57 protein-coding genes and 1 pseudogene (1 of these 58 cut by a window edge) are annotated in these 53,962 nt (G+C 59.9%); 29 read left to right on the top strand and 29 right to left on the bottom strand.

Features of this window, described 5'->3' with window-relative positions; genetic code table 11:
* From gatA to tal, 3 genes are all read right to left on the bottom strand, one after another.
* Positions 1-838, bottom strand: the 5' portion of a protein-coding gene (gene gatA / locus OP500_RS06940; RefSeq protein ID WP_274070554.1) for an Asp-tRNA(Asn)/Glu-tRNA(Gln) amidotransferase subunit GatA. 614 nt of this gene lie to the left of the window's left edge; the window shows 838 of its 1,452 coding nt (coding positions 1-838); the start codon lies at positions 836-838; its stop codon lies beyond the left edge, outside the window.
* Positions 835-1,467, bottom strand: coding sequence for a hypothetical protein (locus OP500_RS06935; RefSeq protein WP_274070553.1), 633 nt, complete (start codon positions 1,465-1,467; stop codon positions 835-837). Before OP500_RS06935 ends, gatA begins: the two co-directional genes overlap by 4 nt.
* Before the next feature lie 164 nt (positions 1,468-1,631).
* Positions 1,632-2,687 (bottom strand): transaldolase, encoded by a 1,056-nt coding sequence (gene tal / locus OP500_RS06930; protein ID WP_274070552.1) that lies wholly within the window; start codon positions 2,685-2,687, stop codon positions 1,632-1,634.
* A gap of 127 nt (positions 2,688-2,814) precedes the next feature.
* Between tal and OP500_RS06925 the strand changes: the two genes are divergently transcribed.
* Complete coding sequence (locus tag OP500_RS06925) at positions 2,815-3,786, top strand: KpsF/GutQ family sugar-phosphate isomerase (RefSeq protein ID WP_238745726.1); 972 nt, start codon at positions 2,815-2,817, stop codon at positions 3,784-3,786.
* A 162-nt stretch (positions 3,787-3,948) separates the two neighbouring features.
* Complete coding sequence (locus tag OP500_RS06920) at positions 3,949-4,575, top strand: NAD(P)H-hydrate epimerase (RefSeq protein ID WP_238745728.1); 627 nt, start codon at positions 3,949-3,951, stop codon at positions 4,573-4,575.
* A 715-nt stretch (positions 4,576-5,290) separates the two neighbouring features.
* On the opposite strand, the gene recG is transcribed toward OP500_RS06920, so the two are convergent.
* The gene (recG, locus tag OP500_RS06915) at positions 5,291-7,336 is read right to left on the bottom strand and encodes an ATP-dependent DNA helicase RecG (RefSeq protein ID WP_238745738.1); all 2,046 of its coding nucleotides are present in this window, start codon (positions 7,334-7,336) and stop codon (positions 5,291-5,293) included.
* A gap of 112 nt (positions 7,337-7,448) precedes the next feature.
* A complete protein-coding gene (locus OP500_RS06910; protein ID WP_274070551.1) occupies positions 7,449-8,534 on the bottom strand; it encodes a cytochrome-c peroxidase in 1,086 nt (361 codons plus the stop codon).
* 107 nt (positions 8,535-8,641) lie between these two features.
* On the opposite strand from OP500_RS06910, the gene OP500_RS06905 reads away from it, so the two are divergent.
* Positions 8,642-11,293 carry a TonB-dependent receptor gene (locus tag OP500_RS06905; RefSeq protein ID WP_274070550.1) on the top strand — a complete coding sequence of 884 codons (2,652 nt, stop codon included), beginning with the start codon at positions 8,642-8,644 and terminating at the stop codon, positions 11,291-11,293.
* Between the two features lie 167 nt (positions 11,294-11,460).
* Here the strand turns inward: OP500_RS06905 and efeB are convergent, their stop codons facing one another.
* The 6 genes from efeB to OP500_RS06875 all read right to left on the bottom strand — a co-directional run bounded on the left by efeB (position 11,461) and on the right by OP500_RS06875 (position 16,582).
* Positions 11,461-12,756, bottom strand: coding sequence for an iron uptake transporter deferrochelatase/peroxidase subunit (gene efeB, locus OP500_RS06900; protein ID WP_274070549.1), 1,296 nt, complete (start codon positions 12,754-12,756; stop codon positions 11,461-11,463).
* Positions 12,757-12,804: 48 nt separating this feature from the next.
* The gene (locus OP500_RS06895; protein WP_274070548.1) at positions 12,805-13,344 is read right to left on the bottom strand and encodes a DUF924 family protein; all 540 of its coding nucleotides are present in this window, start codon (positions 13,342-13,344) and stop codon (positions 12,805-12,807) included.
* 71 nt (positions 13,345-13,415) lie between these two features.
* A complete protein-coding gene (efeO, locus tag OP500_RS06890) occupies positions 13,416-14,615 on the bottom strand; it encodes an iron uptake system protein EfeO (protein ID WP_274070547.1) in 1,200 nt (399 codons plus the stop codon).
* Between the two features lie 21 nt (positions 14,616-14,636).
* Positions 14,637-15,491: an iron uptake transporter permease EfeU gene (gene efeU / locus OP500_RS06885; RefSeq protein WP_443135144.1), complete on the bottom strand. Its 855-nt coding sequence runs from the start codon at positions 15,489-15,491 to the stop codon at positions 14,637-14,639.
* 184 nt (positions 15,492-15,675) lie between these two features.
* Positions 15,676-15,978, bottom strand: coding sequence for a hypothetical protein (locus OP500_RS06880; RefSeq protein WP_238745751.1), 303 nt, complete (start codon positions 15,976-15,978; stop codon positions 15,676-15,678).
* A gap of 76 nt (positions 15,979-16,054) precedes the next feature.
* On the bottom strand, positions 16,055-16,582 hold the full coding sequence (locus OP500_RS06875; RefSeq protein WP_238745753.1) for a hypothetical protein: 528 nt from the start codon (positions 16,580-16,582) through the stop codon (positions 16,055-16,057).
* 496 nt (positions 16,583-17,078) lie between these two features.
* Here OP500_RS06875 and ndk point away from each other — a divergent pair, with 496 nt between their 5' ends.
* The 9 genes from ndk to der all read left to right on the top strand — a co-directional run bounded on the left by ndk (position 17,079) and on the right by der (position 25,933).
* Positions 17,079-17,504 (top strand): nucleoside-diphosphate kinase, encoded by a 426-nt coding sequence (ndk, locus tag OP500_RS06870; RefSeq protein WP_238745755.1) that lies wholly within the window; start codon positions 17,079-17,081, stop codon positions 17,502-17,504.
* 125 nt (positions 17,505-17,629) lie between these two features.
* Positions 17,630-18,721, top strand: coding sequence for a 23S rRNA (adenine(2503)-C(2))-methyltransferase RlmN (gene rlmN, locus OP500_RS06865; RefSeq protein ID WP_274070580.1), 1,092 nt, complete (start codon positions 17,630-17,632; stop codon positions 18,719-18,721).
* A complete protein-coding gene (gene pilW, locus OP500_RS06860) occupies positions 18,721-19,515 on the top strand; it encodes a type IV pilus biogenesis/stability protein PilW (protein WP_274070545.1) in 795 nt (264 codons plus the stop codon). The genes rlmN and pilW overlap by 1 nt, the downstream gene beginning before the upstream one ends.
* Positions 19,515-20,369: a helix-turn-helix domain-containing protein gene (locus tag OP500_RS06855; RefSeq protein ID WP_274070544.1), complete on the top strand. Its 855-nt coding sequence runs from the start codon at positions 19,515-19,517 to the stop codon at positions 20,367-20,369. The genes pilW and OP500_RS06855 overlap by 1 nt, the downstream gene beginning before the upstream one ends.
* Before the next feature lie 14 nt (positions 20,370-20,383).
* A complete protein-coding gene (gene ispG / locus OP500_RS06850) occupies positions 20,384-21,646 on the top strand; it encodes a flavodoxin-dependent (E)-4-hydroxy-3-methylbut-2-enyl-diphosphate synthase (RefSeq protein WP_238745761.1) in 1,263 nt (420 codons plus the stop codon).
* Between the two features lie 83 nt (positions 21,647-21,729).
* Positions 21,730-22,167 carry a hypothetical protein gene (locus OP500_RS06845; RefSeq protein ID WP_238745763.1) on the top strand — a complete coding sequence of 146 codons (438 nt, stop codon included), beginning with the start codon at positions 21,730-21,732 and terminating at the stop codon, positions 22,165-22,167.
* Positions 22,168-22,251: 84 nt separating this feature from the next.
* Positions 22,252-23,544: a histidine--tRNA ligase gene (gene hisS, locus OP500_RS06840; protein WP_238745765.1), complete on the top strand. Its 1,293-nt coding sequence runs from the start codon at positions 22,252-22,254 to the stop codon at positions 23,542-23,544.
* The gene (locus OP500_RS06835) at positions 23,544-24,137 is read left to right on the top strand and encodes a YfgM family protein (RefSeq protein ID WP_274070543.1); all 594 of its coding nucleotides are present in this window, start codon (positions 23,544-23,546) and stop codon (positions 24,135-24,137) included. The genes hisS and OP500_RS06835 overlap by 1 nt, the downstream gene beginning before the upstream one ends.
* Positions 24,138-24,460: 323 nt before the next feature.
* On the top strand, positions 24,461-25,933 hold the full coding sequence (gene der / locus OP500_RS06830) for a ribosome biogenesis GTPase Der (RefSeq protein ID WP_274070542.1): 1,473 nt from the start codon (positions 24,461-24,463) through the stop codon (positions 25,931-25,933).
* Between the two features lie 65 nt (positions 25,934-25,998).
* On the opposite strand, the gene OP500_RS06825 is transcribed toward der, so the two are convergent.
* The gene (locus tag OP500_RS06825) at positions 25,999-26,517 is read right to left on the bottom strand and encodes a hypothetical protein (protein ID WP_274070541.1); all 519 of its coding nucleotides are present in this window, start codon (positions 26,515-26,517) and stop codon (positions 25,999-26,001) included.
* Between the two features lie 98 nt (positions 26,518-26,615).
* Positions 26,616-26,984, bottom strand: coding sequence for a cytochrome C (locus OP500_RS06820; protein WP_274070540.1), 369 nt, complete (start codon positions 26,982-26,984; stop codon positions 26,616-26,618).
* Positions 26,985-27,226: 242 nt separating this feature from the next.
* Here OP500_RS06820 and OP500_RS06815 point away from each other — a divergent pair, with 242 nt between their 5' ends.
* Positions 27,227-28,129 carry a bestrophin family protein gene (locus OP500_RS06815; RefSeq protein ID WP_274070539.1) on the top strand — a complete coding sequence of 301 codons (903 nt, stop codon included), beginning with the start codon at positions 27,227-27,229 and terminating at the stop codon, positions 28,127-28,129.
* Between the two features lie 183 nt (positions 28,130-28,312).
* Here the strand turns inward: OP500_RS06815 and OP500_RS06810 are convergent, their stop codons facing one another.
* The gene (locus OP500_RS06810; protein ID WP_274070538.1) at positions 28,313-29,065 is read right to left on the bottom strand and encodes a class I SAM-dependent methyltransferase; all 753 of its coding nucleotides are present in this window, start codon (positions 29,063-29,065) and stop codon (positions 28,313-28,315) included.
* Here OP500_RS06810 and OP500_RS06805 point away from each other — a divergent pair.
* Entirely contained in the window at positions 29,064-29,291 is a 228-nt protein-coding gene (locus tag OP500_RS06805) for a hypothetical protein (protein ID WP_274070537.1), read from the top strand. The genes OP500_RS06810 and OP500_RS06805 overlap by 2 nt on opposite strands.
* A gap of 55 nt (positions 29,292-29,346) precedes the next feature.
* On the opposite strand, the gene OP500_RS06800 is transcribed toward OP500_RS06805, so the two are convergent.
* Both OP500_RS06800 and pseC read right to left on the bottom strand, forming a co-directional pair.
* Positions 29,347-29,634 carry a chorismate mutase gene (locus OP500_RS06800; protein WP_274070536.1) on the bottom strand — a complete coding sequence of 96 codons (288 nt, stop codon included), beginning with the start codon at positions 29,632-29,634 and terminating at the stop codon, positions 29,347-29,349.
* A gap of 94 nt (positions 29,635-29,728) precedes the next feature.
* Positions 29,729-30,892 carry a UDP-4-amino-4,6-dideoxy-N-acetyl-beta-L-altrosamine transaminase gene (pseC, locus tag OP500_RS06795; protein WP_274070535.1) on the bottom strand — a complete coding sequence of 388 codons (1,164 nt, stop codon included), beginning with the start codon at positions 30,890-30,892 and terminating at the stop codon, positions 29,729-29,731.
* Between the two features lie 223 nt (positions 30,893-31,115).
* Here pseC and pyrE point away from each other — a divergent pair, with 223 nt between their 5' ends.
* Complete coding sequence (gene pyrE, locus OP500_RS06790; RefSeq protein ID WP_274070534.1) at positions 31,116-31,763, top strand: orotate phosphoribosyltransferase; 648 nt, start codon at positions 31,116-31,118, stop codon at positions 31,761-31,763.
* 248 nt (positions 31,764-32,011) lie between these two features.
* A complete protein-coding gene (locus tag OP500_RS06785) occupies positions 32,012-34,873 on the top strand; it encodes a DNA translocase FtsK (RefSeq protein ID WP_274070533.1) in 2,862 nt (953 codons plus the stop codon).
* Between the two features lie 425 nt (positions 34,874-35,298).
* Here the strand turns inward: OP500_RS06785 and lipA are convergent, their stop codons facing one another.
* From lipA to OP500_RS06770, 3 genes are all read right to left on the bottom strand, one after another.
* Entirely contained in the window at positions 35,299-36,297 is a 999-nt protein-coding gene (lipA, locus tag OP500_RS06780) for a lipoyl synthase (RefSeq protein ID WP_238745780.1), read from the bottom strand.
* Between the two features lie 94 nt (positions 36,298-36,391).
* Positions 36,392-37,006 carry a lipoyl(octanoyl) transferase LipB gene (gene lipB, locus OP500_RS06775; protein WP_274070532.1) on the bottom strand — a complete coding sequence of 205 codons (615 nt, stop codon included), beginning with the start codon at positions 37,004-37,006 and terminating at the stop codon, positions 36,392-36,394.
* A complete protein-coding gene (locus OP500_RS06770) occupies positions 37,006-37,278 on the bottom strand; it encodes an HP0495 family protein (RefSeq protein ID WP_238745782.1) in 273 nt (90 codons plus the stop codon). Before OP500_RS06770 ends, lipB begins: the two co-directional genes overlap by 1 nt.
* 139 nt (positions 37,279-37,417) lie before the next feature.
* Here OP500_RS06770 and ylqF point away from each other — a divergent pair, with 139 nt between their 5' ends.
* From ylqF to pyrC, 5 genes are all read left to right on the top strand, one after another.
* Positions 37,418-38,386 carry a ribosome biogenesis GTPase YlqF gene (gene ylqF / locus OP500_RS06765; protein WP_238745784.1) on the top strand — a complete coding sequence of 323 codons (969 nt, stop codon included), beginning with the start codon at positions 37,418-37,420 and terminating at the stop codon, positions 38,384-38,386.
* 48 nt (positions 38,387-38,434) lie between these two features.
* Positions 38,435-38,692, top strand: a complete 258-nt coding sequence (locus OP500_RS06760) for a recombinase RecA (RefSeq protein WP_238745786.1) — start codon at positions 38,435-38,437, stop codon at positions 38,690-38,692.
* Between the two features lie 38 nt (positions 38,693-38,730).
* Entirely contained in the window at positions 38,731-39,024 is a 294-nt protein-coding gene (locus tag OP500_RS06755; RefSeq protein ID WP_238745788.1) for a hypothetical protein, read from the top strand.
* Between the two features lie 32 nt (positions 39,025-39,056).
* Positions 39,057-39,290, top strand: a complete 234-nt coding sequence (locus OP500_RS06750; RefSeq protein WP_238745790.1) for a sulfurtransferase TusA family protein — start codon at positions 39,057-39,059, stop codon at positions 39,288-39,290.
* A gap of 192 nt (positions 39,291-39,482) precedes the next feature.
* Complete coding sequence (gene pyrC, locus OP500_RS06745; protein WP_238745792.1) at positions 39,483-40,517, top strand: dihydroorotase; 1,035 nt, start codon at positions 39,483-39,485, stop codon at positions 40,515-40,517.
* A 127-nt stretch (positions 40,518-40,644) separates the two neighbouring features.
* Here pyrC and OP500_RS06740 read toward each other — a convergent pair whose 3' ends face one another.
* From OP500_RS06740 to OP500_RS06705, 8 genes are all read right to left on the bottom strand, one after another.
* Positions 40,645-40,920: a hypothetical protein gene (locus OP500_RS06740; RefSeq protein ID WP_238745794.1), complete on the bottom strand. Its 276-nt coding sequence runs from the start codon at positions 40,918-40,920 to the stop codon at positions 40,645-40,647.
* A gap of 169 nt (positions 40,921-41,089) precedes the next feature.
* Positions 41,090-41,482, bottom strand: a complete 393-nt coding sequence (locus OP500_RS06735; protein ID WP_238745796.1) for a bleomycin resistance protein — start codon at positions 41,480-41,482, stop codon at positions 41,090-41,092.
* An 81-nt stretch (positions 41,483-41,563) separates the two neighbouring features.
* Positions 41,564-41,944 (bottom strand): adenosylmethionine decarboxylase, encoded by a 381-nt coding sequence (gene speD / locus OP500_RS06730; protein ID WP_238745798.1) that lies wholly within the window; start codon positions 41,942-41,944, stop codon positions 41,564-41,566.
* Positions 41,941-42,102 carry a hypothetical protein gene (locus OP500_RS06725; RefSeq protein ID WP_238745800.1) on the bottom strand — a complete coding sequence of 54 codons (162 nt, stop codon included), beginning with the start codon at positions 42,100-42,102 and terminating at the stop codon, positions 41,941-41,943. The genes speD and OP500_RS06725 overlap by 4 nt, the downstream gene beginning before the upstream one ends.
* 136 nt (positions 42,103-42,238) lie before the next feature.
* On the bottom strand, positions 42,239-43,486 hold the full coding sequence (locus OP500_RS06720) for a multifunctional CCA addition/repair protein (RefSeq protein WP_274070531.1): 1,248 nt from the start codon (positions 43,484-43,486) through the stop codon (positions 42,239-42,241).
* A 264-nt stretch (positions 43,487-43,750) separates the two neighbouring features.
* On the bottom strand, positions 43,751-44,440 hold the full coding sequence (locus OP500_RS06715; RefSeq protein WP_238745804.1) for an S-methyl-5'-thioinosine phosphorylase: 690 nt from the start codon (positions 44,438-44,440) through the stop codon (positions 43,751-43,753).
* A 132-nt stretch (positions 44,441-44,572) separates the two neighbouring features.
* Positions 44,573-45,142, bottom strand: a complete 570-nt coding sequence (locus OP500_RS06710) for an aminodeoxychorismate/anthranilate synthase component II (RefSeq protein WP_238745806.1) — start codon at positions 45,140-45,142, stop codon at positions 44,573-44,575.
* Positions 45,143-45,280: 138 nt separating this feature from the next.
* On the bottom strand, positions 45,281-46,096 hold the full coding sequence (locus OP500_RS06705) for an outer membrane protein assembly factor BamD (protein WP_238745807.1): 816 nt from the start codon (positions 46,094-46,096) through the stop codon (positions 45,281-45,283).
* Here OP500_RS06705 and rluD point away from each other — a divergent pair.
* The 5 genes and pseudogenes from rluD (at position 46,095) to putP (ending at position 50,821) form a co-directional block, all read left to right on the top strand.
* On the top strand, positions 46,095-47,213 hold the full coding sequence (gene rluD / locus OP500_RS06700; protein ID WP_238745808.1) for a 23S rRNA pseudouridine(1911/1915/1917) synthase RluD: 1,119 nt from the start codon (positions 46,095-46,097) through the stop codon (positions 47,211-47,213). The genes OP500_RS06705 and rluD overlap by 2 nt on opposite strands.
* A 108-nt stretch (positions 47,214-47,321) precedes the next feature.
* Entirely contained in the window at positions 47,322-47,639 is a 318-nt protein-coding gene (locus OP500_RS06695) for a DUF2834 domain-containing protein (protein WP_238745809.1), read from the top strand.
* Positions 47,640-47,731: 92 nt separating this feature from the next.
* On the top strand, positions 47,732-48,016 hold the full coding sequence (locus OP500_RS06690) for a hypothetical protein (RefSeq protein WP_238745810.1): 285 nt from the start codon (positions 47,732-47,734) through the stop codon (positions 48,014-48,016).
* Between the two features lie 3 nt (positions 48,017-48,019).
* Positions 48,020-49,060 (top strand): pseudaminic acid synthase, encoded by a 1,041-nt coding sequence (gene pseI / locus OP500_RS06685; protein WP_238745812.1) that lies wholly within the window; start codon positions 48,020-48,022, stop codon positions 49,058-49,060.
* Positions 49,061-49,297: 237 nt separating this feature from the next.
* Positions 49,298-50,821, top strand: a pseudogene (gene putP / locus OP500_RS06680) (sodium/proline symporter PutP).
* A 169-nt stretch (positions 50,822-50,990) separates the two neighbouring features.
* On the opposite strand, the gene OP500_RS06675 reads toward putP, so the two are convergent.
* The gene (locus OP500_RS06675) at positions 50,991-51,611 is read right to left on the bottom strand and encodes a glucose-6-phosphate 1-dehydrogenase family protein (RefSeq protein WP_238745944.1); all 621 of its coding nucleotides are present in this window, start codon (positions 51,609-51,611) and stop codon (positions 50,991-50,993) included.
* 157 nt (positions 51,612-51,768) lie between these two features.
* On the opposite strand from OP500_RS06675, the gene OP500_RS06670 reads away from it, so the two are divergent.
* The 3 genes from OP500_RS06670 (at position 51,769) to OP500_RS06660 (ending at position 53,325) form a co-directional block, all read left to right on the top strand.
* Positions 51,769-52,263 (top strand): TonB-dependent receptor plug domain-containing protein, encoded by a 495-nt coding sequence (locus OP500_RS06670; RefSeq protein ID WP_238745814.1) that lies wholly within the window; start codon positions 51,769-51,771, stop codon positions 52,261-52,263.
* On the top strand, positions 52,196-53,014 hold the full coding sequence (locus OP500_RS06665) for a hypothetical protein (protein WP_238745816.1): 819 nt from the start codon (positions 52,196-52,198) through the stop codon (positions 53,012-53,014). Before OP500_RS06670 ends, OP500_RS06665 begins: the two co-directional genes overlap by 68 nt.
* A gap of 110 nt (positions 53,015-53,124) precedes the next feature.
* Positions 53,125-53,325, top strand: a complete 201-nt coding sequence (locus OP500_RS06660; protein WP_238745818.1) for a TonB-dependent receptor — start codon at positions 53,125-53,127, stop codon at positions 53,323-53,325.
* A gap of 206 nt (positions 53,326-53,531) precedes the next feature.
* Here OP500_RS06660 and OP500_RS06655 read toward each other — a convergent pair.
* Positions 53,532-53,962, bottom strand: a 431-nt coding sequence (locus OP500_RS06655; protein WP_443135143.1) for an IS256 family transposase, variant Zn-binding type, incomplete at its 5' end; no start/stop codon positions are given.

Below are 53,962 nucleotides of genomic sequence, written 5' to 3'. Positions count from 1 at the left end.
TGTTGTGCAGGGCGGTTTTGACGTCTGCTTCGCAGCCGTCGCCGAAGTATTCTTTGGGCAGGCCGATTTTGAGGCCTTTGAGCGGGCGGTTTAGGTCGCGGGTGTAGTCTTCGTTTTCGCGTTCGAGGCTGGTGGAATCGCGTTCGTCAAAGCCTGCCATGGCGTTGAGCAGGATGGCGCAGTCTTCGGCGGTTTGCGCCATTGGGCCGGCCTGGTCGAGGCTGGAGGCGTAGGCAATCATGCCGAAGCGGGAAACGGTGCCGTAGGTGGGTTTTAAGCCGGTAATGCCGCAATGGGAGGCGGGCTGGCGGATGGAGCCACCGGTGTCGGAGCCTAAGCTGGCGGGGGCAAGGCGGGCGGCAATCACGGCTGCCGAGCCGCCGGACGAGCCGCCGGGCACATGGGCGGTGTTCCACGGGTTTTTGGTCGCGCCGTAGTAGGAATTTTCGTTGGCCGAACCCATGGCAAATTCGTCCATATTGGTGCGGCCGAGCGTTACCATGCCTTGGTCGAGCAGGTTTTGCACCACGGTGGCGGTGTAGGGCGAGACGAAGTTGTCGAGCATTTTGCTGGCACAGGCGCTGCGCCAGCCGGTTTGGCAGAAGATGTCTTTGTAGGCGATTGGCACGCCGGTAAGCGCGGTGGCTTCTCCGGCGGCAATGCGCGCGTCGGCGGCGCGGGCTTCGGCGAGGGTTTTTTCTTCGTCAAGCGTGATGTAGCCGTTGATGGCGGCGTTGTGCGCGGCGATGGCTTTGAGGTATTCGCCCGCCAGTTCGACGGCGGAGATTTGTTTGGACTGCAATAATTCGGAGGCTTGTTTGAGGGTGTATGGGGTCATTTTTTAGCGTCTTTGCGGGAGTTGGGGGTTTCAGGCTGCTGCGGTTTTTTCAGGCTGCCTTTTGGGGTATCGGTTTCGGCGGTGCCGCTTTCAGGCTGCTTGGTGCAAAACAGCAGCGATTCGTCATCGGTAACGGCCATTTTGTTGCCGCGTATGCCGAGCACACGCATATCGGTGGATTTGAAACTTTTTTTCCGTGCGCTTTCTGCCATAAAGTCCATGTATTCTTTTTCTTCTTGGTGCAGGGCGTCGTCTTTGATGTCTTCAGGTTTATACAGGCGCTCGACTCTGTCGAGCGACAGGGTCAGCAGCACGCGGTTGCCGTCTTTGATGTTCCAAAAGCCATAGTAGTATTCGCGGTAGCGCAGCGGCTTGGCGTTTTTGCCGCCGTCCTTGCCATCGTCCAAGGTGCGCTCAAAGTAAGCGACATACAGATGCGCGGGCAGGTTTTTTTCTTCGACAAAAACGATGTAGTCCGGCGCGAAAGTGTGGATGGGATCGCGCTGCTCTGCGATTTTGCATGCCCATTCGCCGAAAAGCTGGCTGTCTTTCACCTGCGGCTGCGGCTCGGCGCCGGCAAAGCCGCAGAGAAACAGGGCGGCAAGGGCAGAAATTTTGGATGGTTTCATGGCGGTTCGTTGCTTTTTGATGTATCGGACAAACGGTGCAGGCACAGGCAGCCTGAAAAAAGCGGCATTTTACCCGAAATCCGCCTGAAAACGCAGGCGCGGATCATGCGGAACCGGCTGCAATCACAACAGCCGGTTGGCATAGAAGGCAGCCTGAAAACGGTTTAGCCCAATGCGGCGAGCAGCTGGTCAAACGCCTGTTTGAACTGCTGCAGACCGACGGCCTGCAGTTGGCGCGCCAGCGTTTCCAATTCGGCGCCGGCCGCTTCGGCGGCGGCCAGATCGGCGAGCGCCTGCTCTTGGTTTTCGGTAAGGGTAGGGCGGGCGCTGCCGTGGTCGATAAAGGCCGCCAGCGTGGCGTCGGGTACGGTATTGACAGTGTTCTCGCCGATCAGGCTGTCCACATACAGGGTGTCGGGATAGGCGGGGTTTTTCACGCCGGTGGATGCCCACAGTAGGCTGACCGGTGCGGCGCCGGCAGCTGCGGCAGCCTGAAACTCGGCGCCGGCCACATGGTTTTGCCAGTCGAGATAGGCGGCTTTGGCCAGCGCGATGGCAGTTTTGCCGCGCAGGTTTTCAGGCAGCTTGCCATCCAGCGCGGCATCGACGCGGGAAATAAAGAAGCTGGCAACGGCGCGTACTTTGCCTACGTCTTGGCCGGCGGTGGCGCGTTTGGCGATGCCGCGGCTGTAGGCGGCGTAGGCTTTGAGCGTTTGCGCGCGGGAAAACAGCAGGGTCAGATTAACGCTGATGCCTTCGGCGGTAAGCGTTTCAAAGGCTTGGATGCCGGCATCGGTGGCGGGGATTTTGATCATCGCGTTGGGGCGCGCGAGCAGCGTGTGCAGGCGTCGGGCTTCGCCGATGGTGCCGGCAGCGTTGTGCGCCAGCTCGGGGGCGACTTCCAGGCTCACCCAGCCGCTGTTGCCGCCGCTGCGCTGAAATTCGCCCAGGCAGATGTCGCAGGCAGCCTGAACGTCGGCCACGGCAAGCGTTTCGTAAATCTGCGCCGGCGTCTGCCCCTGCTCTTTCAGGCGGGCGATGTCGGCGCGGTAGAGTTCGTCGCCGGCGAAGGCTTTTTGGAAAATCGCCGGATTGGAAGTAACGCCGCACACTCCGTCGGCCAAGAGCCGTGCCAGCGTGCCGTTTTCCAGCAGTGAGCGCGACAGGTTGTCGAGCCAGATTTGTTGTCCAAGTGCTTTGACTTCGGCTAGAATCGTCATGTTTTTCCTTCTGCGTAGGCGTGAAAAAGGTTTTCATGCTAACGCTTTTTTACTGTTTTGAACAGTTTGCAGGCAGCCTGAAACCCGTTCGCCGAACGTTCAGGCTGCCTGATTTTCGGGAGTGGCGATGCAGGCAGAACACGATTTTCTGGAATGGGCGCGCGAAGCGATGCAAACCGAAGCCGACGCGGTGCGCGAAGTGGCGCGTTCGCTGGATGGCAGCTTTGCCCGCGCCGCGCAGGCGCTGCTTGCCTGCCGCGGCCGCGTGGTGGTGATGGGCATGGGCAAGTCCGGTCACATCGGCGGCAAAATCGCCGCCACGCTCGCCAGCACCGGCACCCCCGCCTTTTTCGTCCACCCCGCCGAAGCCGCCCACGGCGATTTGGGCATGGTGTGCGACGGCGACGCGGTGCTGGCGCTGTCCAATTCCGGCGAAAGCGACGAAATCATCGCGCTCCTGCCGGCGCTCAAACGCAAAAACATCGTGCTGCTGGCGGTAACGTCCAATCCCCAATCCACGCTCGCCCGCCACGCCGACATCCACATCACCGCCGCCGTTTCCCGCGAAGCCTGCCCGCTCGGCCTGGCGCCCACATCCAGCACCACCGCCGTGCTGGCGCTGGGCGACGCGCTGGCCGTTGCCCTGCTCAACGCCCGCTCCTTCACGCGCGGCGATTTCGCGCTCAGCCACCCCGCCGGTAGTCTCGGCCGCCGCCTGCTGCTCACCGTGGCCGACGTCATGCACAGCGGCGACGCCCTGCCCGCAGTCGCCGAAGGCACGCCCTTGAAAACCGCCGTGGTTGCCATGAGCGAAAAAAGTCTCGGCATGCTCGCCGTAATCGACAAACAAGGCAGCCTGAAAGGCATTTTCACCGACGGCGACCTGCGCCGCCTGCTGGAAACCCGCGACACCCTTGCCGGCCTAACGGTGGACGAAATTATGAAACCCGACCCCGTAACCATCGCCCCCGACAAGCTGGCCGCCGAAGCGGCGAAACTGATGCAGCAAAAACGCATCGGCGGCCTGCTGGTCAGCGAGCAGGGACGTTTGGTCGGTGCGCTCAATATGCACGATTTGTTGCGCGAGCGGGTGGTTTAGGGAGGTTTGATATTTGGTTTTTGACAGGCAAAAGGCAGCCTGAAAATATTCGGGAAACCCTGATTGCCAATACACCCCAACACTCAAAGGCAGCCTGAAAACTTTTCAGGCTGCCTTTGACGTACAATCGGCAGCGCCAAACCAAGCACAAGGAGACGCGATATGAAAATCTACCCCGCCGCCGAAATGCGCCGGCGCGAGCAGGCCGCCGTTGGGCGCGGCACGAGTTTCGAGCAACTGATGGAAAACGCCGGCCAAGCAGCGGCGGCCGATTTGCTGCGGCGCCTGCCCGCCGCCGGCCGGGCGCTGGTGGTTTGCGGCAAGGGCAACAACGGCGGTGACGGCCTGGTAATCGCGCGGGTGCTGCAGGCGCAGGGCTGGCGCGTCGATATCGCTTTTGTACTTGGCAGTGATTTGTCGGAACTGGCCGAGCTGAACCGCCGCCGGCTGCAGGGTGCGGTGGGCATTACCTTTATCGCCGCCAACGAACTGGCCGGTGCTTTGGACACCGGCTACCGCGTACTGATCGACGGCATTTTCGGCACCGGTTTCAGCGGCGCACTGCCCGATACCGTCGCCGCAGTCTGCCGCCGGCTCAACGCCGCATCCGGCCTGAAAGTGGCGCTCGACATCCCCACCGGCCTGGACTGCGACAGCGGCACCGCCGATGCCGACACTTTCCGTGCCGACCTCACCTACGCCTTCGCCGCCTACAAACCTGCCCATTTCAGCGACGCGGGCAAAGCGCTGTGCGGCGAAACGGTGTGTCTGGACATCGGCATCGATTAAGCCGATTACCCGCGCAAAAAAGCAGCCTGAAAAGTTTTCAGGCTGCTTTTTTTTGCTGGTGGTGTAGCTTGGATATCCGTGTCCGATATTCCAGGTTCTCTGACTGGATGCCGTCCTTGCGGCCGGCCGTCGGATTCGAGAATCCGACCTACGGGACTATTCAGGCTGCTTTTCAGTAGAGTTTGCCACAGGTAGCCTATCCCCCTGGCGCAGCCGAACAGAGTACGGTTTTTCCGGATTTAAGCGTGCGCCCTGTTTGAGCCCGCCCAAGCGGGCGAGTTCGCACGCGCCGGAAAAGCCGTACGGCGTGAGGGAAGCCGCGCCCCAAGCGCGGCCTGCAACCGGGGGCGCCTTTCTTTGCTTACTTTCTTTGGCGACGCAAAGAAAGTAAGTCGCCGCGCGGCGACAGAGCGCAAAGGTAAAGCGGCAAGAACCGCCGGCTATAGGGCAATGGTGTTGCGGCAGGCGATTCAAATTCCTGCCGGATGCCGTCCTTGCGGCCGGCCGTCGGATTCGAGAATCCGACCTACGGGAACTCTGCAGAAGGCGGAGTAGGGTGCCGCACCACGCACCGTTTTGCGGCTTCAGGCTGCCTGTTCCAAGCAGCCTGAAAAGCTAAAACAGGCAGCCTGAAAGGTTTTCAGGCTGCCTTTTGTGTTTGATGAAAAAGCAGCCTAAAAGCGGTAAAACCCTTTCAGGCTGCCCAAAAGCGGTATTAGGCATCAAGAAAGCCGTCGCGACTGCCAAACCAGCGCTGCAGGTGCTGTTCGACAATTTCCGGCTGCTGGTCGAGCAGTTGTCCGGCGGCGGCAGCGGCGGCATCGAGCAGGGCGTTGTCTTGCGGCAGCTCGGCAAAGCGCAGGATTTCGGCACCGCTTTGGCGGGCGCCGAGAAACTCGCCGGGGCCGCGGATTTCCAGGTCGCGGTTGGCGATTTCAAAGCCGTCGGTGCTCTCGTAAATTACTTTCAGGCGCTGGCGGGCGGTGTCGCCCAGCGGCTCGGCAAACAGCAGCACGCAGGTGCTGGCGGCGGCGCCGCGGCCGACGCGCCCGCGCAGCTGGTGCAGTTGCGACAGCCCCATGCGCTCGGCGTGTTCGATCACCATCAGGCTGGCATTGGGCACATCGACGCCGACTTCGATCACGGTGGTCGCCACCAAAACGTTCAGGCTGCCTGAAACAAACTGTTCCATCACCGCCGCTTTTTCCGCGGGCTTCATGCGCCCGTGCACTAGGCCGATATTGAGTTCGGGCAGCGCGGCCTGCAGCGCGGCCTGGGTGTCGGTGGCGGTTTGCAGCTGCAGCGCTTCGCTCTCTTCGATCAGCGGGCACACCCAGTAGGCCTGGCGGCCTTTTTGGCAGTGGCCGAGCACCAGCCCTTCGACTTCGGCGCGGCGGGCGCTGTTGACCAGCCGCGTTTTTATTGGTGTGCGGCCGGGGGGCAGTTCGTCGATTTGCGAAACTTCCAAATCGGCGAAAAAACTCATGGCCAGCGTGCGCGGAATCGGCGTGGCGGACATCATCAGTTGGTGGACGTCGCGCCCTTTGTTTTTCAGCGCCAGCCGCTGGGCGACGCCGAAGCGGTGCTGTTCGTCCACAATTACCAGGCCGAGATTGGCGAACTGCACGTCGTCTTGAAACAGGGCGTGGGTGCCGACGGCCAGTTGCGCGCGGCCGTCGGCAATCGCGGCTTTGGCGGCGTCTTTCTCTTTCTTTTTCAGGCTGCCTGAAAGCCAGACGACGGCAATGCCCAAAGGCTCGAACCATTGTTTGAACTTGAGATAGTGCTGCTCGGCCAGGATTTCGGTGGGCGCCATCACGGCAGCCTGAAAACCGCCCGTATCTTCGATGGCGGCCAGCGCGGCGAGCGCGGCGACGATGGTTTTGCCACTGCCGACATCGCCCTGCAGCAGGCGGTGCATCGGGTGCGGCTGCGCCATATCGGCGCGGATTTCGGCGAGCACGCGCTGTTGGGCGGCGGTAAGTTCAAACGGCAGGGCGGCGGTGAGTCGGCTGCTGAGACTGCCGTCGCCGCGCAGCATGGGGGCGCTGCCGCTGCGGCGGCGCTGTTTGGCCAGCCGCTTGGAGAGCTGCTGCGCCAAAAGTTCGTCAAACTTCAGGCGGCGGCGGGCGGGCAGTTCGGGATCGGCCAGCTTGTGGGCGGAGATTTCCGGCGGCGGGTTGTGCAGCAGGCGCAGGCTGTCGGCCAGCCGGGGCAGCCTGAAACGCGTCAGCAGCGGCTCGGGCAGGATTTCTTCGATGTTCAGCGCGTTTAAGGCAGCCTGAACGGCGCGGCGCAGCACCGGCTGGCTGAGACCGGACACGGTGGGATAAACCGGCGTCAGGCTTTCGGCCAGCGCGGTGCCGTCGGCAGCCCGGAGCTTGGGGTGGATCATTTCGCTGCCGTAAAAGCCGGCTTTGATTTCGCCCAGCGCGCGCACCCGTTTGCCCTGCGCCAGCTGCTGCTGGTGGCTGGGGTAAAAATGGATGAAGCGCAGATTGAGCATGGCGCCGGCGTCGTCGCGGATGCGGGCGATCAGCTGGCGGCGCGGGCGGAACTGCACTTCCTGCCAGATCACTTCGCCTTCGACCATGCACGGCACGCCGGCGGGCGCGTCGGCCAGCGGCGTGATGTGGGTTTCGTCTTCGTAACGCAGCGGCAGGTGCAGCGCCAGATCCCATGCGCTGTGCAGGTGCATTTTTTCCAGCTTTTGGGCGGCGCTGTCGGAAATTTTGAGCTGTTTGCGGATGTCGGGCGTCATGGCGGGCGGCGGAAAACGGGCGGGATGGCCGATTATAGCGAAAAAGTTATAGCGAAAAAGGGCAGCCTGAAAACGGCAGCGGGGCTTTTCAGGCTGCCTTTGACGGGCAGGCTTACAGCGTTTCCAAAAACGCCGCCAGGTCTTTGCGCTCCTGCGGGCTTAAATCCAGCGGGCGGATCAGCGGGTCGATTCGCTGTGCCGATTCGCTCTCGGCGGTTTTGGGGTTGCGCATGCCCAGGTTGTAGATGGCGACGATGCCCTGCAGATTGACGAACATACCGTGGTGGAACCACGGTTTGCTGCGGCTTAAGTTGCGCAGGGTCGGCGTTTTGAAGCTGCCCCAGTCTTCGCGGCGGCCGGTGGTTTCGTAGCGGCCGAAGTCCTGATAGGGCGAGCCGGACAGGGTTTGGTTGAGATTGTGCATTTTGCCGTCGGTCATCATGGTGCCGGAGTGGCAGTTCATGCAGCGCGCTTTGGTGCGAAACAGGTGCAGGCCGCGGATTTCGCTGTCGCTTAGGGCTTCGCGCTCGCCGAGCAGGAAATCGTCGAAACGGGTGGGCTCGGGGCGCAGGGTGTGTTGGTAGGCGGCCAGCGCCGCGGCCACGCCGTCCAAATCAATGCCGCGCCCGAACACGGCGGCAAACTCGCCCGCATAGCCGGCCTGCGTGAGAATGGCGGGCACCTGTGTTAGATCCAGATTCATTTCATTGGGGTCGGACATCGAAAAGCGCATCTGCGCCGCCAGCGAATCGGCGCGGCCGTCCCAAAACAGCGCGCTCTGCGGCTGCCACAGATGGATCAGCGCCGGACTGTTGCGCCGCCCCTGCCGTCCCATCACGCCGGTGGATACGCGCTGCGGCTCGGCAAAGGCATACTCGGCGCGGTGGCAGCTGGCGCAGGCAACGGTACCGTCGGACGAGAGCCGTTTTTCGTTGAACAGCTTTTTGCCCAGCGCCACTTTGGCATCGGCCCAGGTTTTTTCAGGCTGCCTGGGCAGCGGCGCCAGTTCGCTGAAAGCCACGCCCGCATCCACCTGCGCCGCCGGCCAGTAACGCGGCGGCAGGCTGTACACCTGCCGCAGGCAGTCTGCCCGGCTGCGGTCGCAATGCGGCGCCAGCGTGCAGGCGGCCAGCAGCAGGGCGGGTAGAAAATGGCTCAGGCGGCGCAATGCGCTTGGCGCGCTTATCCGGCGGGTCATGGTTTTTCCTTGCAAGGGCGGAACGCGATTTTAACAAGAATGGTTTTCTTTTGTGCAAAGTGTTAAGATTAAGTAAATTTTTACTGATATTGCGCAAAGGAGAAGCGATGAGGGTAAAAGCGATATGGCTGCTGCTGGCAGCGGCAGGTGCGGTTGAGCCGCTGTGGGCAGAAAGCAGCCTGAAACCGCAAAATCAGGATGAAACAGAACATTCAAGCACGCTGCCGGTGGTGCGGGTGCGTGCCGCGCAGAAAAAAGGCGCGTCGCTGTATCTGCAGGCAGACGATATCGCCCGCCGGCCGACACGCAACGGCACCATTACCGAGCTTTTGCGCAACCATCCGGGCGTGCAGTTTGCCAATACCGCCAACGAATCGACCCACGCCGGCGAAATCGCCCCCGAGCTGGTGAGTTTCCACGGCCAGCCGTATTACAACAATCTGTTTTTGCTCGACGGCCTGTCTGCCAACGACATTATGAATCCTGGCGCGGCCAACGGCGGCTACACCACGCCCGAAAAGCAGTTTGAAGCCCGCGACCATCTCTTTCTCGCCCCGGGCGCGCCCGAAGCCTTTCAGGTGGATTCGTCGTTGCTCAAAGACGTGGCGGTGTACGACAGCAACGCGCCGGCGAAATATTCGCGCTTTAGCGGCGGCGTGATTGACGCCCGCTTGAAAGACCCCGATCCCGAGCGTGCCGGCGGGCAGGTGGGCTGGCGCACCACCCGCAGCAGTTGGACGCACTTTCATCTGGGCGAGTACCAGGACCGCGACGAATTTGAAGCGGCCAATGCCGAAAACGACGTGCAGCCGCGTTTTGTCAAACACAGCTACAACCTGAGCCTGAACCAGCCCTTGGGCAAAAACGCCGCACTGCTGGCCGGCTACACGCGCACGCAGTCGGCCATTCCCGAATACCACAGTATTCTCGGCCGCTGGCAAAAAGAGCGGCGCCGCTCGGAAACCTGGCTGCTCAAAGGACTGTACCGCTTTAGCCCGCAACAGCAGATCAGCGCTTCGCTGATGTATTCGCCCCACCAGAGCGTGTACTTTCGCAATAATGCCGACAAAGGGCGTTATGTCGCGCACGGCGGCGGCTGGCGCCTGCAGCTTGAAGCGGATAATGCTTTTGACTGGGGCAAAATCCGCTCTACGCTCGCCTATACCCATAACCGCAACCGCATCGCCTACGATGCCGGCCATGATTCCTATGTGTGGCTGGGATCGAAATACATTGCCGGCAGCCGCCGCATCGACTGGTGCAGCATCCGCGACCGCAACGGCGACTGCACCTACGCCATCACCGGCGGGCTGGGCGAACTCGAATCGCACACCACCACTTGGAGCCTGAAGCAGGAATACGGCATCCGCGCTTTGGACTGGGGCGCCGCCCGCCACAAAATCGACTTCGGCTGGCAGGCCGATATTGCCCGCGCCAAGTCGCGCCGGCCGCAGGATGCGCGTTTCTTCCAAACCTATTTCGCCCCGCAAAACGGCTATCCCGACAACATCACCCATGTCAGCCCCGACTGCATCGACTGCATCGCCGGCGAACAGTACGCCAACCGCTACTGGGTGTCCAAAGCCCACAGTACCGCCGTCGGCGCCAGCCATTACAGCCTGTGGCTGGCCGACGATATCCGCTGGGGGCGCTGGACGCTGCAGCCGGGCTTCAATCTCAGCTACGACAGCCATCTGCGCAACTGGAATGCCGCACCCCGCTTCGCTTTCGAACACCGCTTCATCAGCGACGGCCGTTTGGCGCTCAGCGGCGGCCTGAACCGCTATTACGCCGGCAGCATGCTGGCCTACGCCCTGCGCGCCGCCATTCCCCGCTCCGAAATCTACAAACGCATCCGCGACCCGCAGCACGGCGAATCGGGCTGGACGTTTGAAAACTACTCGCCCGTTCCCGCCTACCGCAGCGGCAGCCTGAAAACGCCCTACAGCGACGAAGCCAATCTCGGCCTGCGCTGGCAGTTTGCCGGCCAGTTGTTCGAGGCCAAATACGTCCACCGCAGCAGCAGACGCCAGTTCGTCCCCCTGCGCAACGCCCGCGACAACAGCTACACCCTGACCAACGACGGCCGCGGCCACAGCAACCATTTCAGCTTCAGCCTGCAAAGCACCGAACCCTACCGCTGGCGTGGTTTGAATCTGGGCTACCGCCTGGGCGCCCGCTACCAGAAACACCGCAGCAGCCACCACGGCAATTACGACAGCTCGCTGGTGCAGGAAGTCGCCAACGGCCGCACCACCTTTTACCTTTACGAAGGCCGCCGCTACCGCTCGATAGCCGAATTGCCGCCGTTTGATTTCAACCGCCCGTGGGAAGCCTTTGCCGAAGTGCAGACCGACATCCCCGCCTGGCATCTGAGCTGGACGCACAGCCTGAATTTCCGTTCCGGCTACAAAAACTACCTGCGCTACGGCGTGCGCGAATGCAGCCAGTCGTCGCAGCCGGCCGCCTGCGACGGCTGGAACGGCTATGTGTACGACTATCGTCCGAAAAAATTCAAACACGCGCTGACGCTGGACTGGCGTTTGCGGCTTGCCCTGCCGGTGCGCAAAAGCCGCAGCTTCGAATTGAGCCTGGACGTGCTGAACGTGCTCGACAACAAAAACGCCACCAGCAGCAGCCAGTCGGCCTATCTGGGCGGCGTCAACAATCCGGCGCTGGCCGCCTACGGCGGCATCCAAAGCCCGACTTCCTACGAAACCGGCCGCCAGTTTTGGCTCGGCGCCGCCTACCGCTGGTAGCTGCCTGCCGTTTTCAGGCTGTTTTTGACGGATTAGGCAGCCTGAAAGCCGGTTTCGGTTGTTCAGGCTGCCTTTGTCTTTTACTACGCTCGAATACTTTTCAGGCTGCCTTGCGCAAGATGGCAAGGCAGCCTGAAAGGTTTGCTGCAGGGGTTTTGAATGGCTTCTTAGGCTTCAAGCAGGCTTTGGCCGAGGTAGCCGCCTTTTTCAAAGCCGGGCAGGACGAAGAAGTAGCCGCCGCCTACCGGTTTGATGTATTCCTCCAGTGGTTCGAAGTCGAGCAGTTTTTGCACGAAGATGAAGCCGTCGTCGAGATTGGCCTGGTAGCAGATGAAGATCAGGCCGACATCGAGCTGGCCGGCTTTGGAAAGGCCGCGCGAGTAGTTGAACGGGCGGCGGAACAGCAGGTGTTTTTTGAATTCTTCGGTGCGCGGGTTGGCCAGGCGCATGTGGCTGTCTTTGGGTACGACTTTGCCTTCGGGATCGCTGGCGTAGTTGGGGGTGTCGTTTTCCTGTTTCATGCCCAGCGGGGCGCCGCTGTATTTTTCGCGGCCGAAGATGGTTTGCTGCTCCTGCAGCGGGGTGCGGTCCCAAAATTCGACCAGATGGCGGATCAGGCGTACGGCCTGGTAGCTGCCGTTTTTCGCCCAGGCCGGTTCGTCCTGGCTGTTGGGGGCGACGCCGCTCCACAGCACTTCGTCAGCGGTTTTGGGGTCTTGGATATTGGGGTTGGCGGTGCCGTCGTGAAAGCCGAGCAGGTTGCGCGCGGCGGAACCGGGCTCGGTTTTGGGCAGGAAGCCGTCGATACTCCAGCGGATGATGGCGTATTGGGCGGTGTTTTTAATGATGTCGCGCAGGGCGTTTTGGCAGGATTCGGGGGAGAAGCTGCACACTTGCAGGCTCAGGTCGCCGTCGCACCATTCGGCCTGGAGTTTGTCGTTGGGGAAGTCTTTCATTTCGCTCAGGTGCTTGGGCTTTTTGCCGGCAAGGCCGAAGCGCTGGTCGAACAGGCTGTTGCCGACGCCGAGGGTCATGGTCAGGCCGTCGGGCGGGACGTTTTTGCCAAGTATGCCGCTGCCGGCGGGCGGGAGTTTGTCGTCGCCGTCGATCAGCTCGCCGCCTTTGGTGAGAAATTCAATGCGGGCGGTAATGATGCGCAGCAGTTTTTCCAGGTCTTTGGCACTGGTGGTGGTTACGTCGAAGGCGGCCATGATGGCAAACTGCTGGTGCGGGGTGGTGATGCCGGCCTGATGGGGGCCGTAGCAGTCGTAGCTTTTGTCGGAGTGGCGCAGCAGGTGCTGGCAGTCGCTGTTGTCGGCGGCGCTTTGGTTTCCCTGACTGCTGCCGGCGGGATTCTGGCCGCAGCCGCCCAGGACGGCGCCGACGGCGCTGCCGATGCCCAGCGCGGCGGCGGTTTTGAAAAAGCGGCGTTTGGACGGGGATTGGGGTTGTTCGTGATTCATTTGGGGTCCTTTGCTTGTTTTGCTGGTTTTTTCAGGCTGCCTGAAAACTTAAAACGACGAATCGGGCTCTTTGAGAAATTCGATTTCTTCGGCGCTGCTTGGGCGGCCGAACACGGCGTTGCGGTGGGGATAACGGCCGAAACGGTCGATGATGACTTTGTGCTTGAGCTCGAATTGGTAGGCGTAATCGGAAGTGTGTTGCTTGAACAGCGCTTCGGCCTGCTGGTGGACGATGCGGCTTTCGCTGTGCATCAGCGGCATCAGCATGAAATGGCGCTCGCGCTCGGCCATATCGGCAAAGCCGCTCTGGCGCACGGCTTCCTGTGCCAGCGCCACGGCCATATTGTCGTGGGCGAAAGCGGCGGGGCTGTTGCGGTGGAGATTGCGCGGGAATTGGTCGAGCACGATGATTTCGGCCAGGCGCCCGTGCAGGCTGTCGCGCCAGCGGTAGAGTTCGGATTGGGCAGCTTGCGCCAGCAGTCCGGCAAAGCGGCTGCGCACGGTTTGGTCGAAGTCGTCGCTTTTTTGGAACCAGAAGGGCTGGTTTTCTTCGGCGAACCAGAAATCCAAAACGGTTTGCGGGGTCATGGCGTGTTTCCTGGGAAAATGTTTTTCAGGCTGCCTGAAAGTTCAGGCAGCCTGTTTGGTCGGCGCGAGACTTAGTTCAGGCCGAGAATGCCGCGCAGTTTGGCCAAGTCTTCAGCCAGTGCGTTGATCGGCGCCTGCAGGGCTTTACGGTCGGCTTCGGTCAGTTTGTCGTAGGTTTCAAAGCCGTTGCCTTTTTTGTATTTGGCCAAGAGATCGTTGACCTGCTTGAAGTTGGCGTCAACTTTTTCCAGCAGGGCTTTGTCTTTTTCCGCAATCATCGGACGGAAGAGATCGACGATTTTCTTCGAGCCGTCTACGTTGGCTTGGAAGTCGGAAAGGTCGGTGTGGCTGTAGCGGTCTTCTTCGCCGCTGATTTTGCTGCCGGCCACTTCTTCAATCAGCGCTGCCGCACCGCCAACCACTTTGCTGGGCGGGAAGGAGAGCAGGTCGATTTCTTTTTTCAGGGTTTTCACGTCTTCTTCCAGCTTGTTGGCAACGGTGTCGATGCCTTTGGTGCTGTTTTCCACCCACAGGGCGTGTTCGATGCGGTGGAAGCCGGTGAAGCCTTCGTCTTTAGCACCGTTTTTGAAGTCGTCTTCACGGGCGTCGATGGCGGGGTCGAGTTCGTTGAACAGCTCGGCAATCGGCTCGATGCGCTCGTAGTGGCTGCGTACGTCGGCAAACATGGCTTTCGCTTCTTCGATCTTGCCGGCTTTAACCGCGGCGCTGAAGGCGGTGGTTTTGGTTACCAGCTGTTCGGCTTCTTTCTGGACATAGACTTTGTAGTCTGCCAGCGGCTGGGCCAGTTTTTCCAGATCGGCTTCGTTGCCGGTGTCTTTAAAGCCGCTGTCGGTTACAACCAGTTTGCCGCGCGGATTGTTGAGGAAGCCGCAGGTCATTTCGTATTCGCCGGGCAGTAGGGTAACGGTCATTTTGTCGGTCAGGCCGGGAACGATGTTTTCACGCTCGTCCACCACCATCACGCCTTTGAGGATTTCCCATTCCAGCTTGCGCGAGCTGTTGTTTTTGATGTTGAACACGACTTGGCCGCTGGGTACGGTCAGTTCCATCGGTTCGCAGGCTTTGTCGTTTACCGCGATGTTGATCGCGCCGCCGGCAGCGGCATCGGACGCGCTGGTAGTGCCGGCAGCGCCGGAAGCGGCTTGCTCGCCGCCGGCAGAAGAGGCGGGAGCGTCAGCCTGCGGCGGTTGGCAGGCGGCCAGGCCGAGTGCCAGCAGTACGGATAATGCGGTGGTGTTGAGTTTTTTCATGGTGATGATGCCTTTCTTGGTTTAGGGCTTAGGGTTGGAAGGAGTGGGTTTCGGATTACGTAAAAACAGATACATAACCGGAATCAGATACCCGAAGTAAAAAACGAAATCGCCCAGAAGCGGATGGTCGGTATAGCCGAAGAAACCGCCCAACAGTACGCCCAGCGGGCTGTCTTCGTGCAGGGTTTGCGACCAGTCCAGCGGTTGGTAGGACGACCAATCGAAAGGGTTAACCTGCATCAGATTCCATACCCCCGCTTCATGGAAAGCGCGGAATGCACCCGAAAACAGGCCTGCGGCGACCAAAATCAGGAAAATACCAGTCCAGCGGAAGAATTTGGCAAGATTCAGCCGCATGCCGCCTTGGTAAATCAGGGCACCGATAACCACGGCACACAGCAATCCCAATATCCCGCCCCATTTGGCGGCGTCAATGGTGGCTGCTTCTTGGGCAGAAGAGGCTTGGTGGCTGAGAATGGCCAGCATAAAGAATACACATTCCATGCCTTCGCGGGCAACGGCAAGAAAAGCCATACCGACCAGCGCCCAACCGTGCCCCTTGCCGCGGTTTAAGGCAGCCTGAACGGATTGGTGCAATTCCTGCTTAATCGAGCGTGCCGCTTTTTTCATCCAAAGAATCATATAAGTAAGAATGGCAACGGCAACTAAACCGATGGCGCCTACTACGAATTCCTGCTCTTTTTGCGGGATTTCGCCAATTTGGCGGTGCAGGACAAAACCTACCCCGAAGCACAAAAGCGCCGCAAGCGTAACGCCAAGCCAGACTTTGGGTAATAATGACGAATAACCGGATTGTTTCAGAAACGCGGCGATGATGCCGACAATCAAAGCTGCTTCGATACCTTCGCGCAGCATGATGAGAAAAGAGACCAATAACACTTTGGAAAAAGCTTTGCTGAGACAAAAACGCCTGAATTATAGGTTTTCTTGATATGGAAATGCAAATGGTTTTTATCATTTCCAAATGATAAATTAACAATAACCGCCGCCGAACGGTCTGTTCGGCGGCGGTTTTCAGGCTGCCTGAAAGGGCGGCGCTTTATTGGCAGTCGATATCCAACATTTTTACCGGCTGGGTTTTGGATAGCGGGATTTTGCATTTGACGCTGTTGGAACCGGTAACCACCAGAACGTCTTTGCCACCGGCGCTGGTTTTGCTGATTTTCAGCGGCTCGGCAACACCGGCGCCCATAGAAGAAGCGCTGACGCTGTCGATCAGTTTTTCATCGCTGATGCCGGAAGTATTGCTCTGGATATTCGGTTTTTTCGGTTTTGCCATCGCCACGGGGCTGGCCAGTAGGGCAAAGGCGGCGAGCAGGGCGGTATAGTGTTGTGTTTTCATAATTCGGTTTCCTTATGATGCGGCCGGTCGGGCCGGTGCGGCACTTTACTGCAAATTGTGTATAAAGGCAGCAGGTTTACGCAAATTTGTGCAAAGCCGGACGTAGGGCTTGGGTGTTGGCGCGGGGGTCGGCCAATACGTCGCCGCCGAGCAGGCATTCCATCTGCAGAATATGTTCCGGCCGTTTGCAGTGCAGGCTGGGGCAGATTGAAGCAGCCTGAAAAGGCAGGCGGTGGCGGCTGGCAAATTGGCGGGCGCGCTCGTTGGCGGTTTGCAGCATAAAGCTCATGCTGATGTCCAAGTAGAATTTCCGCGCCTGCAACACGATGATTCTGGCGGCAAACCAATCGGCTTCGTCGGTGAACTCGCTGGGGCTGTGGCGGCTGAAATCGTGGCGCATCGCGGCAATCAGAATGGCGGCAGTACGGATTTCAGGCAGCATGGCTTCGTGCAGTACGTCGGTTTCGTCCAGCCCTTCGCCGGCAGCCTGTGACGGATTGCGGTGGGCGTTGCCGTCGGTAATCAGGCAGCAGTTGCGCAGCGCCTGTGCGGATTGAGCTGGGTTTTGGTTTTCCGTCGGACGGTTCAAAGCGGCTTTCATCATTCTATTTCCTTGTTTTCTGGCAAACCTGCCGAGAGTCTTGAGACGGTTTGCTTTAAAAACTGCAGAAAACAGAAAACCGCCTCGGATAGGTTCTCGGGGCGGTTTGCTTTGCGTTTAATGGTTGTATGTCTTACCCACGCGCAAAGGGATACCGCACCGAAGTGCAGTACCACCAATAACAGCAAGCGCGCAGTAAAGATTTCATGATTACGGAATTCTTGGGTTTCGAAAAACGATGGGGCGAAACATACGCTTTTTGCTTTTGCTTTGTCAAGGCGGGCGGTGAAAAAATTTCGGCGGTTTGGCTTCGCTTTGGTTTCGGGATGGCGGCAGGCAGCCTGAAATGCCTGAATATTCGCCCTTGCCACTATTGAAAGTGTGGGAAACTTTGTTAGAATGCGCCCTGTTTTGCCTATGCTTTGTGCGTGGCATTTCCGCTGGCGGCCAAAGTGCCGGCAGTGTTGGATTTTTGTTTAATTTATTTAAGGATGACCACATGGCCGTCGAACGCACCATTTCCATTATCAAACCCGATGCCGTCGGCAAAAACGCAATCGGCAAAATCTACACCCGCTTTGAAGACGCCGGTCTGAAAATCGTTGCCGCCAAAATGAAGCATTTGAGCCAAAGCGAAGCCGAAGGCTTTTACGCCGTGCACAAAGAGCGCCCGTTTTTCGCCGATCTGGTGAAATTTATGACCAGCGGCCCGGTGATGATCCAGGTGCTGGAAGGCGAAAACGCCGTGGTCAAAAACCGCGAGCTGATGGGTGCGACCAATCCGAAAGAAGCCGCTGCCGGTACCATCCGCGCGGACTTTGCCGAATCCATCGACGCCAATGCCGTACACGGTTCCGACAGCCTGGAAAACGCCGCCATCGAAATCGCGTATTTCTTTGCCGCCACCGAACTCTGCCCGCGTTAAGTCTTCGGATTTTTCAGGCTGCCTGCCCTTTCAGGCAGCCTGAAAACAGATTCCGGCAGGTAGCCTGAAAACAAAAAAATACAAAATACCGCACAAACACACCAAACGAAACCGACCGAACCATGATGAAAACCAACCTGCTCGACTACGACCTGCCGGCTCTGACCGAACACTTCGCCCAAATGGGCGAAAAGCCGTTTCGGGCGCGCCAAGTGATGCGCTGGATTCATCAGGGCGGTGCGGAAAATTTTGACGAGATGACCGATTTGGCCAAATCGTTGCGCGCCAAACTGAACGAAAAAGCAATCGTCGGCATTCCGGCGCTGATGACTTCGCAGGAAAGCCGTGACGGCACGCGCAAATGGCTGTTGGACGTTGGCACCGGCAACGGTGTCGAAACCGTTTTTATTCCGGAAACCGAGCGCGGCACGCTGTGCATTTCTTCGCAGGTGGGCTGCGCTTTGGAATGCACGTTCTGCTCCACCGGCCGGCAGGGTTTCAACCGCAATCTGACCGCCGCCGAAATCATCGGCCAATTGTGGTGGGCAAACAAAGCGCTGGGCGTTACTCCGAAAAACGAGCGGGTGATTTCCAATGTGGTAATGATGGGCATGGGCGAGCCGATGGCCAATTACGACAACGTGGTTACCGCGCTGTCGATTATGCTGGACGACCACGGCTACGGCCTGTCACGCCGGCGCGTTACCGTTTCCACTTCCGGCATGGTGCCGCAGATGGATCGGCTAAAAGACGATATGCCGGTGGCGATGGCGGTATCGCTGCATGCTTCCAACGACGCAGTGCGCGACCAAATCGTGCCGCTGAACAAAAAATACCCGCTCAAAGAATTGATGGCCGCCTGCCGCCGCTATCTGGTCAAGGCGCCGCGCGATTTTATTACTTTCGAATATGTGATGCTCGACGGCATCAACGACAAAGCCGAGCACGCCCGCGAGCTTTTGGAGCTGGTGAAAGACGTGCCCTGCAAATTCAACCTGATCCCCTTCAACCCTTTCCCCAATTCCGGCTACGAGCGCTCCAGCGGCGAGAATATCCGCATATTCCGCGACATCCTGCAGCAGGCAGGGCTGGTGGTAACCGTACGCAAAACGCGCGGCGACGACATCGACGCCGCCTGCGGCCAGCTTGCCGGACAAGTGAAAGACAAAACCCGCCGCCAGCAGAAATGGCAGCAAATCTATATGGAGAGCCGATAATGCGCCGTTTTTTCCGATCCGTACTGCCGCTGTGCGCCGCCGCAATATTTTTGGGCGGCTGCGTAACCGAAGGTCCGGGCTCCGAACTGACCAAATTTAAAAAACAAAGCAGCAAAGAGCGCCACGAAGAATCGGTGCGCATCAAAACCCAGCTGGCTGTCGAATACATCCGCGCCAAAGATTACCGCGCCGCCACTGCGGCAATCGAAGAAGCCATTCGGGAAAACAGCCGCTACGATATGGCCTGGCTGGTACGAGCGCAGATTTACCAGTTTCTGAAAGTGCCCGATAAGGCCGAGGAAAGTTTCCGCCAGGCCTTGTCGATCAGCCCCAACGGTGCCGAAATCAACAACAACTACGGCTGGTTTTTGTGCAGCATGAGAAACCAGCCCAATGCCGCCATGCCGTATTTCGACCGCGCGCTGGCCGATCCCACCTATCCCGGCCCCGAAGTGTCGTGGCTGAACAAGGGCGTCTGCAGCGCCAAGCAGGGCGCTTACGATTTGGCCGAAAGCTATTTCGAGCGTGCCTTGAATCTGAATCCCGAATTTGTTGTTGTGCATAAAGAGCGCGCCCGCGCCAAGCTTATGGCTGGCAACGTTGCCGAAGCCGACCGCAATTTCCGCATATTCCAGCGCCAAGTGGAAAAACTCGGCGCCGACGATCTCTATTTAGGCTGGAAAATTGCCAAAGCGCAGGGTAAAAAACAGGAAGCTTACGAATACGAAGCCCAGCTGCGCAGCAGTTTCCCCTATTCCGAAGAATTGCAAAAAATCACCACTGGAAGCGAATAATGAGCGAAAACCAAACTCCGTCAGCCATCAGCAGCGCCGACGCTCCGGCAGCGCTGGGTGCCGAGTTGCGCCGCCAGCGCGAAGAGCGCGGTTTGTCTTTGGGCGAAGTGTCCGAGCGGCTGAAACTGCCGGCACGGCAGGTTGAAGCCCTGGAAAACGGCCATTACGGCGATATGCCCGAGCCGGTATTTGTGCGCGGCTTTCTGCGCAGCTACGGCCGCTTTCTCGATTTGGACGAAACCGTGCTCAACAGCTATCTGGCGCACATCGTGCCGCCGGAAAGCATCGAGCGTTCGCGCCCGCAGCAGCATGCGGCCGACAGCATGGTCAACCAAGAATTGAAAAAACCGTTCCCCACTTGGATTTTCGGCCTGCTGGCCGCCGCGCTGCTGGGCGTCGGCATTTATTACTGGCAGGGCAAGTCGCAAAGCGAGCACCTGCGTCAGGAAGCTGGTGCCGGTTCGGCGGTGCAAAGCGGCGGCAGCCAGGCGGCTTCCGAAGTGCCGCTGGCCAACGGCAATATGGTCGTCAAGCCGATGGAAGAGCCGCAGGCCGCTTCCGGCGCGGCGTCGGCACCGGCTGCTGCCGGCGGCGAGCTGGTGATCAACACCCGCTACCGCACCATGTTGACCGTCAGCAATGCCAAGGGCGAAATCCTGATCAACCAAATCGTTCCCGCCCGCAGCGAGCACCGCTTTAAAGACGGCGCCCCCTATGAAGTGCGCTTGGGTTACGCCATCGGTTCCACCGCCAGCTACGGCGGCGAGAACATCGACATCGACAGTAAACGCAAAGGCAAAACTGCCGTCTTTACCGTAGGCAGCACCGTTCAGGCTGCCTCCGCGCCGCAGTAAGGCAGCCTGAAAAAATGAAACCCCTACGCCGCCGCACACACCAAGTCCGCATCGACCATCTGACCGTCGGCTCCGAAGCGCCGGTTGTCGTGCAGTCGATGACCAATACCGACACCGCCGATGCCCAAGCTACCGCCCTGCAGGTGCGCGAATTGAGCGAAGCCGGTTCCGAAATGGTGCGCATCACCGTCAACAGCCCCGACGCCGCATCCAAGGTGGCCGAAATCCGCAGCCGTTTGGACGATATGGGCTGCCCCACGCCGCTGGTGGGCGACTTCCATTTCAACGGCGAGCGCCTGCTGGCCGAGTTTCCCGACTGCGCCCGCGCGTTGTCCAAATACCGCATTAATCCCGGCAATGTCGGCAAAGGCGCCAAGGGCGACGAAAAATTCGCCTTTATGATCCGCACCGCTGCCGAGCACGACAAAGCGGTGCGCATCGGCGTGAACTGGGGATCGCTCGACCAAAGCCTCGCCAAGCGGATGATGGATGCCAACCTGGCATCGGCTAATCCCAGGCAGCCTGAAGAAGTGATGAAGGAAGCCCTGATCGTTTCTGCGCTCGAATCGGCGCAAAAAGCGGTGGATTTGGGGCTGCCCGAAGACAAAATCATCCTTTCCTGCAAAGTGTCCAATGTGCAGGATCTGATTCAGGTTTACCGCGATCTGGGCAGCCGCTGCGCCTATCCGCTGCATTTGGGGCTGACCGAAGCCGGCATGGGCAGCAAAGGCATCGTCGCCTCCACCGCCGCGCTGGCGGTGCTGATGCAGGAAGGCATCGGCGACACCATCCGCATCTCGCTCACCCCCGAGCCCGGTACATCGCGCACGCAGGAAGTGGTGGTGGCGCAGGAAATCCTGCAAACCATGGGGCTGCGCTCGTTCACGCCGATGGTAACCGCCTGCCCGGGCTGCGGCCGCACCTCCAGTACCGTGTTCCAAGAGCTGGCGCGCGACATCCAGCAGTATCTGCGCATGCAGATGCCGGTGTGGAAAGACAAATACCCCGGCGTGGAAAGCATGAACGTGGCGGTGATGGGCTGCGTGGTCAACGGCCCGGGCGAGAGCAAGCTGGCCGATATCGGCATCAGCCTGCCTGGCACCGGCGAAACCCCCATCGCCCCCGTTTATGTGGACGGCGAGCGCAAAGTAACCCTCAAAGGCGACAATATGGCCGCCGAATTTCTGGCGATTGTGCAGGAATATGTTGAAACCAATTACGGCGAAGGCGGCAAGAAACGCAACGCCCCGCGCGTGATTCCGATTCAGGCAGCCTGAAAGGCTTTTTTCCGCCGGACAAGCCCCATTCGTTATTTTCAGGCTGCCTGACGGCAAAAGCAGCCTGAAACAAGGAAACCGCCATGGCTCAATCTCCCCAAAAAACCGGCAGCAGCGCCAAGGCGCCCGCCGCCGAAGCCAAAGACCTGCGGGCGATGCTGCTGCAGCTTTATCTGCTGAACAATCCGCGGCTGGAGCATAAAGTCTTCATCTATTCCTTCAACGGCGTAACCGACGGCAACACCAACCCCTTCCACTTTATCGGCGGCGATCTGCCGGCAAACGTCAAAAAAAGCCTGATTCTGCAAAACCTTGCCAGCGGCGAGATGATTCAGGCTTTTGTGGTGCCCTACGTTGAAAAAGGCCAGACCCAGTTCCAAATCGAAAACAGCGTGCTCTACGGCAACCGCAGCGGCACGCTGATCGAAATCTCGCTGGCGGCCGACAAAATCGGCGGCAGCGAGAAATACCGCCAGTTCAGCGCGCTGGCAGCCAGCATGTTACGCCAGTTCGTGATATAAACCCGTCCGCCGCAGCGTTCAGGCAGCCTGAAAACCGGTTTGCCCGCCCTTTGCGGTGCCTTTTCTTTTTCCACAGCTCAAGATATGGCACAGAAAATCCAAGCCGTAAAAGGCATGAACGACCTTCTGCCGGTCGAACAGGCAGACTTCAAACTCAACGCCGCCCTGTGGCAGGCCTTTGAAGAAACCGTGCTGCGCTGGACGCGCCGCTTCGGCTACGCGCAAATCCGCACCCCCATCGTCGAGCCGACCAATCTTTTCGTGCGCTCCATCGGCGAAGAAACCGACGTGGTCGGCAAAGAAATGTACACCTTCGCCGATTCCAACGACAGCCTCAGCCTGAGTCTGCGCCCCGAAGGCACCGCTTCCTGCCTGCGCGCGGTGGTCGAACACAACCTGCTGTACAACGCCCCGCAAAAGCTGTGGTACATGGGGCCGATGTTCCGCCGCGAGCGCCCGCAAAAAGGCCGCTACCGCCAGTTTCACCAAGTCGGCATCGAAGCGCTGGGCTTTGAAGGCCCCGACATCGACGCCGAAATCATCGCCATGTGCGCCGATTTGTGGCGCGAGCTGGGCATCGCCGAACATCTCACCTTGGAAATCAACAGCCTGGGCAACCGCGAAGAGCGCGCCGCCCACCGCAGCGCCCTGGTCGCCTATCTGCAGCAGCACGAAGACAAGCTCGATGAAGACAGCCGCCGCCGCCTGCACACCAATCCCCTGCGCGTGCTCGATACCAAAAACCCCGAGTTGCAGCAGATTGCCGACAACGCCCCCGCGCTCGTCGATTATCTGGGCGAAGCATCGCAGGCGCATTACGACAGCTTCAAAGCCCTGCTCGACGGCCTGGGCATCCAATACAAAGAAAACCGCCGCTTGGTGCGCGGGCTCGATTACTACAACCAAACCGTATTCGAATGGACGACCGACAAACTCGGCGCCCAAGCCACCGTCTGCGGCGGCGGCCGTTACGACGGGCTGATTGAAGAGCTCGGCGGTAAGCCCGCCCCTTCCATCGGCTTTGCTCTCGGCATCGAACGCCTACTGCTTTTGGTGCGCGAATACGGCAGCCTGAAAGCCGAAGCCGCGCCCGACATCTACATCATGCAGCAGGGCGAAGGCAGCACGCTGGCCGCCATGCGCCACGCCGCCGCACTGCGCGCAGCCGGTTACGCCGTCGCCCAATACTGCGGCAGCCAAAAGCTCAAAGCCCAAATCAAACGCGCCGACCAGTCCGGTGCCCGCTTTGCGCTGATTGTGGCCGAGCAGGAAGTAGCCGATAACAGCGTAACCCTGAAAGACATGCGCGGCAGCCACGAACAAACCACCGTGCCCGCCGCCGACCTGACCGAACAACTCAAACAGTGGAGCCGCTAATGTCCGCCCATCACGACGAACAACAAGACATCGAAACCGCCAAACACCTGTGGCGCAGCGGCGGTAAATGGGTATTTGCCGCGCTGGTGGCCGCCGCTATCGGCTATTTCGGCTATGTGATTTACCAGCACCAGCTCGGCAAACGTGCCGAAGCCGCCGCCGCGCTGGCCGCCGGCGTTGCAGAGGACGAAGGCAGCTTCAAAACCCTGCAGCAGGAATACCCTGACAGCATGGGCGCCGCCGAAGCCGCCTTCCAAGTGGCCGCCAAGCAGTTTGACGCCGGCAAATACGACGAAGCCACCGCCACCTACCAATGGCTGCAGGCCAACAACCCGCAGCCCGCCGTTCAGGCTGCCGCCGTGCAGAACTTGGCCAAAGTGCGCCTGCAGCAGCAAAAATACGACGACGCGCTCAAAGCGCTCGCCACACCGGTCGATGAAGCCTACCGCGGCCTGATCGAAGAAACCCGTGGCGACATCTACAGCGCGCAGGGCAAAACCAAAGAAGCCGCCGCCGCCTACAAAGCCGCGCTGGAAAAACTGCCCGAAGACTCGCCCGCCCGCGACCTGTTGGAAATGAAAACCGCCGACTAAACGCCTTGTCCGGCGGCATAAGGCAGCCTGAAAGCCGTTCCCCCGCTTTCAGGCTGCCTGAACGCTATCTGCAAGGAAAGGAAAACCGTGAAGAGCATCTTGTTTATCCTTGCCGCTTTTGCCGGCACCGGACAACTGGCCGTTTAAGCTTTAGGACGCTTTTTAAAACGTAAAACGCAAAAGGCAGCCTGAAACCCCTTTCCCCCTTTTCAGGCAGCCTGAAACCCGCAGCCTTATTTCCCACCCCGTGCCTATCCCCTGATTGCGCACCTGCTGGCCGCCCGAAACCCGTTTTCAGGCAGCCTGAAACAGAAAGTCAAACTATGAAACCCACCATCGCCCTAGTCGGCCGCCCCAATGTCGGCAAATCCACCCTGTTCAACCGCCTTACCCGCAGCAAAGACGCGCTGGTGCACGATCTGCCCGGGCTCACGCGCGACCGCCATTACGGGCACGGGCGCGTCGGCAGCAAGCCCTATCTGGTGGTGGATACCGGCGGTTTTGAGCCCGTGGTGGACAGCGGCATCCTGCACGAAATGGCGAAGCAAACCCTGCAAGCCGTGGACGAAGCCGATGCCGTGGTGTTTCTCGTCGATGCCCGCACCGGCCTGACGCCGCAAGACAAAATCATTGCCGACCGCCTGCGCCAGTCGCCGCGCCCCGTGTATCTGGCGGTAAACAAAGGCGAAGGCGGCAACCATGCCGTGCTGGCGGCAGAGTTTTACGAACTCGCACTGGGCGAGCCGCATGTGATTTCCGGCGCGCACGGCGACGGCGTTTACTATCTGATTGAAGATATTCTGGAAAACTTCCCCGATGCGGACGAAACGCAGCCTGAAAACAAACACCCCGTGTTTGCCGTAATCGGCCGCCCCAATGTCGGCAAATCCACGCTGGTCAACGCCATTTTAGGCGAAGAGCGCGTGATTGCGTTTGACATGGCCGGCACCACGCGCGACAGCATCCACATTGATTTTGAACGCGAAGGCAAGCCCTTCACCATTATTGACACCGCCGGCGTGCGCCGTCGCGGCAAAGTAGATGAAGCAGTAGAAAAATTCTCCGTTATCAAAGCTATGCAGGCGATAGAAGCGGCGAACGTTGCCGTGCTGGTGCTGGACGCCCAGCAAGACATCGCCGACCAAGACGCCACGATTGCAGGTTTCGCGCTGGAAGCGGGCAGGGCGCTGGTGGTGGCAGTAAACAAATGGGACGGCATCAGCGAAGAGCGGCGCAACGACATCAAGCGCGACATCGCCCGCAAGCTGTATTTTCTCGATTTCGCCAAGTTCCACTACATCTCCGCGCTCAAAGAAAAAGGCATCGACGGGCTGTTTGCCAGCATTCAGGCTGCCTACGACGCTGCCTTTATCAATATGCCCACGCCCAAAATCACCCGCGTGCTGCAAAGCGCGGTGGAACGCCAAGCCCCGCCGCGCGCTGGTTTGGTGCGCCCGAAAATGCGCTACGCCCACCAAGGCGGCATGAATCCGCCGGTTATCGTCATCCACGGCAATTCGCTGCAACACATCTCCGATTCCTACACCCGTTATCTCACCCAAACCTTCCGCAAAGCCTTCAACCTGCAAGGCACGCCGCTGCGGATTCAGTACAACGTCGGCGACAATCCGTATGAAGAGACCGCCGAAAAAGTGAAAAACAAACCGCTGCGCCGCGCCAGCCTGAGCAACCGCATCGCCAAACGCGAAGACCGCAAGGCGGAAAAAACACGCAACAGCGGCGGCAAAAAGAAAACCCGCCAAACCAGCGTGAAAAAACAGCAGGGCGGGAAGTAACGGCAAAGGATAAGGCAGCCTGAAAGCCGGTTTCGGTTTTCAGGCTGCCTGTATGATGCGCGCGCTCAGCGTCCCCAGTTTTTCGGTAAAGGCCGTTTTTGCGATACCGGCGCAAAATCAAATTCCTGTTTGCCGGCCTGCCACACCAGCGGCAGCAGGCAGCTTTGGTTTTCGGCGCGCGATCTGCCGCGGGCTTTGGGGCCGCAGGCATCGCCGCCCATGGCCAGATACAGCTTGCCGCCTATGATGCGGGTGCCGCCCGCGCCGTGGGCGAAGGCTTTTTTCACTTTGCCGTCCGGCTGTCCGGCAAACACCGTTACCTGCCAGCCGCCGGAGCCGCCCAAATCGGGTGCGTTGGCGCACTTGGCCAAAGAAGCGTCATACACATAATCAAGATGGCCGTCGTGATTGAGATCGGCGGTGGATACGGCTTTGCCGTAGGAAAAACGGCCGCCCATATCGCGGCAAACTTCCTGATCACTGTTGATTTCCTGCTGCACGGCGGGGGGCAGGGCGGTTTTGGGCGCGGCAGCGGCGCCGTAGCTTGCTGATGCCAGCACGGCGGCGAAAAAGAGTTTGTTCATGGTGGATTTCCTTCGGTAAGGGGGGCTTGGAAAACACCCGCCGCATGCTGTGCGGCGAGCAAAAGAGTAGGGCTTTTCAGGCTGCCTGAACGGTCGGCTTATGGCGATGCATCGATGTATTGGATGGCCACACGCCCTTTGTTTTGTTTCAGTATCACGCAATATTCGGCGGCGTTTTCTTCGCATACGGATACTTTTTGCCTGCCCTGCCATTTGGTAATCACCACGGTGTCTTCATCGATGTGCCGCTGGGTGTTTTTGGCGGGCAGGGTTTTGGGCATATGGTCTGTGGTATGACCGGCGGCACGCACGGCGGCATAGGCATCGGCCAGCGATGTGCCCGAATAGCTGCATTTGCTGGTACTGGCAAACTCACCGGTGGACGTTTTGCCGCAGGACAGCTTTCCGGCGTGGGCGGATGCGGCGGCCAATGCCAATACGGCAAACAATACACTCGCTTGTTTCATATTTGCTCCTTGTATAAAGGGGGGATAAAAAGAGAAACAAAATATTCTGTTTTCAGGCTGCCTGAAGCAAAACAGGCTGCGGCATTATTCTATATTTTGCGGGGGGGGGGGCAAGTGCGGCAGTTGTAGAAAGCGGCCGCGCTGTTTACACTTGCTGCATTTCGGATACAGGCGCCAAAGCGTGTTTCAGGCAGCCTGAAAGCCGTTTGATAAAAAACAACCCTACACAGGAACCAAAACCCATGATTATCCGAGAAAAGCAGGGCATTTTGCCGATGCTCTTTGCCTGGCGCGGCACCATCTTTCCCAAAGTGCTGCCGGCGATTATCGCCTTATCCGGGCTGTCGGTGGTGATGGGCGTGATGTCGCACTACCGCCTGCTGGCGATTCCCACTCCGCCCCTGGTCGGCTTTACCATTTTCGGCGTGGTGCTTTCGATCTTTCTCGGCTTTCGCAACAACGCCTGCTACGAGCGCTGGTGGGAAGGGCGCAAGCTGTGGGGCAGGCTGGTGGCCACCGAGCGCCATCTGATCCGCGACAGCCGCGTGCTTGATACCGACCGCCGCCGTCACCTGCTCAAGCGCAGCATTCTTTTCACCTGCCTGCTGCGCGACCGCCTGCGCTACCAAACCGCCCACACCGACTTGTTTCTCGAATACGGCGAAGGCGGCGCCGACATCTACCAAAACCACCCCAATCCGCCGCAGTTTGTGCTCGAACAGATGCAGCGCGATCTGATTGCCGCCCTGCGCCAAGAGCAGATCGGCGAAGTAGTCTATAGCGCGCTGACCCACCACATCGAAGCGCTGGGCGAAATCCAGGCCGGCTGCGATCGCATCGCCAGTACGCCGCTGCCCTTTGCCTATTCGGTGCTGCTGCACCGCGCGATTTACAGCTTCTGCATCATGCTGCCCTTCGGCATCGAATCCGTGCTCGGCCTGTGGACGCCGCTGATGGTGGCCTGGCTGGTGTATATGTTTCTCGGCCTGGACGCCCTAAGCTCGCAGCTGGGCGACCCCTTCGGCCTGCAGGAAAACAACCTGCCGCTCGATTCGCTGGTGCGGGTGATCGAGCGCGAAGTGCTCAGCGCGCTGGGCCAGGAAATCCCGCCGCCGCTTGCCGCCGAGCGCTATGTGATGACTTGAGCGCCCAAACGCCAAAAGCAGCCTGAAAGCCGGTTTTTGCCGCTTTCAGGCTGCTTTTTTTCGGATGATGGGTTTTCAGGCTGCCTTTTGCCTGCGCCGCCGTTTTAAAGCAAGCGCCTGTTTTTGCTTCGTAACTTGGTTATGCTGTGCAGGCAGTCTGAAACTTTTGTCCGCCCGAATACCCTAGGCCTTGCGAAAGGTAAGCGCATAAAAACGACCGTCCCACAGCAAATGAGTTTGGCGCTCAAGCGCGGCGGCGGGAATCAGGCTTTCGATGTCGGACAGATCGAAACGTGCGCCGTCAAACGCGCTTCTGGTCAGCGGGTTGCGCCGGTATTGGCGCTCGATCAGATCCTGGGTTTCGTCGGCCACCATCAGCAGCGTGCCGGGCTTGGCCACGCGCAGCATTTCCGCCAGCGCGCGCTGTTTGTTGGAAAAGAAATTGATGCCGCCGACATGAAACACGATGTCGAAACTGTTGTCGGCAAAGGGCAGATCTTCGGCGGCGCAGTGCAGCGGCGTAAACGGCAGCTTGTGCCGCCAGAGCTTATCGGCGCGGCGCAGCATGCCCAGCGACAAATCGGCGCCGACGATATTCAGGCTGCCGGTGTCGATTTGCGGCGGGATAAAGGCGAAATCGCGGCCGGTGCCGACCGACACATACAGCACCGCCGCGCCGTTGCGCCATTCGGGCAGCGCCATCATTTCGCGGCGCATGGCGGCGATGCTGCGGCGGTAAACAAAGCGGTCGGCCAGCCGTTCGCCCAGATCGTAAAGCGCGGCCAGGCGGTTGTAGAGTTTCATGTATTTGCCGTTGTCGCCGGCCAGCTGTTCGGGGGCGAGATAGCGCAAAATGCCCTGCTCGGCGGCCAGCCACGCGGGATTGAGATCGCGGCGCAGCAGCGGGGCGATGGCGGGTGGAATCGGAACCTTCATGGCGCTCTCCTTATCGGTGCCGTGGGAAAAAAGCAGCCTGAAAGCCGTTAAAACCGCAGAACCCCTGGCCAGCTGCCGCGGCATGCTGACCGTGCAGGAAGCCGGTGCATTGCGCGCACGGATAACCGCGCCTTATGCGGCCGACCCTGCCCGCCGCTGCGCCGCCGTCCAAGGCAATATGCACCAACTCATGCGCCGCTACGGCATTACCCCTACCGCACGATAAACCGCAGGCTGCCTGAAACGGCTTTCCGCCGCACCGAAAGCAGCCTGCACTTTCTTCATTCCGCCCGATTGATTTCGGTTTCCAAGCGGATAAATGCGGCAATCATCGCCTGCCACACAGCTTCGGCCACATCGGGCGACAACCCTGCGGCAGCGGCCTGTCCGCAGCGGGCGGCAATCACTTGGGCAACGCGGTCGGGCGCGGCCACGGCTTTTGCATCGCCGCGCGGTTTGAGCCGCCCAGCCTGTTCCACCAACGCCTGCCGTTTGGCGAGCAGCGCAATGAGTTCGGCATCCAAGCCGTCTATGGCTTGGCGGACTTCGGTGAGGGTTTGCGGTAACATGATTCGGCCTCCTAATAAAATGAAAAACACAGCGGCGAGCAACCCTGCCGCATCTAATAAAAAGCAGCCTGCACCCCTTTTCAGGCTGCCTGCATTATGCCGCCAGCGCCGCTGCCAGCGTTTCCACCACTTTATCCTGTTCGTCGAAACTCAAACCGAAATACAGCGGCAGACTGATGGCGCTTTGGTAATAGGCTTCGGCGGCGGGGAAGTCGCCGTTTTGGAAGCCGAAGCGCCGCCGGTAATAGGGCTGGGTGTGGACGGGGATGTAATGCACGTTCACGCCGATGCCGTGGCGGCGCAGGTAGTCGAACACGTCGCGGCGGCTTTTGCCGCTGTCGGCGCGGATTTGCACCGGATACAGGTGCAGCGCCGAGTGGCTGGCCGGGTTGCGCGGCGGCAGGATCAGGGGCAGGGGGGCGAGCAGGCGGTCGTAGCGCCCGGCCAGCTCGTGGCGGCGTTCGACAAATTCGTCCAGCCGCCGCATCTGGCTTACGCCGAGAGCAGCCTGAAGCTCGGTCATGCGATAGTTGTAGCCCAAATCGATTTGCTGGTAGTACCAGCCGCCGTCGGCTTCGTGCGTCATCGCGGCGGGATCGCGGGTTATGCCGTGGCTGCGCAGCAGCGCCATTTTTTCCGCCAGATCGGCGCGGTGGGTCATCGCGGCGCCGCCTTCGGCGGTGGTGATGATTTTCACCGGATGAAAGCTGAAGACGGTGATGTCGCTGTGTTCGCAGGCGCCGACCGGCAGGCTACCTGAAAATGCGCCGACAGCATGCGAGGCATCTTCAATCACCGCAAAGCCGTATTCTTTGGCCAGCGCGCCGATGGCGGCCATATCGCAGGGCTCGCCGCACAGATGCACGGGGACGACGATTTTCGGCAGCCGAGCGCCGGATGCGCGGGCAGCCTGCAGTTTGGCTTCGAGCGAGGAAACCGACATATTCAGTGTGGCGGGGTCGATATCGACAAAATCCACATCCGCACCGCAGTAGAGCGCGCAGTTGGCCGAAGCGGTGAAGGTGATGGGCGAGGTCCACAGCACATCGCCCGCGCCCAGCCCGAGCGCAAGGCAGGCCAGATGCAGGGCGGAAGTGGCGCTGTTTACCGCCACGGCATGCGCGGCGCCGCAATAGGCTTTCAGGCTGCTTTCAAAGGCCGGCACCTGCGGGCCCTGGGTGAGAAAATCGGATTGGAGGACGGCAACGACGGCGTCGATATCGTCTTGGGAAATGGTTTGGCGGCCGTAGGGGATCATGGGGAAAGCTCGCGAAAGGTTGGACGGGGCAGGCAGCCTGAAAAACCGGTTTTGCCGTTTTCAGGCTGCCTTGCGGCTGGGCGGCGCTATTGTAGCAAAAGCTCGCCGGCGGGGCAGGGCGGGCGGCGGCTTCTGATGCGGCACGGCAGCCTGAAAGCCAGCGGCCGAAACGCTTTCGCTATATAATCCGCCCCTTTGCCAACCCGTCTTGCAAGGATATGCCATGACCGATTTCCGTCAGGATTTTCTCCGTTTCGCGCTCGAACAAAAAGTATTGAAGTTCGGCGAGTTCACCACCAAAGCCGGGCGGCCGTCGCCCTATTTTTTCAATGCCGGCCTGTTTAACGACGGCGCTTCCACGCTGGCGCTGGCGCGCTTTTACGCGCAGGCGATCGACGAGAGCGGCATTGCGTTCGACATGCTGTTCGGCCCCGCCTACAAGGGCATTATCCTGGCCGCCGCCACTGCAATGATGCTCGCCGAGCGCGGCCGCAACCTGCCTTTTGCCTACAACCGCAAGGAAGCCAAAGACCACGGCGAGGGCGGCACGCTGGTGGGCGCGCCGCTCAAAGGGCGGGTGCTGATTATCGACGACGTGATTTCCGCCGGCACGTCGGTGCGCGAATCGGTGAAGCTGATTCAGGCTGCCGGTGCCGAGCCGGCTGCGGTGGCCATTGCGCTTGACCGCATGGAAAAAGGCACGGGCGAATTGTCTGCCGTACAGGAAGTCGAGCAGCAGTACGGCCTGCCGGTGGTGGCGATCGCCAATCTGCAGGATTTGTTTGCCATGCTGCAAAACAGCGGCAATGCCGAAATCAGCCGCTATTTGCCGCAGCTGACCGCCTACCGCGAGCGTTACGGCGTCGCCTGATTTTCAGGCTGCCCGGGCGCCGCTTCCGCGGGCAGCGGCAGCCTGAAACGCTTTAAAGCCACCCCAAAGCAGCCTGAAACGGCATCCGCCGCTTTCAGGCTGCTTTTTCGGGCAAAACGCGGCGCGAATTTGCGGCAAAACTGCCAAATGCCGGTGCTTTTGCCGTTTTAATACTGTAAAAACGGGGGCGGAAAAGGTAAAATCCGCGCCAGTTTTCCCACCGTTTTCCCCCGTGGAGCAACCGCCGCATGCTGATTACGCTGATTGTCGTTTTGTTTGCCGTTTTCCTGCTGTTAAGCTGGATTTACTTTTGGCAAAGCCGTGCCTGGAAGGAAGAGCTGGAGTTTTACGAGGCCGAAGCGGCGCGCCACCAGGCCGAGCCCGAACAGATGCCGCTCAATTTCCGCCAGCCGGTGAGCACGCCGCGGCTGCACGACGATCTGGCCTTTATCCTGATGGACGATGACGAGCCGCAGCAGCCGAGCCTGCTGCCTGAAGACGAAGACGCCGCTGCCGATGCCGAAACGCCCGCGCCGGCCAAACGCACCAAACCGGCCGCACCGCCCATCGAACTGCCCGCCGATCCCGAGCCGCTGCCCGCCGCCAAGCCGGCGGTCGGCGCGCAAATTATCACGCTTGACGACATTCTCAGCAGCGAAGTTCCCGCCGCTTCTGCCGGCCACCACGGTACCGACGGCTTTTTCAGGCAGCCTGAAAACTTCGCCGCCCCGCCCCGCCATACTTTTTCCGCCGCACTTTCCGAGCGCGAAACCATCAGCGACGAAGAAGCGCTGCGGCTGGTAAGGCAGGAGCAGGAGGCCGCCGGCAGCAAGCGGCCGGCGCAAACCATCGAAGCCGACGATCCGGCGGTGCAGCGGGTGCGCCGGCGCGCGCTGGAGCAGTTGGAGGAAATCCAAAACAAGCTGCCGCCGCTGCCGCAAATCCGCCGCAGCTACACGCGCGAGCCTGAAGAAATCGACTTGGAAGACATCCGCGAACGGCTAAACCGCCGCCAGAGCGCCCGCCGCGAAATCGAAGAGCCGGCGCCGCCAAGCCCGCAGCCCGACCAGGCGCTCAGCGTGATTCCCGAAGACGAAATCTGGCAAAACCTGAACAACAGCAATGCCGCCGCCTTCCGCCGTAACCGCCGTCCGGCACCGTCTTACGGCAGCTATGCGCCGCCGCGCGCCGAAGCCGTGCCGCAGCCGGCATCTTTTCAGGCTGCCGCCCAGCCCTATGCGCCGCGCGCGCCGGAGATTGTCGACAGCCCGTTTAATTTCCCGCCGCCCGCCGTCGAGCGCCTGCCCGATGCCGGCTATGCCGCCGTGCAGCCTGAAAGCGAATATCCGCCGGCCGCGCCGTTTGCCGCAGAAAGCCAGCAGTACCATTCAGCCGGCACACACGATACCGGTTGGACCGAAGCCGATTTCGAGCAGTATTACCGCGAGCAAAAGCAGCCTGAAAACCGTTTTGCCGAAAGTTTTTACGGCAACAGCGCCGGTACCAGCGGCGACACCGTCAATACCGCCTGGCTGGAGGGCTTGGAAAACCTGCCTGCCGCCGATAACGAAGCGCCCGAGTGGCAGCGCTGGCTGGAATCGGGCGAGGGCTTTGAGCACGGCGAGAGCGGCAGCAACCAGCTGCCGCCGATGAGCCTGCTGCTGCCGCCCAAGCACAATCCGGCGGCGGTGCAGAGCGAGGAAGAGCTGCTGCAAAACAGCATTACCATTGAAGAGAAGCTGGCCGAGTTCCGCGTGAAAGTGAAAGTGCTCGATGCCTATGCCGGGCCGGTGATTACCCGCTACGAAATCGAGCCCGATGTCGGTGTGCGTGGCAATTCGGTGATGAATCTGGAAAAAGACCTGGCGCGCTCGCTGGGGGTGGCCGCCATCCGCGTGGTCGAAACCATTCCCGGCAAAACCTGCATGGGGCTGGAATTGCCCAATCCTAAGCGCCAGACCATCCGCCTGCGCGAGATTTTGGAATCTTCGGTTTTCCAAGACAATCCGTCCAAGCTGGCGCTGGCGCTGGGGCAGGACACCAGCGGTGCGCCGGTAGTAACCGATTTGGCCAAAGCGCCGCATCTGTTGGTGGCCGGCACCACCGGCTCGGGCAAATCGGTGGGCGTGAACGCGATGATTCTGTCGATGCTGTTCAAAGCCCGCCCCGAAGACGTGCGCCTGATTATGATCGACCCGAAAATGCTCGAACTTTCGATCTACGAAGGCATCCCGCACCTGCTGGCGCCGGTGGTTACCGATATGAAGCTCGCCGCCAACGCGCTCAATTGGTGCGTGAACGAAATGGAAAAACGCTACCGTCTGATGAGCCATCTGGGCGTGCGCAATCTGGCCGGCTACAACGAAAAAGTTACTTCCGCCAAAGCCGCCGGCCGCCGCTATGCCAACCCCTTCAGCCTGACGCCCGACAATCCCGAATATCTGGAAAAACTGCCGGCCATCGTGGTGGTAGTGGACGAGTTTGCCGATCTGATGATGACCGCCGGCAAGAAAATCGAAGAACTGATCGCCCGTTTGGCGCAGAAAGCCCGTGCCGCCGGTATCCACCTGATACTCGCCACCCAGCGCCCCAGCGTCGATGTGATTACCGGCCTGATTAAGGCCAACATCCCCACCCGCATCGCCTTCCAAGTGTCGAGCAAGGTCGATAGCCGCACCATCATCGACCAGATGGGCGCCGAAAACTTGCTTGGCCAGGGCGATATGCTGTTTCTGCCGCCCGGCACCGGCTACCCGCAGCGCGTACACGGCGCCTTTGTTGCCGACAACGAAGTGCACGGCGTAGTCGAATACCTGAAGCAAACCGGCGAGCCCGATTATGTGGAAGACCTGCTCAACGGCGGCAGCGACGATCTGTTCGGCGCCAACCCCGCCGGCAGCGGCGGCGAGCGCGATCCGCTGTTTGACGAAGCCGTTGCCGTGCTGCTGCGCACGCAAAAGGCCAGTATTTCGTCGCTGCAGCGCCACCTGCGCGTGGGCTACAACAAGGCCGCTACGCTGTTTGACCAGCTCGAAGCCGAAGGCATCGTTTCCGCGCCCGACCACACCGGCAAGCGCACCATACTTGCCCGCAGTCCCGATTCCGAGTAGCGGCGCGGGCAGCAAAAGCAGCCTGAAAGCCTTTGCGGCTTTCAGGCTGCTTTTGCGCTTGGGCTGAGAGCGGATAAGGCAGGCAGCCTGAAATCCTGCCCGATTGCGCATCCTGCCGGAAACGGCAGCGGCCGTTTTCAGGCTGCTTTTGTCCTTTACTTGGGGTTGCCTGCCCCAAACCGGCAAGGTAAAAAAGCAGCCTGAAAGCCGAAAGCGCAATACCGGGCAAAAGGCAGCCTGAACGTTTCAGGCTGCCTTGTGTTTTTATGTTTGGGTTGTTCAGGCTGCTTCGGGACGATAAAAAGCAGCCTGAACAGCCGGCAAACGGTTTTCAGGCTGCCCGGATGTCCGGCCGGCGTGCTTGGCTTGAAATGAAAGGCAGCCTGAAGCTTTCAGGCTGCCTGTTTTGCCCTTGCCGCAGGGATTTAATGATGTCCGCAGCCGCCGCCGTGGGCTTCGCGCATGGCTTCTTCGGCCTGCTGGTCGGCGTGGTAGCTGGAGCGCACCATGGCGCCGCAGGCGGCGTTGTGAAAGCCCATTTGGTAGGCTTCTTTTTCAAACTGCTTGAACATCTCGGGGGTAACGTAGCGCAGCACCGGCAGGTGGCCGTCGGAGGGCTGCAGGTATTGGCCGATGGTGAGCATTTCGATGTTGTGCGCGCGCATGTCGCGCAGGATTTCGCGCACTTCGTCGTCGGTTTCGCCCAGGCCGACCATAATGCCGGACTTGGTGGGAACGTGGGGCATCATTTCTTTGTAGCGGCGTAAGAGTTCGAGCGAGTGTTTGTAGTCGGCACCCGGACGCGCCATTTTATACAGGCGCGGGTGGGTTTCGAGATTGTGGTTCATCACATCGGGCGGGGTTTCGGCCAGGATTTTCAGGGCGATGTCGAGCCGTCCGCGGAAATCGGGTACGAGAATTTCGATTTTGGTGGTGGGGCTGGTTTGGCGGATGGCGGTGATGCAGTCGGCAAAGTGCTGGGCGCCGCCGTCGCGCAAGTCGTCGCGGTCGACCGAAGTGATGACGACGTAGCGCAGGTTCATGGCGCGCACGGAATTGGCGAGATTCTGCGGCTCTTCGGGATCGAGCGGGTTGGGGCGGCCGTGGCCGACGGCGCAGAAGGGGCAGCGGCGGGTGCACATGTCGCCCATAATCATAAAGGTGGCGGTGCCGCGGCTGAAGCATTCGCTGATGTTGGGGCAGGCGGCTTCTTCGCAGACGGTGTGCATTTTCTGCTCGCGCAGGATGTCTTTAATCTCGAAGAATTTTTTGGGATTGGGCAGCTTGGCGCGGATCCACTCGGGCTTTTTCAGCTTCTGCTCGGGCTGGACGACTTTGATCGGGATGCGGGCGGTTTTGCTGGCGCCGGTGTGTTTGACGCCCTGGCGGTTGTCCAGGGGGTTGGTGGCTTCGGTGGAACTCATTTTGGTGTGTCTTTCGTGTGGGTTTGGGGTTTTCAGGCTGCCTGAAATGGTGCGCTCAGGGTGGTTTTCAATCGGGTTCGGGCTTGATCTGTTTTCAGGCTGCTTGAAAAACCGCCTGCCTTTGCAGATGGCCGGTGAGTTTTTCGGCCACTTCGGCAAGCTCGGGGCAGGGGTGGACAAGCTCGGCGATTTGGGTCATTTCGAGTCCGGCGTAGCCGCAGGGGTTGATGTGGCGGAAGGGTTCGAGATCCATGTTTACGTTGAGCGCCAGGCCGTGATAGACGGCGCCGTTTTTGATGCGCAGGCCGAGCGAGGCGATTTTTTTACCGGCCACATACACGCCCGGGCGTTTGGGGTCGGCGGCCGATTCGATGCCGTATTCGGCAAGGGTGGCGATAATGCTGTTTTCCAGCGCGGAAACGATGCTGCGCACGCCGGTTTTCAGGCGTTTGAAGTCGATCAGGGTATAGACGACAAGCTGGCCGGGGCCGTGGTAGGTAATCTGGCCGCCGCGATCGATCTGGACAACGGGGACGCTGGTGCCGCCGAGCAGGTGTTCGGCCTTGCCGGCCAAGCCCTGGGTGAACACCGGATCGTGCTCCACCACCCACAACTCGTCTTCGGTATCGGCGCCGCGAGCAGCGCTAAACTGCTTCATCGCTTCGAATACCGGCAGATAGGGGCGGCGCCCCAAAAAGACGGTTTTCATTACAGCACGACTTTCACCATCGGATGCGCGGTCAGGCTGCGGTAGATATTGTCCAGATGCTCTTGGTTTTCGGCCTGTACGCTGACGGTGGCGCTGACATAGTTACCCTTGCTGCTGGGGCGGGTTTGGATGTGTTCGTCGGCGGTATCGGGCGCGTGTTCGCGCACGGTTTTGAGAATTTCGCTGTTGAAATCGGGATGTTGCTCGCCCATCACTTTGATCGGGAAGCGGCAGGGGAAGTCGATTAGCGGTTTTTGTTCTTGCTCGCTCATGTGTGCGTCCTTAAAAAACAGGGCGGCATTTTAGCGCAAAGGCTTTGTGCTTCCAATGCCTTTGCTATAATCGCGCGTTTTCTCCCAGCCGCTTTCAGGCAGCCTGAAAGCCCGTTTTCCAACCCACAAGGCAGACTCTATGGCAATCCAATGGTTTCCGGGACACATGAACAAGGCGAAAAAAGCGATTGCCGAACGCCTGAAAAGCGTGGACATGGTGGTCGAAATGCTCGACGCGCGCATGCCCGCTTCCAGCGAAAACCCACTGCTGGCGCAACTCGCGCGCGGCAAGCCAAAGCTGAAAATTTTAAACAAACAAGACCTGGCAGACCCTGAGCGCACCGCCGTCTGGCTCGAATACTTCAACAGCCGTGAAGAAACCCGCTCGATTGCGCTCGATGCGTCCGAGCGCCAAGCCGCGCAGAAACTGATCGCCGCCAGCAGGGCTCTGGTGCCCCACCGCAGCGGCATCGACAAACCCCTGCGCGTGCTCATCTGCGGCATCCCCAACGTCGGCAAATCCACCCTGATCAACGCCATGCTCGGCAAAAAGTCCGCAAAAACCGGCAACGAACCGGGCATCACCAAAGCCGAGCAGCGCCTGCTCTTGGCCGATGATTTCTGGCTTTACGACACCCCCGGCATGCTGTGGCCGAAAATCATCGTTGAAGAAGGCGGCTACAATCTTGCCGCCGGCGGCGCCATCGGCCGCAACGCGCTCGATGAAGAAGAAGTCGCGCTCGAACTTTTAGACTACCTGCGCCGCCATTACCTGCCGCTTTTGCAGGCACGCTACGGCGCCGACAAAGACCCGTCCAGCCACTGGCAGGACGACCAATGGCTCGAATGGGTGGCAAAAAAACGCGGCGCCCTGATGGGCGGCGGCCGTCCCAACTACCAAAAAGCCGCCGAACTGGTGCTCACCGATTTTCGCGACGGTCAAATCGGCCGCATCACCCTGGAAACTCCGCAGCAATGGGAAACCTGGCTGAAAAAAGCCCGCCAGCGCGAAGCCGAACTCAAAGCCCAACGCGAAGCGCGCAAAGCCGAGCGCAAAGGGCAGGCAGCGCCCAAGCCGCAACAGTCACCGCAAGATATGGAAGACTGAGCGCTTTCAGGCAGCCTGAAAACCGTTTTGTAAGAAAGGCAAAAAACCATGCCCTTTACCGACCAAGAAACCCAAGCCCTGCTCGCGCAAAAGGGCGTCGGCAAAACCGTCATCCGGCGTTTGCACGAAATGGGTTTGGACAGTCCCGCCAAACTTGCCGCCGCCGATGTTGCCGATATTTTGGCGCAGGGCGCGGCGCTAACCGGCTCGAGCTGCTGGAAAAACAGCCCGCAGGCGCGCGCCGCCGTTCAGGCTGCCGTTGCTTGGGCGCAGCATTACTGCCGCGACGCCCAAGCCGAAGTTTAGGCAGCCTGAAACCCCAATCCGCCCGAAACCGCCAAACAATGAATACCACCGAACTTGCCGTAATCTTCCTGCCCGCCGGCGTGATGCTGCTGGCTGCCGCCGCGCTGTGGCAGGTTTATGTGGTGCTCAGCGAAAGCTACACCCTGAACCGCTTTAAAGACCGCCAGCTGCTGCTGCCGGCGCTGGCGATGTTTTTCAGCTTCAGCCTGGCCGTGTACTGGCTGTGCCCCAATTCCCGCCGCAAAGGGCGCTGGTTCTTGCTCGCCGGCCTGAGCGGCACGCTGCTTTACGGCCTGGGAATGTGGTGGCTGCGCCCCTATCTGCCCCGCTGAAGCGCCCGATATCACACACACAAGGAACTCAAATGAGCGACCAAACCCTAGACCTGACCGGCCTGCGCTGCCCGCTGCCGATCCTACGCGCCAAAAAAGCGCTGGCCGCCGCCGCCGGCGGCAGCGTGATTACCGTACTCGCCACCGATCCCGGTGCCCCCGGCGATTTCGCCGCCTTCTGCCGCCACACCGGCCACGAGCTGCTGTCGTCCGAAACGCTGGAAAACGGCGTATTCCAAATGGTGATCCGCCGCAAGGCAGCCTGAAAACCGGAAACCGGCAAACAAACGGTGCGCGGGGCGCACCCTACCGCCGAAACTCCCAAAACAGCCCCGCCGTAGGGTGCGCACCGCGCACCAAAAACCCAAAACAAAAAAGCAGCCTGAAACTCCGTTTCCACACTTTTCAGGCTGCCCGAACCCACCAACTACCAAGAACCCGCCAAGAAACCCCAAACCATGCAAACCCTAACCATTACCCGCCCCGACGATTTCCATCTCCATGTGCGCGACGGCGCCGCGCTCAAGTCCGTCGTGCCTTTCAGCGCCCGCCAGATGGGGCGCGCGCTGGTGATGCCCAATCTCAAGCCGCCGGTGGCCACCGTGGCGCAGGCGCTCGACTATAAGCGCCAAATCGAAGCCGCTATTCCCGCCGGCAGCCGCTTCACGCCGCTGATGTCGCTCTATCTTACCGACAACACCAGCCGCGATACCGTGCGCCAAGCCAAAGCCGCCGGCATCGCCGCGTTCAAACTCTATCCCGCCGGCGCCACCACCAATTCCGATTCCGGCGTCAGCGATCTGTTCAAACTGCTGCCGGTATTGGAAGAAATCGCCGCGCAGGATATGCGCTTTCTGGTGCACGGCGAAGTAACCGACCCCGCTATCGATATTTTCGACCGCGAAGCCGTGTTTATCGAGCGCGTGCTGCAGCCGGTGATGCGCGAGCTGCCCGAACTGAAAACCGTGTTCGAGCACATCACCACCGCCGAAGCCGCCGCGCTGGTGAGCGCAGCGGGCGACAATCTGGCCGCCACCGTAACCCCGCAGCATCTGATGTTCAACCGCAACCACCTGCTGGTCGGCGGCGTGCGCCCGCATTTTTACTGTCTGCCGATTATCAAGCGCGAAAGCCACCGCCGCGCCCTGATTGATGCCGTTACCGGTGCGCAGTCCCACAAATTCTTTCTCGGCACCGATTCCGCGCCGCACCCGCGCGGCGCCAAAGAAAACGCCTGCGGCTGCGCCGGTATGTTCAGCGCCGCCAACGCCATCGAAATCTACGCCCAGATTTTCGAAAACGCCGGCGCGCTCGACAAACTCGAAGCCTTTGCGTCGCACAACGGCGCCCGCTTCTACGGCCTGCCGCGCAACAGCGACACCATCACTCTGGTCAAACAGCCCCAGCGCGTACCCGAATCTTTCGCTTTTGGCGAGAGCGAAGTGGTGCCGATGCTCGCCGGCGAAGAGCTGGCGTGGTCGCTGCAAGGCTGATCGCCGAGCGGTTTAATCAAGATACAAAAAAAGCAGCCTGAAAGGTTTTCAGGCTGCTTTTGGTATGCGGCACCCCGTTTTCAGGCTGCTTGGGGTAGGGGAGACCGGTACGGGCGGGCGATACGCATCAGACAATTTTAAAAAACAGCAAGATGCCCATTGCCGCCAAGATCACCGTCCAATAACGGTTTGGGATAAAAAACAGGAAAGAAGCATCGGAAACAAATAAGCGGCTCAGCACGAAATTGAATCCCGCCGCGAATACGAAGCCCACGCTGTCCATTTGCGCCGCCGACGAAAAATAAATATGGGCAGCCAGCATTTGAGCCGCCACCCTGCCGGCCAGCATGCCCAGCCCCATCGCCAAAACCACCAGCAAACCTTTGCCGCTCCAGATAATCATCCTTACCGCTTCCTTTGAAAAAGCGCGGATTCTACTTTAAAGCCTTTCTAGGGTGCTGCGTAATCCTGTAGTTGTTGGTAATCGGCACCTGTGCGGATATAAAGGCTTGACAGCCGGCCGCCAAACGGCAAAAGGCCGGCAAAAACGGCTCCGGCTCCGGCATGATTCATCAGTTGGTAAACCTTAACAGATAACCATTGGGGTCTTGGATAAGAAATTCGACCGGCTCTGCTACGATGCCGCCTTGGATTTCATAAGAGCTTCTTGTCAGCTCCCGATAAATCGCTATCTGCTCCTTTTTCACCGTTTCATAGAGCGCTTCAACATTGTCGGTGGCGATGGAAAAATTGATTCCCCGCCCTAAGGGATAGTCCAATTCGCCGGTATTCCAGCCCTTGTCATGGATTTGCTCAAACATAAACTGGCTGCCTTGGAAAGACATAAAAACAAACTTGTCTGCTTTGCGTTCATATTCTGTTTTGAAACCCAGTTTTTCATAAAAGTCTTTTGTTTGCTGGATATCAAATACAGAAAGTTCCGGGATCAGTTCTTTAAATTCCATAGCGGTTTTCCGTTGGTTTAAATCTGTTTGCAGCAGGCAGCCTGAAACCATTTTCAGGCTGCTTTTGCTGCTTGGAATGCTTTATTTGCCCGTTTCAGGCTGCGCGAATAGGGCGGGCAGGCCGCGCGGGTGTTGCTGCCAGCGGCTGTGTTTGGCTTGCAGCGCCTGTTCGAGCGCAAGGCGGGCGTGTGCGGGGTTCAGGCTGCCGCACAGGAAGATGTCGGCGGCGGCGTAGTGGTGTTCCGGCCAGGTGTGGATGCTGATGTGCGATTCGGCCAGCAGCAGCACGCCGGTGATGCCGCCGTGGCCGCCGAAGCGGTGGAAATGGGCGGAAAGTATGCACGCGCCGGCTTGGCGGGCGGCCTGTTCCATGGCGCTTTGCAGTTTGGCGGCGTCGCGCAGCGGCTCGGGCGGGCAGCCGTACAGGTCAAGCAGGCCGTGGCTGCCGATGGCGGCACTCATTTGTGGCCGCTTCCGCCGAAGCCGCCAAAGCCGCCTTGTCCGGGCAGGCGGGTGCGGGGGACGCTGCTTTTGCCGCTGGAAAAGGCGGCGCTGTAGTTAAACAGGGTGGCAAAGGCGATGGCGGCAAGGGCGATCAGGGTGTAGGCGGTTTTGTTCATGGCGGGTTGCTCGGATGGTTGGGGGCGGAAGGCGGCTGCGGCGGAATTTTCGCAGGCACAGCCGGCGCAGGCATGATGTTAAACCGCTTTTCAGGCAGCCTGAAAGGGGGAAACGGCTTTTCAGGCTGCCTGCGGTTTAGACGGTATGCTTGTGCAGCCGGGCAAGCTGCGCGGGCAGCTGCGCGCGGATTTGCGCCAGCCGCGCCTGGGTGATGGCGTTTTGGATGTCCTGCGGCCGGCCGGTATGGGCAGCGGCGATGGCGGCGGTGTCGATATCGCGGGCGGCATCGAGCATCGCCAGCCAGAAAGCGCGCTGGGGGTAGGGCGTGTGTTCGCGGCCGAGCCGGCCTTGCTGGTCGGCCTGGCAGACGGCAAGCGCGGCGGCAAAACGTTCGGGGTGGCGCAGGGCGTCGGCGGCGTTCAGCACGTCGAGTACGGCGCGCGGGCGGCGGATGTCGCTGGCGCGGTGCAGGCGGATGTGCAGACGGCATACCAATTCGGCCAGCTCGGCGCAGGCTTTGGGCACGCGATAGCGGCGGCTGACGGCGCGCACCGGTTCGATGCCGGCGCTGTCATGGCCGATGTGGCGCGGCAGCATATCGGCGGGGGTGAGCGCTTTGCCCAAATCGTGCAGCAGCGCGGCATAGCGCTCGGGCAGCCCCAGATTCATGGCGGCGGCGCGCTCAAGCACCAGCAGGGTGTGTTCGCCGCTGTCGATTTCGGGATGGAAGTCCGCCCGCTGCGGTACGCCGAACAGGGCATCGACTTCGGGCAGCAGCACTTTGAGCGCGCCGCTTTGGCGCAGAATGTCGATCATCTTGCGCGGATGCGGTTCCATCAGGCCGCGCGACAACTCCTGCCACACGCGCTCGGCCACCAGTGCTTCGGCTTCGCCGTTATCAACCATCTGCCGCATCAGCGCCAGCGTTTCGGGGGCGACGGCAAAACCGTAGCGGGCGGCAAAACGGGCGGTGCGCAGTATCCGCACCGAGTCTTCGGCAAAGGCGGGGCTGACGTGGCGCAGAATGCCGTTTTTCAGGTCTTCGGCACCGCCGTAGGGGTCGATCAGACGGCCGTCGTTATCCTGCGCCATGGCGTTGATGGTCAGGTCGCGCCGCTGCAGGTCTTGTTCGAGCGTAACGTCTTTGTCGGCGTGGAAGCTGAAGCCGGCATAGCCTTTGGCAGTTTTGCGCTCGGTGCGCGCCAGCGCGTATTCTTCGCGGGTTTCGGGGTGCAGGAAAACGGGAAAGTCTTTGCCCACCGGCTTGAAGCCGCGATCGAGCATGGTTGGGACGTCGGCGCCGACCACCACCCAGTCGCGGTCTTCGACCGGCCGGTCGAGCAGGGCGTCGCGCACGGCGCCGCCGACAAGATAGGTTTGCATGGGCGGATGTCTTTCGGGTGGGCTTTCAGGCTGCTTTTGCATTGGGACGATGGTGCGCGGTGCGCAACCTACGGGTTTCGGACTACTTTTGGGTTTCAGGCAGCCTGAAAACTTTTGCCATGCCCGTGCCGGTTTATTTGCGTTGCGGTAGCAGGCGGGGTTTTCAGGCTGCTTTTTATTTGGGATGGTGCGCGGTGCGCATCCTACGGACTTTCAGGCTGCTTTTGGGTTTTCAGGCAGCCTGAAAACGGCGGCAGACGGGGTTTACAGGCGGTCGATCAGTTGGCGCACGGCATCGAGTGCGGGGTGGCTGCCGTCGCGCTCCGGGGCGAGCACGCCACACAAATGGGCGTAGGCCATACCCAGCTCGCGGGCGAGTATGGCTTCGGGCATGGCGGTCATGCCGTACACGTCGGCGCCGTCCTGGCGCATGCGGCGGGCTTCGGCGGCGGTGGGCAGCCGCGCGCCCTGCACGCAGGCGTAAACCGCCGCTTCGTGCGCCGGCATACCGCTTTGGCGGATCAGGGCGAGCAGCTCGTCGCGCAGGGCGTGGTCGTAGGGGTGGGTGAAATCGGTGTAGGCGTTTTCCAGCGTGCCGCGTTCGACAAAGCTGCTTTCGCGGCTGTGGGTGTAGTCGATCAGATCGTGCGGCAGCAGCAGTTCGCCGGCGCTGAAGCCGTCGTGCAGCGGGCGCACGGCGGATACCGACACGATGCGGCGCACGCCGATGCTGTGCAGCGCCCAGATATTGGCGCGGTAGTTGATCAGCTGCGGGGCGATGGTGTTGTTCAGGCCGTGTCGGCAGAGAAACACCACCGGCCGGCCGCCGACTTCGCCTTCCAAAAGCGGGGCGCTGGGCTGGCCGTAGGGGGTGCGGACGATGCGCCGCGCGCCGGTGTGCCATTGCGGCAGCCGCGCCAGACTGGCGCTGCCGATAACTGCGAGTGTGTTCATGGGCAATCCTGTGCGCCGCCGGAGCAGGGCGCGTATGCGGAAAAAGGGAAAACAGGCAGCCTGAAAGCCGTTTTTGCCGTTTCAGGCTGCCTGCGGGGTGGCGGCAAGGGCGTTGCTGCCGCCTGCCGGCTTTCAGCCGTGCTGTTGGAGAAAATTGGCGAGCATGTCGTGGCCGTGTTCGGTGAGCAGCCCTTCGGGGTGGAACTGCACGCCTTCGATGGCGAAGTCTTTGTGGCGCACGCCCATGATTTCGTTATCTTCTGTCCATGCGGTGATTTCCAGGCAGTCGGGCAGGGTGTCGCGCTCGATGACCAGGCTGTGGTAGCGCGTGCATTGCACGGGATTGGGCAGGCCGGCAAACATGCCGCTGCCGTGATGAAATACCGGCGAGGTTTTGCCGTGCATCAGCGTTTTGGCGCGCACCACGCGGCCGCCGAAGGCTTCGCCGATGGTCTGGTGGCCGAGGCAGACGCCGAGTATCGGCAGTTTGCCGGCAAAATGGCGCATCGCCGCCACCGAAATGCCGGCTTCTTTGGGCGAACAGGGGCCGGGGCCGATCAGCAGGTATTGCGGCGCGAGTGCGGCGATTTCGTCGAGCGTGATGTCGTCGTTACGGCGCACCTGCACGTCTTGGCCGAGTTCGGCAAGGTATTGGACGATGTTGTAGGTGAAGGAGTCGTAGTTGTCGATGAATAGTAACATGGGAATCTTTCGGCAGGAGCGGGCATTATATGCGCGAGGGGTAGCCTGAAACAGGTTTGATGGTGCGGCAAAGGCAGCCTGAAACGGTTTTCAGGCTGCCTTTGCGTGCCTTGCGGCGGCCGGAGGGTTTCAGGCTGCTTATTTCCAGTAGCGCCACCACGGGGTGTCTTTGGCCGACCATTCTTTTTTTAGATAGGGGCTTTCGGGGAAGTTGGTTTCCAGCACGCGGCGGGTGTCGCCGGCCAGCTGGGTGTTGCCCATTTTCTGGTAGCTGTAAACCATAATCGCCAGCGCTTCTTCCACATAGCGGGTGTTTTGGAAGTTTTGCAGCACTTTTTGCGCGCGGTTGTTGGCGGCGACATAGGCGCCGCGTTTGGCGTAGTGGCGGGCGATGGCGATTTCGTTGCCGCCCAAGGCATCCACCAGCTGCGCCATGCGCTTGCGGGCGTCGTCGGCGTATTTGCTGGTGGGGTAGCGGGTAACCAGCTCGTTAAAGGCGCGGTAGGCGTTGCGGTTGGCCTGCGGGTCGCGGTCGGACCAGTCTTGCGAGGCCAGTTTGTTCAGGAAAGACTGGTCTTCGCCAAACAATACCAGCCCGCGCAGATAGAGGGCGTAGTCCATATTGACGCTGCCGGGGAAGTTGTTTTCAAAGCGGGTCAGGGTGTTGAGCGCTTTGGCCGGCTCTTCGTTTTTGTATTGCGCGTAGGCGGTTTCCAGCAGCGACTGCTCGACGTAGCGGCCTTCGGGCTGGCGGGAGATGAGCTGTTCATACAGCGCGGAGGCTCGCGTATAATTGCCGGAATTCAATTCTTCGCGCGCCTCGTTGTACAGGCGGTCGGACGACCAGCCCTGCGTGGCCTGCGCTTCTTTGTCAACAGTGGCCTTGTTGTTGCCCGAACCCGCGCAGGCGGAAAGGGCGGCGGCCACGGAAATCATAAGCAGAAATTTTTTCATGGATAACTTTCCCTTTGAAAACGGCGCGGATTATAACGATGATTTGCCGTTTCAGGCAGCCCAAATTGAACAAAAGCCGGTAAAACTGGCCGTGCCGCTGGATTTGGCGGGCAGCCGGCTGGATGCGGCGCTGGCCAAACTGCTGCCCGATTACTCGCGCAGCCGTCTTTCAGGCTGGATTAAAGACGGCGCGGTCAGCCTAAACGGCAAGCCGGCTTCGCCCAAAGACAAACTGATCGGTGGCGAAGAAATCGAAGTGCGCCCGCAGCTGGACGAAGAAACGCTGGCCTTTGCCCCCGAAGCGATGGCGCTGGACATTGTGTATGAAGACGACAGCGTGATCGTGCTCAACAAGCCGGCCGGTCTGGTGGTGCATCCGGCGGCGGGCAACTGGTCGGGCACGCTGCTCAACGGCCTGTTGGCGCATTGTCCCGCGCTCGCGCAGGTGCCGCGCGCCGGCATCGTCCACCGGCTCGACAAAGACACCAGCGGCCTGATGGTGGTGGCCAAAACCCTGCCGGCGCAAAACCATCTGGTGCAGCAGCTGCAAAACCGCAGCGTCAAGCGTATTTACCGCGCGGTGGCCGACGGCATCGTGCCCTTTGACGGCAAAATCGACGCCGCCATCGGCCGCGACCCGCACAACCGCCTGAAAATGGCGGTGGTCAAATTCGGCGGCAAAGAAGCCGTTACCCACATCAAAGTGCTGGAGCGCTACCGCGACCACAGCTATATCGAATGCGCGCTGGAAACCGGCCGCACCCACCAAATCCGCGTGCACATGCGCGAAGCGCGCCATCCGCTGGCCGGCGATGCGGTGTACGGCAACCCGCGCCATCCCTGTTCCGAAGTGGTCAGGCAGCAGATCAAGGGCTTGAACGGCCGCCAGGCGCTGCATGCCTACCGCCTGAGCTTTGTCCACCCGCAAAGCGGCGAGACCCTGCAGTTTGAAGCGCCGCTGCCCGAAGACATCTATTCGCTGCTCTCGGTGCTGCGTTTGGAAAGCGGACTCGATTCGCCGCTGGCCGCCCAGGCCGAATGGCAGGACAAATTCGAAGATGACGACGATTGGGACGACGACGATTACGACGTTGAAATCATCTACGCCAAAGAATAGCAGCAGGCAGCCTGAAAGCCGGTTTTCGGTTTTTCAGGCTGCTTGGGGGCAGTTTTCCCTGATTTTGCGCGGCACGGATGCTTGGAAAATTTTTAAACCGGAGACGAAATGGTTAAGGTATATGCTCTGCTGAGTTTGTTGGGTGCTTTACTTCCTTTAATCCCGTTTGGCTTGTTTCTTGTGGCGCATGGGTTTGATGTAGGTTTGTTTTTTGATGAATTGTTTTACAGCCATATCAGCACCTTTTTTGCCTTTGATGTAATCGTATCGGCGCTGGTTTTTATTGCTTTCGCGGTGTCGGAATCCTTAAAGGCAGGCAAAGCATGGATGATGTGGTCTGTTTTGGGCTTGGTAATCGGCGTCTCTTTCGCACTTCCACTGTTTTTGCTTTTTCGTGAGATGGCTGCCAATGGAAAAGCAGCCTGAAAGCTGGTTTTGGGCTTTTCAGGCTGCTTTTTGCGGCACAAGGCAGCCTGAAAATAAAGTCTGCCTACCCATCACTTATTCGGAGAACTCGAATGGACTTTCTTTTCCCGATCGCTATCGTTGCATTTGTCCTGTTTTACTGGCGCAGCGCCTACATCGTCTGCAAGCGCGAGATACCGCTTAACTCGATTGGGGATTTTTTGGCGAAAAACTGGCAGTGCAACCAGATTATTTGGGGAATTCTGCTTGGCCGCGCCAAATACAAAAACGTGCCGCGGGATTTTCATTTTTATTGGATCAAATACGTCGGCTTATGCTACCTGCTGTTTTTTGCCTCAATGTTTATTTTTGTGTTTTTTTACAACCTGTTTGGATAAACCATGCACATTAACCACCGCCCCATCGGCTCCGGCCATCCGCCCTACATCATTGCCGAGATGTCTGCCAACCACAACGGCAGCCTGCAAACCGCTTTTCGCATTATCGACGAAGCCAAAAAGGCCGGCGCCGATGCCGTGAAAATCCAGAGTTACACCGCCGACACCATCACCCTGCCGTGCGAGAGCGAAGACTTTATGATCCGCGGCGGGTTGTGGGACGGCCAGTCGCTGTACCAGCTGTACCAAAAAGCCCATATGCCCTGGGAGTGGCACCAGCCGCTGTTTGATTACGCCCGCGCCGCCGGCATTACCCTGTTTAGTTCGCCCTTTGACGAAAGCGCGGTCGAACTTTTGGAAAGCCTGGACGCGCCGGCCTACAAAATCGCTTCTTTTGAAGCCGTCGATCTGCCGCTGATCCGCCGCGCCGCGCAAACCGGCAAACCGCTGATTATTTCCACCGGCATGGCCGATGCCGAAGAAATCGCCGAAGCGGTGGATGCCGCCCGCAGCGCCGGCTGCCGCGAGCTGGCGCTGCTGCACTGCGTGAGCGGCTATCCCGCGCCCGCCGCCGACTACAATCTGCGCACCCTGCCGGATATGGCGCAGCGTTTCAGGCTACCTGCCGGCCTGTCCGACCATACGCTGGACAACACCACCGCCGTTGCCGCCGTGGCGCTGGGCGCCTGCATTATCGAAAAACACTTTACGCTCGACAGAAACGGCGGCGGCCCCGACGACAGCTTTTCGTTGGAGCCGGACGGGCTGGCGGCGCTGTGCCGCGACAGCCGTACCGCCTGGCAGGCACTCGGCGCGGTGGACTACGGTTTGAAGTCCAGCGAGCAGGGCAACATCAAATTCCGCCGCTCGCTGTATTTCGTGCGCGATATGCCGGCGGGCGAAACAATCGACGCCGGCGCCATCCGCAGCGTGCGCCCGGGCTACGGTCTGGCGCCCAAGCATTTTGACGCGCTGCTGGGCAAAACGCTCAAGCGCGCGGTCTCTGCCTGCACGCCGGTTTCGTGGGACGATTTTGCCGATTAAGTTCTCTGCCGACACCCAAAAGCAGCCTGAAAGCCGAAACGGGGCTTTCAGGCTGCTTTTTTCCTGACGTTTGCCGTTTCAGGCTGCCTGATAGCGGCATTAACATAAAACAAACCTTGCTTTGCAAATCTTGAAAATCGGCAGCCAATCCAGTATAACGATTCGCCGTTCGAAATTGCTTTCAATCGCAAACCGATGGTTTAACAAGAAAAACCTTAAAGAAGGAGTAGAGTATTTATGAATCCGATGTATATTACCTTCGCAATCTATCTGATCGCGGTGCTGCTGATCGGTCTGGCAGCTTATTTCTCCACCCGCAATTTCGACGACTACATTCTCGACGGCCGCAGTCTCGGCCCCTTCGTTACCGCCATGTCGGCGGGTGCGTCCGATATGTCGGGCTGGCTTTTGATGGGTCTGCCCGGCGCGATTTACCTGAGCGGCCTGAGCGAAGCCTGGATCACCATCGGCCTGACCGTCGGCGGCTGTTGGTGGCCGGCCGCCTGCGCGTGCACACCGAGCATGCCAACAACGCGCTGACGCTGCCGGACTATTTCTTCCACCGCTTCGGCGCCGGCGGCCATCTGATGAAGGTGGTTTCGGCCGTGATTATTCTGTTTTTCTTCACCTTTTCTTCACCATTTACTGCGCTTCGGGCATTGTGGCGGGGGCAACCCTGTTCCAAAGCCTGTTTGAAGGCATGACTTACAACCAGGCCATGTGGCCGGGCGCGGGCGCGACCATCGTCTATACCTTCCTCGGCGGCTTTTTGGCCGTAAGCTGGACGGACACCCTGCAGGCTTCGCTGATGATTTTCGCCCTGATTCTGACGCGGTGATGGTGTATCTGGGCTTGGGCGGCGCCGAGCAGATGTCCGTCGCCATTCAGGGTGTGGCCGCCGAAACCGGCAAACAATACGGTAGCCTGCTGGCGGGTACGACTTTCGTCGGCATCGTTTCCACCGCCGCCTGGGGCTTGGGCTACTTCGGCCAGCCGCACATTCTGGCGCGCTTTATGGCGGCCGAAAGCGCCAAATCGCTGGTATCCGCCCGCCGCATCGGCATGACTTGGATGATTCTGTGCCTGGGCGGCGCGGTGGCCGTCGGCTATTTCGGCATCGCCCACTTTGCCGCCAATCCGGCCGATGTGGCCGCAATGAAAGGCAACCACGAGCGCGTGTTTATCGCCCTGTCCACCCTGCTGTTTAACCCGTGGATTGCCGGCGTGATTCTGAGCGCGATTCTGGCGGCGGTGATGTCCACCCTCTCGTGCCAGCTTTTGGTGTGCTCCAGCGCGATTACCGAAGACTTCTACAAAGGCTTTCTGCGTAAAAACGCCCCGCAATCCGAACTGGTGTGGGTCGGCCGCCTGATGGTGCTGGCGATTGCCGTGATTTCCATCCTGATTGCTTCCGACCCCGAAAGCAAAGTGCTGGGACTGGTGTCCTACGCCTGGGCAGGTTTTGGCGCCGCCTTCGGGCCGGTGGTGATTTTGTCGGTATTCTGGAAACGCATCACCGCCGCCGGCGCGCTGGCCGGCATGGTGGCCGGCGCCGTTACCGTGGTGCTGTGGGCCGAGTTCGTCAAAAAACCCGCGCTCGCCGCCGGCCAAAACGGCTGGACTACCGTGTACGAAATCGTCCCCGGCTTTATCGCCTGTGCCTTGGTGGCTGTGCTGGTGTCGCTGGCCGACAAAGTGCCGTCCAAAGAAGTGCAGGAGCGCTTTGCCAAAGCCGATGCCGATTACCGCGCGGCGAAATAACGTTTTCAGGCTGCCTCGGCTTCGAGAGAAAGCAGCCTGAAAACCAAAACAACAGCCGCCCGCATCATATTGCGGGCGGCTGTTGCCGTATTTAAGGCAGCCTGAAAGCGGGAAAACCGACTTTCAGGCTGCTTTTTCCGCTTGGCTTTCAGGCTGCCTGAAAGGGCGTTTAGCCGCCGTGGCAGGCTTCGTAGAGCGGGGCGAGGGCGCGGATATTGGCGGCAATCCACGGTGCGGGGTCGCTGCCGTCGAGACGGTCTTTTTCGATGTGGCGGCCGATGCAGAAAAAGTCGTCCTTGTCTTGCAGCTGCAGATAGCCGGCGTCGCGCTCGGCGAGTGTTTGGTAGTCGGCGTATTCGCTCTCGGCGCCGTGCCAGATGTCGAAAGCGGCAAAGGCGCTGCGATCGAGGGTATCCAGCCAGCGGTTGTAGTCGGGTAGGGCGATGGGGGATTTGCCGGCTTTGTAGCAGTGCCAATCGAGGCTGACGCTTAAGCGGCGGCGGTTGAGCAGGATGGAGAAAATGGCGGCGGAATCGGCGTATTGGGCGTATTTGAAGTAGGCGAAAAAGTGGGCGCGCACCTGCCAGCCGTTGCACCAGCGCTCGATGTGCGGCGGGGCGAACGGGGCGCCGAGATCGTCGGCCACGCGCAAAATCAGCGCCTGCCAGTCCTGCCAGGCGGCTTTGTAGTCGGCTTTGATTTTGGGAATGGTTTCGGGGCAGTATTTTTTCAGCTGGGCAAACTGGAAAAACGGGCGCTCAAACAGCGCGCAGTGCTCGGGTGTCAGCATGATGTCGGTCAAATGTAAAGAAAATCAGGAAGCGGATTATAGCGCCGCAGCGTGTGTTTGTGGTGCAGGCAGCCTGAAAGCGGCAATGGCTTGCTTGACGCCTTAACCAATCTTAACCATAAAATTAGTTATGGTATAACAATGTTTAATTGCGGATATGTTTCAAAAGAAAATACTGGTGTTGTCGCTGTTGTCGGTAAGCGCTTGGGCGTGGGCAGACGAGGGCGGCGACGGTCAAACCCTGCAGCAGGTTACCGTCAGCGGCAAACGCAAAGCCGTGCAAACCCTGCCTTTGGGCAGCGGACGCAAGGCCAGCGATGTGGTGATCGACGGCGAAAAATTCCATGCGCGCTCGGCCACGCTGGGCAACGCTTTGGCGGGCGAGAGCGGGGTGCACAGCAATCCTTTCGGCGGCGGCGTGAGTGCGCCGGTGATACGCGGGCAGGAGGGCGTGCGGGTGAAAATGCTGCAAAACGGCTCGGACGTGGTGGATATGTCGGCGATTTCGCCCGATCACGTCGTAGCCGCCGATACCTTGCTAGCCAAACAGGTCGAACTGGTGCGCGGTACGCCGACGCTGCTTTATGCTTCGGCATCGCCACGCCGGCGTGGTCAACGTGGCCGACGGGCGCATTCCCGAAAAGCAGCCTGAAAACGGCATCGAGGGCGAAATGCTGGTGCGCGCCGATTCCGCCAGCAAAGAGCGCACCGCCACGGCGGGCATCACGCTCGGCGTGGGCGACCATCTGGCGCTGCGGCTGGAAGGTTTGAGCCGTAAATCGGATTTGTACAAAGTGCCCGGCGTGAAGCTCGAAGAAACCGTGTACCGCCTGCCCGATTCCAACAACAAATCCCACGTCGGCACAGTCGGCCTGTCGTATGTCGGCGAAAAAGGCTATCTCGGCGCGGCCTACAGCTACCGCAACGACGATTACGGCGTAGTCGGCCACAACCATATGTACGACCCGTGCAGCGCCCATATTTTCGACCCCGAAAACCGCAAGTACTACCAAAACCGCGATTATCTGCTGATGTATCCGCACCTGATGGACGACAGCGATTTGAAACGCGAGCTGCATTTTCACTGCGGCACGCCGCACGAAGAAAACCAGCCGCGAAGCCACGACAACATCTACGGCCACCACCACGACCACAGCAGCCCCGGCCCGCAAATCGCCCTGTTTTCCCGCCGCCTCGATTTGCGCGGCGAATGGCGCCAACCCTTTGCTTGGCTGGACAAAATCAAAATCAGCGCCGCCCGCGCCGACTATCGCCACGACGAGCTCAACGACGGCAAGTTTTACACCGACCCCTACTACCCTGAAGACAAGCAGCGCCGAAGCGCCGACACTGCCGCCCAGGCAAAGGTTGCCCCGACACCGTGTTTGCCAACAAAGGGCTGAACACCCGCATCGAGTTCTACCACGCCCCAATCGCAGGCCGGCTGAAAGGCGTATTCGGCGCGCAGTAGTAAACGCAAAAAAGCAGCGCTGGCCGCCTGTATGCCGTACCCGTGCCCGAAGATTCCACGCGCGGCTACCACCTGGTCAATGCAGGCATCCGCTACAAAAACCGCATCGGCAAAGCCGACTACACCCTCTCGCTCGACGGCAACAACCTGCTGAACCAAAAAATCTACATCCACAACTCCTACCTGCCTTATGTACCGCAGATGGGGTGCAACTTTATCTTTGCCGTAAATGTGAAGTTTTAAACCCCGCCCGCAGGCAGCCTGAAAGCACAAAAAACGCTTTCAGGCTGCTTTTTTGGGGGCGGTGCTTCGGCTGCCATCGGACGGATTGCCGCATCCGGCAGCCGCGTCCAAACGGCCACCAAGCAGCCTGAAACCAAACTTTCAGGCATATAGGACAAAAAAGGTGCTATTTTCGAGAACCAGTCTGCTATAGGACAAAAAAGGTGCTACTCATCACTAGAGATAGAGAAATAATCTTTAATAAAGATAACCTTATTTTCCATCTGCATGCCGTGATGGCACTCCAAATGCCGCTTTAATCCGGCAAATGCCCCATCAAGCAGATTGGTGGTGTTTGGGATGCTCAAATCGGGATGCTCTTCAAACACAAATAGGTTGCCCATGTTCCGTTTCAGGCTGAAATATGCGCTGCGTAGTCTTGGGTGGGTGTAGTGGGATTTGCCCGTTTCGGGGTTCTTCGTGCGTTCGTTGAAGAAGTCTTTGTGCCGTTCGAACCATGCTTTCAGGCCGCTTTCAAAGCCGGCTCTGCGGCTGTTTTTCAGCGTCAGTGCCAAGTGCCGCAGCTCTTGCCCCGCAGCTGTTTGCGGGTTGCGTGCCAGGTAGCGGCCGACGGTTTTGACTTGGTGGAAATGGCAAA

Source organism: Kingella sp. SNUBH-2017, from assembly GCF_028680565.1.
GTDB classification, from domain to species: domain Bacteria; phylum Pseudomonadota; class Gammaproteobacteria; order Burkholderiales; family Neisseriaceae; genus Kingella_D; species Kingella_D pumchi.
The sequence above is the reverse complement of the archived record's forward strand: the minus strand, read 5'-3'. Positions and strand labels throughout refer to the sequence as shown.

What these genes read in the sequence shown, in the direction of transcription:
- OP500_RS06875 (WP_238745753.1), bottom strand. Translation starts at nt 16,582, where the DNA reads ATGATGAAAGCCGCTTTGAACCGTCCGACGGAAAACCAAAACCCAGCT.
- pyrE (WP_274070534.1), top strand. Translation starts at nt 31,116, where the DNA reads ATGACCGATTTCCGTCAGGATTTTCTCCGTTTCGCGCTCGAACAAAAA.
- recG (WP_238745738.1), bottom strand. Translation starts at nt 7,336, where the DNA reads ATGACGCCCGACATCCGCAAACAGCTCAAAATTTCCGACAGCGCCGCC.
- ylqF (WP_238745784.1), top strand. Translation starts at nt 37,418, where the DNA reads ATGGCAATCCAATGGTTTCCGGGACACATGAACAAGGCGAAAAAAGCG.
- OP500_RS06800 (WP_274070536.1), bottom strand. Translation starts at nt 29,634, where the DNA reads ATGTTACCGCAAACCCTCACCGAAGTCCGCCAAGCCATAGACGGCTTG.
- pilW (WP_274070545.1), top strand. Translation starts at nt 18,721, where the DNA reads ATGCGCCGTTTTTTCCGATCCGTACTGCCGCTGTGCGCCGCCGCAATA.
- OP500_RS06720 (WP_274070531.1), bottom strand. Translation starts at nt 43,486, where the DNA reads ATGCAAACCTATCTTGTCGGCGGCGCCGTGCGCGACGCCCTGCTCGAC.
- OP500_RS06690 (WP_238745810.1), top strand. Translation starts at nt 47,732, where the DNA reads ATGGACTTTCTTTTCCCGATCGCTATCGTTGCATTTGTCCTGTTTTAC.
- OP500_RS06710 (WP_238745806.1), bottom strand. Translation starts at nt 45,142, where the DNA reads ATGTTACTATTCATCGACAACTACGACTCCTTCACCTACAACATCGTC.
- hisS (WP_238745765.1), top strand. Translation starts at nt 22,252, where the DNA reads ATGGCACAGAAAATCCAAGCCGTAAAAGGCATGAACGACCTTCTGCCG.
- der (WP_274070542.1), top strand. Translation starts at nt 24,461, where the DNA reads ATGAAACCCACCATCGCCCTAGTCGGCCGCCCCAATGTCGGCAAATCC.
- OP500_RS06805 (WP_274070537.1), top strand. Translation starts at nt 29,064, where the DNA reads ATGGCGCTCTCCTTATCGGTGCCGTGGGAAAAAAGCAGCCTGAAAGCC.
- efeO (WP_274070547.1), bottom strand. Translation starts at nt 14,615, where the DNA reads ATGAAAAAACTCAACACCACCGCATTATCCGTACTGCTGGCACTCGGC.
- ispG (WP_238745761.1), top strand. Translation starts at nt 20,384, where the DNA reads ATGAAACCCCTACGCCGCCGCACACACCAAGTCCGCATCGACCATCTG.
- OP500_RS06880 (WP_238745751.1), bottom strand. Translation starts at nt 15,978, where the DNA reads ATGAAAACACAACACTATACCGCCCTGCTCGCCGCCTTTGCCCTACTG.
- OP500_RS06920 (WP_238745728.1), top strand. Translation starts at nt 3,949, where the DNA reads ATGAAAATCTACCCCGCCGCCGAAATGCGCCGGCGCGAGCAGGCCGCC.
- OP500_RS06815 (WP_274070539.1), top strand. Translation starts at nt 27,227, where the DNA reads ATGATTATCCGAGAAAAGCAGGGCATTTTGCCGATGCTCTTTGCCTGG.
- OP500_RS06695 (WP_238745809.1), top strand. Translation starts at nt 47,322, where the DNA reads ATGGTTAAGGTATATGCTCTGCTGAGTTTGTTGGGTGCTTTACTTCCT.
- OP500_RS06825 (WP_274070541.1), bottom strand. Translation starts at nt 26,517, where the DNA reads ATGAACAAACTCTTTTTCGCCGCCGTGCTGGCATCAGCAAGCTACGGC.
- OP500_RS06905 (WP_274070550.1), top strand. Translation starts at nt 8,642, where the DNA reads ATGAGGGTAAAAGCGATATGGCTGCTGCTGGCAGCGGCAGGTGCGGTT.
- OP500_RS06675 (WP_238745944.1), bottom strand. Translation starts at nt 51,611, where the DNA reads ATGCTGACACCCGAGCACTGCGCGCTGTTTGAGCGCCCGTTTTTCCAG.
- pseC (WP_274070535.1), bottom strand. Translation starts at nt 30,892, where the DNA reads ATGATCCCCTACGGCCGCCAAACCATTTCCCAAGACGATATCGACGCC.
- pseI (WP_238745812.1), top strand. Translation starts at nt 48,020, where the DNA reads ATGCACATTAACCACCGCCCCATCGGCTCCGGCCATCCGCCCTACATC.
- lipA (WP_238745780.1), bottom strand. Translation starts at nt 36,297, where the DNA reads ATGAGTTCCACCGAAGCCACCAACCCCCTGGACAACCGCCAGGGCGTC.
- OP500_RS06855 (WP_274070544.1), top strand. Translation starts at nt 19,515, where the DNA reads ATGAGCGAAAACCAAACTCCGTCAGCCATCAGCAGCGCCGACGCTCCG.
- OP500_RS06935 (WP_274070553.1), bottom strand. Translation starts at nt 1,467, where the DNA reads ATGAAACCATCCAAAATTTCTGCCCTTGCCGCCCTGTTTCTCTGCGGC.
- speD (WP_238745798.1), bottom strand. Translation starts at nt 41,944, where the DNA reads ATGAGTGCCGCCATCGGCAGCCACGGCCTGCTTGACCTGTACGGCTGC.
- OP500_RS06785 (WP_274070533.1), top strand. Translation starts at nt 32,012, where the DNA reads ATGCTGATTACGCTGATTGTCGTTTTGTTTGCCGTTTTCCTGCTGTTA.
- OP500_RS06670 (WP_238745814.1), top strand. Translation starts at nt 51,769, where the DNA reads ATGTTTCAAAAGAAAATACTGGTGTTGTCGCTGTTGTCGGTAAGCGCT.
- lipB (WP_274070532.1), bottom strand. Translation starts at nt 37,006, where the DNA reads ATGAAAACCGTCTTTTTGGGGCGCCGCCCCTATCTGCCGGTATTCGAA.
- pyrC (WP_238745792.1), top strand. Translation starts at nt 39,483, where the DNA reads ATGCAAACCCTAACCATTACCCGCCCCGACGATTTCCATCTCCATGTG.
- OP500_RS06835 (WP_274070543.1), top strand. Translation starts at nt 23,544, where the DNA reads ATGTCCGCCCATCACGACGAACAACAAGACATCGAAACCGCCAAACAC.
- efeU (WP_443135144.1), bottom strand. Translation starts at nt 15,491, where the DNA reads ATGCTGCGCGAAGGTATCGAAGCAGCTTTGATTGTCGGCATCATCGCC.
- OP500_RS06750 (WP_238745790.1), top strand. Translation starts at nt 39,057, where the DNA reads ATGAGCGACCAAACCCTAGACCTGACCGGCCTGCGCTGCCCGCTGCCG.
- OP500_RS06715 (WP_238745804.1), bottom strand. Translation starts at nt 44,440, where the DNA reads ATGAACACACTCGCAGTTATCGGCAGCGCCAGTCTGGCGCGGCTGCCG.
- efeB (WP_274070549.1), bottom strand. Translation starts at nt 12,756, where the DNA reads ATGAATCACGAACAACCCCAATCCCCGTCCAAACGCCGCTTTTTCAAA.
- OP500_RS06910 (WP_274070551.1), bottom strand. Translation starts at nt 8,534, where the DNA reads ATGACCCGCCGGATAAGCGCGCCAAGCGCATTGCGCCGCCTGAGCCAT.
- OP500_RS06735 (WP_238745796.1), bottom strand. Translation starts at nt 41,482, where the DNA reads ATGGAATTTAAAGAACTGATCCCGGAACTTTCTGTATTTGATATCCAG.
- OP500_RS06740 (WP_238745794.1), bottom strand. Translation starts at nt 40,920, where the DNA reads ATGATTATCTGGAGCGGCAAAGGTTTGCTGGTGGTTTTGGCGATGGGG.
- OP500_RS06895 (WP_274070548.1), bottom strand. Translation starts at nt 13,344, where the DNA reads ATGACCCCGCAAACCGTTTTGGATTTCTGGTTCGCCGAAGAAAACCAG.
- OP500_RS06755 (WP_238745788.1), top strand. Translation starts at nt 38,731, where the DNA reads ATGAATACCACCGAACTTGCCGTAATCTTCCTGCCCGCCGGCGTGATG.
- ndk (WP_238745755.1), top strand. Translation starts at nt 17,079, where the DNA reads ATGGCCGTCGAACGCACCATTTCCATTATCAAACCCGATGCCGTCGGC.
- OP500_RS06820 (WP_274070540.1), bottom strand. Translation starts at nt 26,984, where the DNA reads ATGAAACAAGCGAGTGTATTGTTTGCCGTATTGGCATTGGCCGCCGCA.
- OP500_RS06845 (WP_238745763.1), top strand. Translation starts at nt 21,730, where the DNA reads ATGGCTCAATCTCCCCAAAAAACCGGCAGCAGCGCCAAGGCGCCCGCC.
- OP500_RS06770 (WP_238745782.1), bottom strand. Translation starts at nt 37,278, where the DNA reads ATGAGCGAGCAAGAACAAAAACCGCTAATCGACTTCCCCTGCCGCTTC.
- OP500_RS06725 (WP_238745800.1), bottom strand. Translation starts at nt 42,102, where the DNA reads ATGAACAAAACCGCCTACACCCTGATCGCCCTTGCCGCCATCGCCTTT.
- OP500_RS06705 (WP_238745807.1), bottom strand. Translation starts at nt 46,096, where the DNA reads ATGAAAAAATTTCTGCTTATGATTTCCGTGGCCGCCGCCCTTTCCGCC.
- tal (WP_274070552.1), bottom strand. Translation starts at nt 2,687, where the DNA reads ATGACGATTCTAGCCGAAGTCAAAGCACTTGGACAACAAATCTGGCTC.
- OP500_RS06810 (WP_274070538.1), bottom strand. Translation starts at nt 29,065, where the DNA reads ATGAAGGTTCCGATTCCACCCGCCATCGCCCCGCTGCTGCGCCGCGAT.
- rlmN (WP_274070580.1), top strand. Translation starts at nt 17,630, where the DNA reads ATGAAAACCAACCTGCTCGACTACGACCTGCCGGCTCTGACCGAACAC.
- OP500_RS06665 (WP_238745816.1), top strand. Translation starts at nt 52,196, where the DNA reads ATGCTTCGGCATCGCCACGCCGGCGTGGTCAACGTGGCCGACGGGCGC.
- OP500_RS06925 (WP_238745726.1), top strand. Translation starts at nt 2,815, where the DNA reads ATGCAGGCAGAACACGATTTTCTGGAATGGGCGCGCGAAGCGATGCAA.
- OP500_RS06760 (WP_238745786.1), top strand. Translation starts at nt 38,435, where the DNA reads ATGCCCTTTACCGACCAAGAAACCCAAGCCCTGCTCGCGCAAAAGGGC.
- rluD (WP_238745808.1), top strand. Translation starts at nt 46,095, where the DNA reads ATGGATAACTTTCCCTTTGAAAACGGCGCGGATTATAACGATGATTTG.